Origin of the sequence: Nonomuraea soli (assembly GCF_013761175.1) — a bacterium.
Classification (GTDB): Bacteria; Actinomycetota; Actinomycetes; order Streptosporangiales; family Streptosporangiaceae; genus Nonomuraea; species Nonomuraea soli.
Genome location: NZ_JACDUR010000003.1, coordinates 599791 through 655520, shown reverse-complemented (window position 1 = coordinate 655520; position 55730 = coordinate 599791). Strand labels below are relative to the sequence as shown.

Here is a 55730-nt window from a genome sequence, read left to right as displayed (position 1 = left end):
GTGCGCAATGACGGTGTGACGATCGTGCTGGTCACGCACTTCATGGAGGAGGCCGAGCGGCTGTGCGACCGCCTGGCCCTCATCGACGCGGGCCGCGTCGTCGCCACCGACACCCCGTCCGGGCTCGTCGCGATGGTCGACGACGAGCAGCGGCTGCGTTTCCGCCCGAGCGGGCCCTTCTCCGAGGAGATCCTGCGGGCCCTGCCCGAGGTCACCGAGGTCTCCAGGTCCGGCGAGCAGGTCGTGGTCACCGGCACCGGCAACCTGCCGCACGCCGTGACGCTCGCCCTGGCCGCCGAAGGCGTCATCCCCACCGACCTGCGCATCGAGCAGGCCACCCTCGACGACGCGTTCCTCGCGCTCACCGGAAGGAAGCTGGCATGAAGAAGATCCTCGCCGTGGAGACCAAGCTGCACCTGCGCGACTCCTGGTCGATGTTGTTCATCATCGCCCTGCCGCTGCTGCTGCTGATCGTGATCGGCAACATCCCCGATCTCGGGAAGCCCAACCCCGACCTGGGCGGGGAACGGTTCGTCGACACCCAGTTGCCCGCCACCATGTTGTTGCTGGCGCTGACCACGGTCGCGCTCACCGTGCTGCCGGCCGTCCTGGCGACCTACCGCCACCAGGGTGTGCTGCGGCGCATGTCGACCACTCCGGTCAGCCCCGCCTCGATGTTGTCGGTCCAGCTGATCATCAACCTGGGCATGGCGGTGATCGCGGCGGTGGTCCTCATCCTCGGCGCGCGGCTGGTACACGGCTCGCCGATCCCCTCGCACTGGGCGTTCGTCCCGGTCTTCCTGCTCGGTACCGCCGCGCTGATGTCGATCGGGCTGCTGATCGCCGCCCTCGCGCCGAACGCCAAGTCGGCGCCGCTGATCGGCAACGTGATCATGTTCCCGATGTTGTTCTTCGCGGGCATGTGGATCCCGCGCGAGACCATGCCGCCTGTGCTGCGCACGATCAGCGACTATTCGGTCGGGGGCCCGATCGTGCAGGCCATGCGTGACACCTGGGCCGGCGAGGCTCCCTCGCTCGGCAGCCTCGCCGTGATCGTCGTCGGACTGGCGCTCTTCAGCGCCCTGGCCGTCCGCCTGTTCCGCTGGCAGTGACCACCCCGCGCACGTTGGTCATGATCGAGTAGACGGAGGTCGAGGCCGTGATGAACAGCCAGTTGCGCTTGAGTCCGCCGAAGACCAGGTTGGAGACCTTCTCCGGGATGTGGAGCTTGCCGATGAGCGTGCCGTCCGGATCGAAGCAGTGCACCCCCTCGTGGGTGGCGGCCCAGATCCGGCCGGCGTCGTCGAGCCTGATCCCGTCGAAGCTGCCGGCCGTGCACTCCGCGAGCACCCGGCCGTTCTCGAGGCGGTCGCCGTGAACCTCGAAGACCCGCAGGTGCTTGCGCCGGGTGTCGACCACGTAGAGCAGCGACTCGTCGGCCGAGAAGGCCAGGCCGTTGGGGCGGACGAAGTCGTCGGCCACGGCGGTGACCACCCCGGTCGCCGGGTCGAGCCGGTAGACCTGGTCGTTGCCGATCTCGCTCTCGGCCCGGTTGCCCTCGTAGTCGCTGGTGATGCCGTAGCGGGGGTCGGTGAACCAGATGGAGCCGTCGGACCTGACCACCACGTCGTTGGGGCTGTTGAGCCGCTTGCCCTCCCAGCGGTCGGCCAGGACCGTGATGGAGCCGTCGTGCTCCGTACGGCTCAGCCGGCGGTTGCCCTGCTCGCAGGAGACCAGCCTGCCCTGGCGGTCGAGCGTGTGACCGTTGGTGTAGCCGGCAGGGCTCCTGAACAGGCCGACGTGACCGGTCATCTCGTCCCAGCGCAGCATGCGGTCGTTGGGGATGTCGCTCCACACCAGGTAGCGGCCCGCGGGAACGTAGGTCGGGCCCTCGGCCCATCGGCAGCCCGTGGCGATGCGCTCCATACGCTCGTCGCCGCCCACTCCCTCGAAACGCGGGTCGAGCAGCTCGAAGCGGGCGGTGATGGTCTCCATTCTGGTAACCGTACTAGAGTGCGATAGTGGCGGTTATTGCGCATATCAGCGACATCCACATCGGGGGCTCCGCGGACAGCGTCGAGCGCACGACCCGGGTGATGAACCAGCTCAGGTCGTTCCCCGTCGACGCGATCATCGTGACGGGCGACATCGCCGACCACTCGCTCCTGGAGGAGTACGAGACGGTCCGGTCGCTGCTGGAGACCGAGATCCCGCTGATCATCTGTCCTGGCAACCACGACTATCAGCCCGAGCTGTTCGAGAAGGTGCTCGGACCGGTCAACCAGGCCCTGCGGCTGCCCGACGTGACCATCGCGCTGGCCGACTCCAGCGTTCCCGGGCGCGACGAGGGCTACCTGGGCGACGCGACCCTGTCGTGGCTGGACGAGGTGCTGTCGGAACGCCCGGACGTCCCCGCCTTCGTGGGCTTCCACCACCCGCCGATCGAGCTGGGCATCCCGTACGTCGACGAGATCATGCTCCAGTCGGTCGACCGGCTCGAGGCGGTCGTCGAGCGCCACCCGCACATCGCCGGCCTGCTGGTCGGGCACGCCCACACCGCCGCGACCGGCACCTTCGCGGGTCGTCCCGTGGTCGTCGCGCCCGGTGTGATCTCGACCGGCCTGACGCCCTTCGAGAACGCACCGAAGATCCCCGTGTCGTACGACCTGCCACCCGCGTACGCCCTGCACATCTTCACCGGCGGCAGGCTCGTCACCCACTTCCGGCCGGTCCCGTGATGTCGACCGTCCCGTGGAACAGCAAGGAGCTGACCGTCGGCCAGCTCGCGGAACGCAGCGGCGTCGCCGTCTCCGCGCTGCACTTCTACGAGGCCAAGGGGCTGATCTCCAGCAGGCGCACCGCCGGCAACCAGCGCCGCTACCACCGCGACACGCTGCGCCGGGTCTCGTTCGTCCGGCTCTCGCAGCGCCTCGGGATCCCGCTGGCGACCATCAAGGAGGCCCTGGCGACGCTCCCCGACGGGCGCACCCCCACCCGCGAAGACTGGGCCAAGCTGTCGGCAGCCTGGAAGACCGAGCTCGACGACCGCATCGTCCAGCTTCAGCGGCTGCGCGACAACCTGACCGACTGCATCGGCTGCGGGTGCCTGTCACTCAACTCCTGCGCGCTGGCCAACCCCCACGACTGGCTGGGCGGACAGGGTCCTGGAGCCCGCCGGATCGACACCAGGCTCAATCCCCCTTCACGATGAGCGTCGGCCGCTTCGAGTGGTGCAACACGTGGTTCGACACGCTGCCGAGCAGGAGTGACGGGATGCCCTTCAGGCCGCGCGAGCCGATCACGATCACGTCGGAGCCGAGCTCGTCGGCCACCTCCACGATGGTCTTCCAGATCGACTCCGTGTCGGCCACCGCCCGATGGCTCACCTCGGACAAGCCCGCCGCCCTGGCCAGGTCGGCGCCCTCCTGGGCGTACTTCTCGGCCAGCGCCTGGGCCTCGGGGGAAGGGTCGTCGGCCAGGAGCGCGGGGGCCGCGGCCGGGTAGTGCCTCAGCTGGACAAGAAGGGGCTCCCAGACGGAGACGACCACGGTCGGGGCGTCCTTGAAGTGCTTGGCGGCGAACTCGACAGCGGCCTTGGCGTCACTGGAACCGTCATATGCGATCAAAATACTCATGTTCGGTACAGCCCGTTAATGATCGGGTTTGTTCCGCTGGATGCGGTCGACCAGTGTGACCAGTGCCACTCGCTGGGCCTGCGGATCGTCGGCCGCCGGGCCGAGGATCATGCGCGTGACGTGCGGGCTGGCGAACCACCAGGCGGCGAGCGCGGCCACGGAGTACAGCAGGAACTCGGGGGCGATCTCCCCCGTCACCTCGCCACGCCGCTGCGCCTCGGCGATGGAGGCCACCTTGTCCGCGTAGTGCCCGGCACGTTCCGGCCCCGCCTGGACGGTGGCGTCGCGCTGCAGCCCCTCCCAGTAGAGCAGCCGCAGGAAGTGCGGATGGGCGCGGTGGTAGTCGTAGAGCTGCCCCGCGTGCTCTACCAGGTCGGGCGTCTGATCGGCGGGTAGCGGGATGGCGGCGGCCAGCTTGGCCAGCTCGTCGGTGAGCACGGCCGCGAACAGGCCCTGCTTGTCGCCGAAGTACTGGTAGATGCGCTCCTTGTTGACGCCCGCCCTGGCCGCGATCTTGGCGACCCTGGCGCCCTCCGGACCGTGCTCGGCGAACTCCTCCACCGCCGCTTCCAGCAGCAGCCGCCTGGTTCGCTCGGTGTCCCACGCCATGGGCCGAGGATATCCAACTCCAACCGTACGGTTGCAATTGCTCTCACCTTCTGGCAATCTCCAACCGCACGGTTGGAGATTGCCAGGGAGAGAACATGCCCCCACTGAGGTCCCGTACGGTCACGCACGGCAGGAACATGGCGGGCGCACGCGCCCTGATGCGCGCCAGCGGCGTGCCGAGCGCCGACATCGGCACCAAGCCCATCGTCGCCGTGGCCAACAGCTTCACCGAGTTCGTGCCGGGCCACGTCCATCTCGCCGCCGTCGGCCGTACCGTCGCCGGAGCCGTGCGCGAGGCGGGCGGGATCGCCCGCGAGTTCAACACGATCGCCGTCGACGACGGCATCGCGATGGGCCACGCCGGGATGCTCTACTCCCTGCCGTCGCGCGACCTGATCGCCGACTCCATCGAGTACATGGTCAACGCCCACTGCGCCGACGCCCTCGTGTGCGTCTCCAACTGCGACAAGATCACGCCCGGGATGCTGATGGCCGCCATGCGGCTGAACATCCCGACCGTCTTCGTCTCCGGCGGTCCCATGGAGGGCGGCACCGCCGTCATGGCCGACGGCACCGTCCGCGACCGGCTCAACCTCGTCGTCGCGATGTCGGAGGCGGTCTCCACGGACGTGGACGACGAGGACCTGCGCAGGATCGAGGAGGCCGCCTGCCCCACCTGCGGCTCGTGCGCCGGCATGTTCACCGCCAACTCGATGAACTGCCTCGTGGAAGCCCTGGGCCTGGCACTGCCCGGCAACGGCACCACGCTCGCCACCCACACGGCCAGGCGCGCCCTCTACGAGCAGGCCGGCAGGACCGCCGTCGAGCTCGCCCTGCGCCACTACGAGCACGACGACCACAGCGTGCTGCCCCGTGCCATCGCCTCGCACGCCGCCTTCGGCAACGCGATGGCGCTCGACATGGCGATGGGCGGATCCACCAACACCGTGCTGCACCTGCTCGCCGCCGCCCAGGAGGCCGGGCTCGGCTACACCCTGGACGACATCGAGGAGCTGTCGCCCCGGATCCCGTGCCTGTGCAAGGTCGCGCCCAACGGGCCCCACCTCATGGAGGACGTGCACCGCGCGGGCGGCATCCCCGCCCTCCTCGGCGAGCTGCACCGCGCCGGCATGCTGAACGAGAACGTGTGGTCCGTGCACTCGCCGACACTCGGCTCCTGGCTCAAGGACTGGGACGTGCGCGGCGGTGCCCCCGCGCCCGAGGCCGTCGAGCTCTTCCACGCCGCGCCAGGGGGCGTGCCCTCCGCACAGGCCTACTCCCAGTCGCGGCGGTGGAAGGAGCTCGACCTCGACGCCTCGGGCGGCTGCATCCGCGACGTCGCCCACGCCCACTCCCCAGACGGCGGACTGGCCGTCCTGCGCGGGAACCTCGCGGCCGACGGGGCCGTGGTCAAGACCGCCGGGGTCGATCCGGCGCTGCTGACCTTCACCGGGCCCGCCGTCGTGGTCGAGTCGCAGGAGGAGGCGTCGCAGGCCGTGCTGGCCGGGCGGATCCGGCCTGGCGACGTCCTGGTCATCCGCTACGAAGGACCGCGAGGCGGCCCCGGGATGCAGGAGATGCTCTACCCCACCGCCTACCTCAAGGGGCGTGGACTGGCAGGGACGTGCGCGGTGATCACCGACGGGCGGTACTCCGGCGGGTCCTCCGGGCTGGCGGTGGGGCACATCTCGCCCGAGGCCGCCGCGGGCGGGGTCATCGCCCTGGTCGAGGACGGCGACCCCGTCAGCGTCGACATCCCCTCCCGCGCGATCACGCTGGACGTTCCGGACGCCGTGCTCGCCGAGCGGCGGCGGCGACTCGAGTCGGACGGCGGCTACCGGCCGCGGCGGCGGGAGCGGCCGGTCTCGCTCGCGTTGCGGACCTACGCGTTCCTGGCCACCTCGGCCGACAAGGGCGCCGTTCGCGACCCCTCACGCCTTCCGTGAGCTGTTCCTCTGCTGCCGGTATCTCAGGATCGTGGCCACCACCAGCAGCAACGCCAGGCCGCTGAGCGTCCACGGGTCGCTGGGGTTGCCGCCCAGGTTGCGGTCCACGACGTGCGAGATCGCGTGCACGACCGCACCCGCGGCGCCCCCGGCCAGGCCCACTATCAGCGCGTCCCTGGTGAACAGCGCGGCCGTGAGGGCGGCGCCGATGCCGAGCTGGAAGGCCCCGGCGTCGTGGAACAGGTGCAGGTTGAACGGCGGGAAAGTGGCGACCGTGGAGTAGAAGCTGTGCGGCCAGAAGAAGGCCCACGCCCCACCGGCCAGGAAGAAGAACGCGCCCAGGGCGACGACGGCATTGACGAATCGGCTCATGCCATACGGACGGAGCTCAGAGCCGCGATGTGACATCCAGCAGCTCGGTGAGCGAGTGGATCACGCGGATGCCGTCCACCGGAGGCGTGCCGCTCCTGTTGCGATCCAGCCAGAAGGCCGTCAGCCCGGCGTCGCGGGCGCCGATCGCGTCGACGTCGTACTTGTCGCCCACGTAGGCGGTCTCGTACGGCTCCAGCCCGAGCTTGGCGCACCCCGCCAGGAAGATCGTGGGGTCGGGCTTGGCGCATCCGTGTTCCTGCGAGCAGACGATCGCCTCGCCGAAGTGGTCGACGAGGCCGATCGCTCTGAGCTTGCGCAGCTGGTGGTCGAGGGCGGAGTTCGACACCACGCCCAGGACGAACCGCTCGCCCAGTTCCCTCAGGACGGGGGCGGCGTCGGGGAAGGCCGCCCACCAGGTCTCCCTGCCCGCCGCGTATCGGGCGAACCAGGCGGCCGGGTCGTCCGGGACGACACCCACCTCGTCCAGAAATCTCACGACCCGGCGCAACTGCTGCTCCTCGAAGGCCAGCTCACCGGCCAGGAACCTGGCGTACTCCTCCTCCATGATCGTCCGCCATCGCTCCAGCGCCTGCTCCGGCGAACCGAACCGGTCGAGCAACCCCTCGTCCGCCAGATGCCGGAGCACGCGCTGCCGTTCCGAGCCGGTGTAGTCGAAGATCGTGTCGTCGATGTCGAACAGGATTCCCTTGAGCGTCACCCGGCCACGGTAGCCGGGAGCTCACAGGGAGATCGCATGCGGCCCCAGCAGGGTCTTGACGTCGGCGACGAACGACGGCTCGGGGCTGACCGGATACTCCGGCAACGCCAGCAGCACCGTCCTGCCCGTCGAGCGCCGCAGCTGGACGCGTACGGGCACCGTACCCGCGTGCGCGACCAGCACCTGCCTGAGCTCCTCCACGAGCTGCGGGGTGATCCGCTCCTCGCGCAGGTGCAACGTGACCGGGTGCCCGCTGTCGCTGGAGATGCCCGAGACGTCGATCGGGGTGAGATCGTTGGCGAAGACCGAGATGGCCCCGTCGCGGTTGTTGATCTGCCCGGACACCGAGACCACCACGTCGCCGCGCAGCTCGGGAGCGTACAACTCGTAGCTCTTGGGGAAGAACAGGCACTCCACCGCGGCGTCCATGTCCTCGACCGTGGCGATCGCCCACAGGTTGCCCGCCTTGTTGACCCGCCGCTCCACCTTGGTGATCAGGCCGCACACCTTCACGTCTCCCCGATCCTCCCTGCCGCTCTCCAGCAGGTCGGCGATGGTGGTGTCGCGGTTGCGCGCCAGCAGCCGCTCGGTGCCGGCCAGCGGGTGGTCGGAGACGTACAGCCCGAGCATCTCGCGCTCGAAGTCGAGCTTGGTCTTCTTGTCCCACTCGGTCTCCGGCACCGCGATGGAGAAGGAGCTCTCGACCTCGTCGACCGCCCCGAACAGGGAGTCCTGGCCGTGGGCCTCGTTCTTCTTGATGCCGATGACCGAATCGACCGCCTGCTCGTGTACGGCGAGCAGGCCCTTGCGCGGGTGACGCATCGAGTCGAAGCCGCCGGCCTTGATCAGGGATTCGGTGACCCGCTTGTTGCACACCACCAGCGGCACCTTGTCGAGGAAGTCGTTGAAGTCGCCGTAGGCGCCCTTCTCGCGACCGGCGACGATGCCCTCGACGACGTTCTCCCCCACGTTGCGCACGGCCCCCAGGCCGAAGCGCACCGTGTCGTCGCCGACCGCGACGAAGTCGAGGTGCGACTCGTTGACGCAGGGCGCCAGCACCTGGATGCCCATCTTGCGGCACTCGGCCAGGTAGACGGCGGCCTTGTCCTTGTCGTCGCCGACGCTGGTGAGCAGCGCCGCCATGTACTCGGCCGGATAGTTGGCCTTGAGATAGGCGGTCCAGTAGGCGACCAGCCCGTATCCGGCGGTGTGCGACTTGTTGAAGGCGTAGCCCGAGAAGGGCAGCATGACGTCCCACAACGCCTGGATCGCCGCGTCGGAGAACTTGTTGTCCCGCATGCCCGCCTGGAAGTTGACGAACTCCTTGGCCAGGATCTCGGGCTTCTTCTTGCCCATGGCCCGGCGCAGCAGATCGGCGCCTCCCAGGGTGTAGCCCGCCAGCTCGCGGGCGATGGCCATGATCTGCTCCTGGTAGACCAGCAGGTGGTAGGTGGTGCCCAGGATCGGCTCCAGGGCCTCCTTCAGCTCGGGGTGGATCGGGTCGATGTCCTGGCGGGCGTTCTTGCGGTGGGCGTAGTTGGTGTGGGCGTTGGCCGCCATCGGGCCGGGCCGGTAGAGGGCGAGCACGGCCGCGATGTCCTCGAACCTGGTGGGCTCCATGAGCCGCAGCAGCTGGCGCATCGGCCCGCCGTCGAGCTGGAAGACGCCCAGGGTGTCGCCGCGCGCCATGAGCCGGTAGGTGGTCGCGTCGTCGAGCGGGATCGTCAGGGTGTCGAGCTTGATGCCGCGGTTCTGCTCGATGATCTTCATGGCGTGATCGATGATGCCCAGGTTCCGCAGACCCAGGAAGTCCATCTTGATCAGGCCCATCTCCTCGCACGACGGATAGTCGAACCCGGTGATGATCACCTTGTCCTTGTCGCGCATGTGCATGGGGATGAGGTCGAGCAGCGGCGCCGACGACAGGATGACGGCCGCCGCGTGCACGCCCGTGCCGCGGATCAGGCCCTCGATGCCCATCCCGGTGTCGATGACCTTGCGCACGTCGACGTCGTTGTCGTACAGGGAGCGGATCTCGACGCCCTCGACGTAACGCGGGTGACCCTCGTCGAACAGCTTGGCCAGCGGCACGCCCTTGCCCATGACGTCAGGCGGCATCGCCTTGGTGATCTTGTCACCGACCGCGAACGGATAGCCGAGAATGCGCGAGGCGTCCTTGACGGCGGCCTTCGCCTTGATCGTGCCGAACGTGTTGACCTGGGCCGTCATCTCGGTGCCGTACTTGTCGGTGACGTAGCGGACCATGCGGTCACGCTGGCGGTCGTCGAAGTCGAGGTCGATGTCGGGCGGGCTGATGCGCTCCGGGTTCAGGAACCGCTCGAACAGCAGGCCGTGCTCCAGAGGACACAACTCGGTGATGCGGGTCGCGTAGGCGACGATCGAGCCGGTGGCGCTGCCCCGGCCGGGGCCCACGGGGATGCCGTTGTCGCGGGCATAGCGGCAGATGTCGGCGACCACGAGGAAGTACGACGAGAAACCCATCGGGCCGATGATCTTCATCTCGGTCTCGTAGCGCTCCATCACCTCGTCGGGAACCGGCGAGCCGTACCTCATCTCCAGCCCCTCGACCACCTCCTTCCGCAGCCACGACTCCTGCGTCTCCCCCTCCGGCACGTCGGGGAACTGCGGCATCCTGTCGACATAGGTGAACACGTCGTCGTAGTCGCCCACCATCTCGGCGACCAGCAGCGTGTTGTCACACGCCTCGGGCAACTCGGAGAACAGGGAACGCATCTCCTGCGCGGGCTTGAGGTAGTAGCCGGAACCGTTGAAACGGAACCGGTTCGGATCGTCCTTGTTCTTGCCCACCCCGACGCACAGCAGGCTGTCGTGAGCATCGGCCTGATCCTCGGTGACGTAATGCGAGTCGTTCGTCACCAGCAACGGAATCGCGAGCTGCTTGGCCAGGCGCAGCAGATCGTCACGCACGTCACGCTCGATGTCGATGCCATGATCCATCAGCTCCAGGAAGTAGTTGTCCTTGCCGAACATCTCCTGGTAGTCGGCGGCGACCCGCACCGCCTCGTCGTACTGCCCCAGCCTGATCCGCGTCTGCACCGCGCCGGAAGGACACCCGGTCGTCGCGACGATCCCCTCGGCGTGCTGGGCGATCAACTCCCTGTCCATGCGCGGCTTGGAGTAGTAGCCCTCATAGGAGGCCAGCGACGACAACCGGAACAGATTGCGCAACCCTCGGGCGTCCTTCGCCCACATCGTCATGTGCGTGAAGCGGCCGCCGCCCGACACGTCCTTGCCGCCCTCGGCATCGGCCACGCCGGTCTCGGCCCGCTGGCCCCAGAAGACCGGCTTCTTGACGAACCTGTTCTCGGGAGCGACGTACGCCTCGATCCCGATGATCGGCTTCACCGGGCCGCCCTTGGCGGCATGGTAGAACTCGTACGCGCCGAACATGTTGCCGTGATCGGACATCGCGATCGCCGGCATCCCCAGCCGGGCGGCCTCGGCTATCAGCGGCTTGACCTTCGCCGCCCCGTCGAGCATTGAGTACTCGGTGTGCACGTGCAGATGGACGAATGAACCACTCACCTGACCCCAACCTTCCCCGTTCTGGCCCGTCGTGCCCTGGGAGGCTAGTCCTACCGCGCGGGCAGGAGCAGTCTGTGAGTCCGAGGGGAAATCTGCTACTAGTGCTGGGCCATGTCGACGAAGCGGGAGTAGTGGCCCTGGAAGGCGACGGTGACGGTCGCGGTGGGGCCGTTACGGTGCTTGCCCACGATCAGGTCGGCCTCACCGGCTCGGGGTGACTCCTTCTCGTAGGCGTCTTCACGGTGGAGCAGGATGACCATGTCGGCATCTTGCTCGATGCTGCCCGATTCGCGAAGGTCGCTCACTTGTGGGCGCTTGTCGGTCCTCTGCTCCGGACCACGGTTCAGCTGCGACATCGCGATGACCGGGACCTCGAGCTCCTTGGCGAGCAGCTTGATGCCTCGGGAGATCTCGGAGACCTCGTTCTGGCGGCTCTCGGTCTTCTTCGGCGAGCTCATCAGCTGGAGGTAGTCGATGATGACGAAGCGCAGGTCGTGGCGCTGCTTGAGGCGGCGGCACTTGGCGCGGATCTCCATCATCGACATGTTGGGCGAGTCGTCGATGAACAGCGGCGCCTCGGCGACCTCGCTCATGCGGCGGGCGAGCCTGGTCCAGTCGTCGTCGGTCATCATGCCCGAGCGCATGGCGTGGAGCGCCACGCGGGCCTCGGCGGAGAGCAGACGCATCGTGATCTCGTTGCGGGACATTTCCAGCGAGAAGATGACGGTGGTCATACCGTTCTTGATCGCCGCAGATCGGGCGAAGTCCAGGCCGAGTGTGCTGTTGTGCGTGGGGATGCACGTGCGGCCGGCTAGATACATGTGGTCGGCGTTGTCGACCTCCACACATCTGACGGGGACGGACGCGATCGGCCGTACGTCGACGATGTAGCGCGCGCGAGTGGCGGGGTGGGCCGAGGAGACCTGCCGCACCGCTTTCCTGGTCAGGCGGAACACCGGGTCGGGCGTGGTGAAGTTGATCAGGTAGGCGGTGGAGGACTCGGGAGTGCGGCCGTTGACGCGTTTGGTGCGCATGGTCGCCTTGTAGCCGAGGCTGAGGATCAATTCGTGCACGTCGTCGGCCAGGCGCTTGCTGGTGACGGAGAACTGGATCTGGCCGTTGGGGCTGACGTAGCCGTCGGAGTCGAGCAGTCCGGCCAGGAGGTCGCGGCGCTGGTCGAGCGAGCCGCGGAGGTACCGCGCCGGGATGTGCTTGTCGCCCAGCACACCGAGCCCCCGCAGGATGCCCTGCACGGTGCCGTGGGAACGATGACAGCTCTGGCAGCGGCGCATCCCGGTGGACGGCCCTCCGCACTCCGGGCAGCTGGGCGCGAGGACGGGCTCGGAGACGAATCGGGCTCGGCCTCCGCAGCTCCGCCCACACGTGCGCACCTGGGAGGTGCGCGGAGTGAAGTTCTTCCCGCACACGACGCACTCGCGCTCTGGCGTCTCGTCGACGGGAAGCGTCATCTGGTAGGAGATCGACGACCCCACTCGCCTGACGCGCAGGCCACAGCTTTCGAGGGCGGACACGACCTCGGCGTCGGCGGTCGTGATCCTGGCGCTGTCACTGGCGCCGTCGCCCAGCCAGACACCCAGGGCGTAAGGCGCCAGTGGAAGGTCGGCCTCCGGCAGGTCGAACCCGGCGGCGACGCTGACGGCGTGGTTGGGGCGGCCGTCCGCGCAGCGCAGGGTCGCGGCGATCTCCTCGGTGGTGACGACGTCTCGACGAACGATCGACCGGGCCGGCGTGGTGACACGTTGGTGGAGCGCCCCGAGCAGCGCCACCTCGGAGTAGGCGGGGGCGTGCCAGGCGTAGTGTCGCTGAGCTCCGCCTACCGGCACCAGAGCCTTCTGCGCCGACCCGACCGTCCGGGCCACGGTGTGCAGCGCGTGGCGGAAGTCGTCGCCTACGAGCGCGACGGCCTGGCGGTGGGTGACAAGCCGGTCCGGGTGCGCCAGAGCGTCGGCGTAGGCCTGCCGTACACGCTCGACAGCCTCTGCCGGCCGGCGGGAGGTGGGAGCACCCTGGCGGCGGGCCGCGCGGGTGGTGGTGCGCCACTCGTGCTGGGCATCGGCGATGATCACCGATCCGTCGCTGAACTCGACCTCGTAGCAGGGCCTGCCCCGCATCACCTCGGTGGCCGCCACGACACGGGTCGGCCTGCCGTCGGCGTCGATGAGGTGGTCGCCGACCTGGACCTCGCCCATCGTGGTCCACCCGGACGGGGTCGGCAGCGGGGTGTCGAGCGCCAGGGCCTTGCCCATGGCGGGCCGGGCGGCGACGACGATCATCTGGCCCGGGTGCAGGCCGTTGGTGAGCTGGTCGAGGTCGGCGAAGCCGGTGGGGACGCCGACCATCTGGCCGGTGCGGCTGCCGATGGCCTCGAGCTCGTCGAGGGCGCCGGGCATGATCTCCGACAGGGGCCGGTAGTCCTCGGAGGTGCGGCGCTCGGTGACCTTGTAGATCTCGGCCTGGGCGCGGTCGACGAGGTCGTCGACCTCTTCGTTCTGGCCGCCGTAGCCGTAGGAGACGATGCGGGTGCCGGCCTCGATGAGGCGGCGGAGGATGGCCTGCTCGCGGACGATCTTGGCGTAGTAGCCCGCGTTGGCGGCGGTGGGGACGACGGCGGTGAGGGTGTGGAGGTAGGCGGCGCCGCCTACGCGGGCCATCTCGCCGCGCTTCTGGAGCTCGCCGAAGACGGTGACGGCGTCGGCGGGCTCGCCGCGGCCGTAGAGGTCGGTGATGACCTCGTAGATCATCTGGTGGGCCGGGCGATAGAAGTCTTCGGCGCGGATGATCTCGACGACGTCGGCGACGGCGTCCTTGGAAAGGATCATGCCGCCGAGAACGGACTGCTCTGCCTCGATGTTGTGAGGGGGTGTGCGCTCGAAGGATGGGCCTGCGGGCTCGTCCACAATCTCGAGACTCATTCGAACCCCCTTTCGAAAGCAAAGCCTAGCCTACCGGTCTGACAGTCTGACGTCTTTGCAGGTCAACGGCAACATGGGCTGTGGACAAGGTTGTGTCCAACGTTGGGGACGGCCTGTGGAACACGCTGTGGATGGCTGTGGACGACGACTGTGGATAAGTCGAGGGGGCTGCGGAAAACCGGGGGTGAACTGCGCCCCGTTCATCCACCGCCTGTGGAGGAAAGAAAGTTGTCCCCAGTAAGGTCCATAATCTGAAGATGCCCATTACCCCCCGAGATCGAGAGATCCTGCGGCTCGCCGTACCCGCCTTCGGGGCCCTCGTCGCCGAGCCGCTGTTCCTCGTGGCCGACTACGCGATCGTCGGCCACGGTCTGGGGACGACCGCGGTGGGCGCGCTCGGGGTGGCGGGCGCGGTGCTGACCACGCTGATCAACCTGTGCGTCTTCCTGGCGTACGGCACGACGGCGTCGGTGGCGCGCCAGACGGGCGCGGGCAGGCACCGGGAGGCGATGCGCAGCGGGGTCGACGGCATGTGGCTGGCGCTGGGCATCGGGGTGGCGCTGATCGTGCTGGGCTGGCCGCTGGCCCCGTCCGTGGTGGAGCTGTTCGGCGCCGCGCCGGAGCAGACCGAGATGGCGGTGACGTACCTGCGCATCAGCCTGCTCGGCACCCCCGGCATGCTGCTGGTGCTGGCCGGCACGGGCGTGCTCAGAGGGCTGCAGGACACGATGACCCCGCTGGTGGTCGCGGTGGCGTCGTTCGTGCTCAACGCGGTGCTCAACGCCTGGTTCGTGCTGGGGATGGACTGGGGCATCGCGGGTTCTGCATGGGGGACGGTGATCGCGCAAACGGCCGGCGCCGTGGTCTACCTGGTCACGGTGGCCAGGAGCGCCGCGCGGCTGGGCATCCCCCTCGGTCCGGATCTGTCCGGCATCCGCAGGGCGGGCACCGCCGGGATAGCCCTGCTCATCAGAACCGTCTGCCTGCGCGTCGTGCTGCTCGTGGCGACCGCCGTGGCCACCAGGATGGGCTCGGCCGAGCTGGCCGCGTTCGCGCTCGCCTCGCAGATCTGGACCCTCATGGCCTTCGCCCTCGACGCCATCGCGATCGCCGGTCAGGCGCTGACCGGGCGCGCGCTCGGCGCGGGCGACATCGCCGAGACGAGGGCCGCGACCAGGCGCATGGTCCAGTGGGGCCTGTGGTCGGGCGTGGTCCTGGGCCTGCTGGTGATCGCTGCCAGGCCGGTCATCCCCGGCCTGTTCGCCGCCGACCCGCAGGTCACCGCCGAGCTGCTGGCGGTCCTGTGGCCGGTGGCGCTCCTGCAGCCGATCTGCGGCATCGTCTTCGTGCTCGACGGCGTGCTGATCGGCGCGGGCGACCAGAGGTATCTGGCCTGGGCCGGCATCTGGAACACCCTGGTCTTCCTGCCCGCGGCCCTGTTCGCGCCCGATCTGGTGCTGCTGTGGTGCGCGCTCGGCGTGTGGATGGTGGCGCGCTTGGTGGCTCTGGGAACGAGGGCGTACGGCAGCGCCTGGCTGGTTACAGGGGCGTAACCGGTCCGTGCTTGTGAGTTGGCCTTGCGGTAAGGCACTGTCCACCTGAGCCACAAGCGAAGCATGGCCGGGAGCGTGTCGTGACCACCATTCTGCGACGCCTGCCGCCCGCCGAGGCCACCGGTTTACGTACCGGGGCCAGGCACCGGCTGGCGGAGGTATACCGCCCAGCCGACCTGGTCATCCTCGGTCTGGGCGTGATGATCGGCGCGGGCATTTTCAGCATCGCCGGACGCCAGGCGGCCACCACCGCCGGGCCCGGAGTGATCATCTCCTTCCTGGTCGCGGGCATCGCCTGCATGCTGGCCTGTCTGTGTTACGCCGAACTGTCGTCGACCATCCCCGCCTCGGGAAGCGCTTACACGTTCACCTATGTGATCTTCGGCGAGGTGTGGGCCTGGGTGATCGGCTGGGCCCTGCTGCTGGAGATGCTGCTCGCCGCCGCCGTGGTCGCGCACGTGTGGTCGATGTTCGCCACGCGCGCGCTGGCCGTACCCGTGCACGAGAACGTCGGCACCGCCCTGATCCTGCTGCTGCTCACCGGCGTCGTCGCCCTGGGCGCGCGCATCGGGTTGCGGGCGCTGTGGATCATGGTGATCGCCAAGCTGGCCGCCATCCTCGCGGTGATCGTCGTGGGCTTCATGCACTTCGACCCGGCCAACCTGGGCGATTTCGTGGCCGACCCGCAGCCGTCGACGTCGCCGCCCGACACCGTGATCGACGTGCTGCTGGGGCAGAGTCACAACTTCGGCTACCTGGGCGTCTTCGCGGCCGCTCCCGCGATCGCCTTCGCCTACCTGGGCTTCGACATCGTGGCCACGACCGCCGAGGAGACCTCCAACGCGCCGCGTGCCGTACCCAAGGGCATGATCCGCAGCCTCGGACTGGCGACGGTCATCTACATCGCGGTGGCCGTGGTCATGGTCGGGATGGCGCCCTACACGGCCATCTCCCCTGACGCGCCGCTGGCCAGCGCCTTCACCCAGGTCGGGCAGGGGTGGATGGTGCACGTGATCGACATCGGCGCGATCCTCGGGCTCACGACGGTCATCCTGGTGCTGCTCGTCGGGCAGACGCGGGTGCTCTTCTCGATGGCGCGCGACGGGCTGCTGCCGGCGGGCCTGGCGCGGATCAGCCGGCGTTTCCACTCGCCCGCGCGCACCACCGTGGTGCTCGGCGTGATCACGACGCTGGTGGCGGTGCTCGTTCCCGTGCTCACGCTCGAAGAGCTGGTCGTGATGGGGACACTCTTCGCGTTCCTGTTCGTCGCGGCGGGCGTGGTGGTGCTGCGGCGCAGCCGCCCCGACCTGCCGCGCGGCTTCAGCGTGCCCCTGACGCCTGCCGTACCCGCGCTCTCGATGCTGGCGACGCTGTGGCTGATGCTGAACCTCAAGGTGCTGACCTGGGGGTGGTTCGCGTTGTGGATGGCCTTCGGGTTGCTGGTCTATCTGCTGTACGGCAGGCGGCACAGCCTGCTGGCCGCCGCCCCTGCGAAGGGCGGGCGCCACCGGCGCTAGTCGTGCTCCCAGCGCAGCAGGTCTCCCGGCTGGCAGTCGAGCGCCTCGCAGAGCGCGTCGAGCGTGGTGAAGCGCACCGCCTTGGCACGCCCGTTCTTCAGCACCGCCAGGTTGGCCGGGGTGATCCCGACCCGCTCGGCCAGCTCGCCCACCGACATCTTGCGTTTGGCGAGCATCACGTCGATGTCGACGACGATGCCCATCAGACGACCTCTTCCAGCTCGGCCTCCATGCGCACCGCCTGGGCGAGCAGGGCGCGCAGGACGACCACGACGAGCGCGACGCCGACGATCGCCAGGCCGACGCCCCCGACCAGGAGCACCACGCCCGGTGCGACCGCCTCGCCCGGCGCCAGGAGGAAGCCGAGCGCGAACACCAGGAGCGCGCCCGCCCCGATCGCGCCGATGATGACGTCGACGTAGCGGAAGGACGCGTGCGAGAAGACGGTGCCGCGCCTGACCATGGCCACCAGCCGCCACACGCAGACGACGATGACCTGGCCCGCGACCACGCCGAGGAAGACGATCGCCGGCAACGGCACACGCAGGAACGAGTATGCGGGGTCGAGGCCCTCGAGATCCTTGGCCAGCAGCGGCACGATGAACGCCTGGACGATCAGCGAGCCGGCCAGCAGGGCCACCATGACGACGCGCAGGGAATGCACAGTGAGCTTGCCCATGAGTCCTCCTATCGAACAACGATAACTATATATCGAAATTCGATAGGTCGAGACGGCTAGAAACGTCCAGACTCCATGACGCTGCGCAGGAACTCTCGGGTGCGCGCCTCCTGCGGGTCGGTGAAGATCTGCGCGGGCGGACCCTTCTCGATCAGCACGCCGTTGTCGAGGAAGCAGACGGTGTCGGCGATCTCCCGGCAGAAGCTCATCTCGTGCGTGGTCATGATCATCGTCATGCCGGCGTTCTTGAGCTCCTTGATGACGCCGAGCACCTCCACGACCAGCTCCGGGTCCAGCGCCGAGGTGACCTCGTCAAGGAGCAGCAGCTTCGGCTGCGTCGCCACCGCACGGATGATCGCCACCCGCTGCTGCTGGCCGCCGGAGAGCTGGTCGGGATAGGCGCCGGCCCGGTCACCCAGCCCGAACCTCTCCAGCAGGTCGCGCGCCGACCGCTCCGCCTGCGCCCGCGGGACCCGGTGCACCTGGCGCGGGGCCAGCGTGATGTTGTCGAGCACCGACATGTGCGGGAACAGGTTGAACGCCTGGAAGACGATGCCGAGCCGCTTGCGCACGTCGTCGGCGTTCACCCGGGGGTCGGTGATCTCCGCGCCCTCGAGGTGGATCGTGCCGTCGTCGACCTCTTCGAGCAGGTTGACGCACCGCAGCAGCGTCGACTTGCCAGACCCCGAGGCGCCGATCAGGCAGACCACCTCGTGCGGGGCCACCTCAAGATCGATGCCCTTCAGCACGTGACGGCCTCGGTAGCCCTTCCACAGGCCCTCGATCGTCAGGACGTTGAGCTCCGTCATGCCCCGCGCCTCCGCTGCGATCTGGCCGCCAGGTAGTCGGTGAACCTGGCCATCGGGATGGTCAGCAACACGAACAGCAGCGCCGCGACCAGGTAGGGCGTGTAGTTGAAGGTCTTGGCGACATGGATCTGCGCCTGCCTGACCGCCTCGATCACGCCGATCGTGGCGACCAGCGAGGTCTCCTTCTGCAGCGCGACGAAGTCGTTCAGCAGGGGCGGAATCACCCGCCTGACCGCCTGCGGGAGCACCACGAACCGCATCGTCTTGCCGTACGGCAGGCCGAGGCTCCGCGCGGCGGCCACCTGGCTGGGGTGGACCGACTCGATGCCCGACCTGAACACCTCGGCCACGTACGCGCCGTATGACAGCGTCAGCGCGATGATGCCCAGGGTCACCGGGTCGTTGGGGGCGCCCTGGAGGTTCAGCGCGGGCAGGCCGAAACCGATGAGCAGGACCAGGAGCAGGGTGGGGACGCCGCGGAAGAGGTCGGTATAGGCGATCGCCAGCGCGCGCAAGGGGAAGAAGACCGGCGACTTCAGGCCTCTGACCAGCGCCACCAGGAGGCCGACGATCAGGATCAACGGCTCGGCGATCATGAAGATCTTGATGTTGATCAGAAAGCCCTCGGCCACGTCAGGGAGGGCCTTGGTGAAGTTCTCCCAGCTGAAGAAGGTCTCCTCGACCCGCTGCCAGCCCGGGGCGTTGGTCACCACGTAGACGACGAGGACCAGGAAGATGATCGTCGAGATCGTGGCTGTGGAGGCCGAGCGGAGGGTCCGCGACTTGCGGATCTTCTCGCGCTCGGCCTGGCGCTCGCTCTTGACGTAGCTCACCATGTGCTCTTCGTGCTCGGCTCTCCTCGCCCGCGGCTACTGGAGCTCGGGCGCGCCCGCGGCGGCGCTCAGCCACTCCTGCTCGATCTTGTCGAGCTCGCCCTTGCTCTTGAGCGCGTCGACGGCCTTGTCGACGCAGCTCTTCAGCGTGTTGCCCTTCTCCATCACCAGGCCGAACTCCTCCGGCGTGCTGCCCGTCGCGCTGAACTGGCCGACGATCGCGGAGTTCTCGACCTGCGCCGCGGTCACGTAGAACGCGGTCGGCAGGTCCACGACGATCGCGTCGACCTGCTTGTTCTTCAGGGCGTTCACCGCGTCGATCTGGTCGTTGAAGACGCTCGGCTGCGCACTCGGCTGGATCACACTGGTGACGGCCTCCAGCGAGGTGGTGCCGACCTGCACGCCGATCTTGGCGTCCTTGAGCTCTGCCAGCGACTTCGCCTCGGCGAACTTGCCGCCCTTGATCGCGACGACCGCCTGCTTGACGGTGTAGTAGCCGTTGCTGAAGTCGACCGCCTTGGCCCGCTCGGGGCTGATGGAGACCTGGTTGATGTCGAAGTCGAACTTCTTCTGGCCCGGAGCGAAGGCGGTGTCGAACTTGACCGTCTCCCACTTGACCTCGCTGCGGTCGAAACCCAGCTCCCCGGCGACGGCATAGGCGACCGCGCTCTCGAAACCCTGGCCGTTGGCAGGATCGTCGTCCTTGAACCACGGCTCGTAGGCCGGCTTGTCGGTGCCGATCGTCAGCGTGCCCGGGGTGATCAGCTTGAGCTGCTCCTTGGTGCAGGCCGTGGCGGGAGCGCTCGCGCTGCCGGCGGGCGAGGCGGCGGTGGTGGAGCTCGTGGTGTTGTCGGCGGGGGCACAGGCCACGGCCGCCAGCGCGAGTGCGCCGGTCACGAGCAGCAGCGAGGGTCGAGCCATGATCATGCCTCCGGAGTACGAGCGAGGGAACTGCGCGCATTCTACGCCAACTGGATAGGGAATCATGCGGGAGGGGGTGGGTTGACCTGCTGTAACTCGAGTTGGTTGGGTTTGGGGTCACGGCCGTGAATGATCGACTCGCAGCGCTGACGTTGGCCGGCCATGAAGAGGGCTGAGGAGCTCGATGACCCAGACAGGCGTCCCCCACCAGATGTGGCCCCTGTACGCCGCGGGCTTCACCACCGCCTTCGGCGCGCACGGCATCGCCGCCAACCTCGGGGGCTTCTCCGACGACGCCGTCACCTCCCTCCTCGTCCTCGGCGGCCTGCTCGCCCTCTACGACGGCGCAGAAGTGCTGCTCAAACCGCTGTTCGGCACCCTCGCCGACCGCATCGGCGCCCGCCCGGTCCTGCTCGGCGGCCTGATCGCCTTCGCCCTCGCGTCGCTCGTGTACGTCGTCGCCGACAGCCCCGGCTGGTTGTGGACCGCCCGCCTCGGTCAGGGCGCCGCCGCCTCGGCCTTCTCCCCCTCGGCCTCCGCGCTGGTCGCCCGCCTCAACCCGGCGGCCAAGCTGGGGCGGGTCTTCGGCAGCTACGGCTTCTACAAGTCGATCGGCTACACCCTGGGTCCCCTGCTCGGCGGCGTCCTGGTGTGGGCCGGCGGGCTGCGGCTGCTGTTCGCGGTGCTGGCGTTCCTCGGCGTCGCGGTCGCCGTGTGGGCGGCGCTGGCCGTGCCCGCCGTGCCTCCGCTGCCCAAGGCCAGGCAGACGGTCCTCGACCTGGCCAGGCGGCTCGCGGATCCGGCCTTCCTCCTGCCCACCGCCGCTCTCGCCGGCGCCACCGCCGCCCTGTCGGTCGGGGTCGGGTTCCTGCCCGTCTCCGGCAGCGTCGCCGGGCTGGGCACCGTGGCGACCGGCGCCGCGGTGTCCGTCCTCGCGGCCTGCGCCGCCGTCGTCCAGCCCAGGGCCGGGAGCGCCCTGGACGCCGGCCGGTTGTCCGTGCGCGGCGGGATCCTGTGGGGGCTGGCGATCACAGCCGCGGGCCTGGGGTGTGCCGTGCTTCCCGGGGTGGCCGGAATGCTCGCCGCGGCTGTGCTGATCGGGGTGGGGACCGGACTGATCACACCACTCGGGTTCGCGGCGCTCGCCGCCCGGACTCCGGCTGAGCGGATGGGCCAGACGATGGGGGCGGCGGAGCTGGGGCGGGAGCTGGGGGATGCCGGAGGCCCGCTGCTGGTGGCGGGAGTGGCGACGATGGTGGGGCTTTCTGGCGGTTATGCGGTGCTGGCTGTGTTGCTGGCCGCAGGGCCGGTGGTGGCGGTGATGAGGGGGCTCAGGGCTCGGGCGTGAGGCCACTCCCGCCCGGAACCGCAGGCGCTCAAGCGGGACTCGGCAGGTCGATCGAGGCCAACTTGCCCGGATCAGTCACCACCGAGATCTCCACGATCCGCCCCACCACCGTCGTCAACCAGCCGGCGAGATTGTCGATGGTCGCCGCATCCTGGCGGGCGAGCCGCAACCACGCCTCCTGCACCACGTCGTCGGCGTCGGCATCCGACCCCAGCACCCGGCGGGCGACCGCCCGCAACCGCTCACGCTGCGCCGCGAACGCCTCGGCCAGCACATCGGACATGGTGTTACCTTCCTCGATTCCGCTCCGTCATGAGGATGACGAGCCCGGACGGGCACATGTAACCAGTGAGGGAGCAGCAACGATGCAAGCACGACTCAAGAGCTCGGGAGGCCCCGAGGTCACTCAGGCGATCCAGCGGCTCTACAAGGCGATCGCCTCCGCGGGTGTCGACAGCCGCCTGCTGACGCTCGTCCACCTCCGCGCCAGCCAGATCAACGGCTGCGGCCCCTGCGTCTTCGCGTCGGTGCGGTCGGGCAAGCGCGACGGCGAGACGGACGAACGGTTGCACAGCGTGGCCGCGTGGAGGGAGACGCCGTTCTTCACCGACGACGAACGGGCGGCGCTGGCCCTGACCGAGGCGGCCACCAGGATCCAGGACGGGGCGCCCGGGGTGACGGACGAGATCTGGGAGGGGGTCGCAGGCCGGTTCTCGGAGGAGGAGCTGAACGCGATCATTCTGGAGATCGCCTTGACGAACTTCTTCAACCGGATCAACCACACGATCCGGGAGCAGGCGGGCAAGAGCTGGTGAGCTGAGGCCCAGCAGGAGGGTGGGACGCAGAAACCCCCGCCCGATGGCTCGGGCGGGGGTCTGGTGAAGCGGGTGCCGGCGTCAGCCGGCGACAACCTCGACGTCGAGGTTGGCAGAAACCTCGGGGTGCAGCTTGACGCTGACCCGGTGGCTGCCGACGCTCTTGATCGGGTTGACGATCTCGATCCGGCGACGGTCGAGGAGCGGCCCACCGGCCTTCTTGACCGCGTCGGCGATGTCACCGGTGGTGACAGAGCCGAACAGGCGACCGGAGTCACCCGCGCGGGTGGTCAGCTTGACCCGGAGGCCGCCGAGCTGGCCGGCGACTTCCTTGGCGGTGCCGAGGTCGCGGATCTCGCGGGCGTCGCGAGCCTTCTTGATCGAGTCGATCTGCTTCTCGCCGCCGCGCGTCCACAGGATCGCGAAGCCGCGGGGCAGGAGGAAGTTACGGCCGTAGCCGTCCTTGACCTCAACGACGTCACCGGGGGCGCCGAGGCCGGAGACCTCGGTGGTGAGGATGAGCTTCATATCGAGAAACCTCCCTTAGCGCGCGGTGCTCGTGTAAGGCAGCAGAGCCACCTCACGGGCATTCTTGATCGCGGTGGCCACGTCGCGCTGGTGCTGGGTGCAGTTGCCCGTCACCCGGCGCGCACGGATCTTGCCACGGTCGGAGATGAACTTCCGCAGCAGCGCCGTGTCCTTGTAGTCGACGTAGGAGATCTTCTCGTGGCAGAACAGGCAAACCTTCTTCTTGGGCTTGCGCAGTGCCGGCTTAGCCATCGTGGTGCTCCTTTCAGAGCCCCGCCGTGAAGCGGGAATGGGCCGAATTGGACTGTGGGATTAGAAGGGAGGCTCGTCGCTGAAGTCGTTGCCGCCGCCGAAGCCGCCGCCGCCACCCTGCTGCTGGCCGCCACCGCCTCCGCCGTAGCCACCACCGCCGCCGTAACCGCCGCCGCCCTGGGACGGGGCGGGCGAGGCAGAGGCCCACGGGTCGTCGGCGGGACCGCCACCGAAACCGCCGCCGCCACCGCCGCCACCCTGACGGGAGCTACGGTTGACCTTGGCGGTCGCGTTACGCAGGGACGGGCCGACCTCGTCGACCTCGACCTCGTAGACGGTGCGCTTCTCGCCTTCCTTGGTCTCGTAAGACCGCTGCTTGAGCCGTCCCTGAACGATGACCCGCATGCCACGCTGCAGCGACTCGGCGACGTTTTCCGCCGCCTGGCGCCACACGTTGCAGGTCAGGAAGAGGCTTTCGCCGTCCTTCCACTCGTTGGTCTGGCGATCCATGAACCGCGGAGTGGACGCGATGCGGAACCGGGCCACGGCTTGCCCGGTAGGGGTGAAGCGAAGCTCCGGGTCGTCGACGAGGTTGCCGACGATGGTGATGACGGTGTCACCTGCTGCCATGGCCTTGCCTTCCTGCGGTCTCTGGGTTATGGCTCAGAGTACGGCTCTCCACCGACAAAATCGGGGAGTTAGTGCAGCTCGGGGCGGAGGACCTTGGTCCGCATGATGGCCTCGTTGAGGTTCATCTGCCGGTCGAGCTCCTTGACCGTGGCCGGGGTCGCGGTCAGGTCGATGACGGCGTAGATGCCCTCGGACTTCTTGTTGATGTCGTAGGACAGCCGGCGACGGCCCCAGACGTCGACCTTCTCCACGGTGCCGCCGTCGGTGCGGACGACAGTGAGGAACTGGTCGAGGGACGGTGCAACCGTGCGCTCATCGAGCGAAGGGTCCAGGATGACCATTACTTCGTAACGACGCATACGGGACTCCAACCTCCTCTGGACTCTTGCGGCCACGACCCTGTGCCGTGGCAGGAGGACGCTGACGTTTCTCCGGCACCGGGCCCCTTTCGGCCCGCGGGAGGTCACAACGCAGCTTTGCCAGGTTACCAGCAGCGAACCGATGGGAAGGCCAGTAGGAAAACCCATTGGGGGTGATCAGCTGTGCCGCACGTCTTCCAACCGTCGGAGAGCCAGAGCCAGCAGTTCGATCTCGGCGCCAAGCACATCCAGGGCAAGCTCGCGATCGCCACGCTGGTGCTCGGACTCGTCGCCTTCGTCGCGACCTTCTTCGAGGGCGGCCACATCGTCGCCTCGTGGGCGGGCGCTCTCGGCTTCGGCGTCGGGCTCTACTCCCAGTACGTCTCCGAGACCACCACCCAGCGCTCGGTCAACATCATCGGCATCGTCGCCGCGTTCGTCGGCGTCACGCTGGGGATCGCCCGTGGAGGGTTCTTCTAGCCGAGATTCAGGTCCACTCCCAGCAACGGGAGGAACCAGAGGAAGATCGCCAGCAGAGCCTCGGCCACCTCGCGCAGCAGCGCCGGGGTGATGTAGTCGTACACCCAGGCCACGTAGATGCCGATCAGAATGTAGATCAGGAACACGAGGCTGATGCCTCGACGGTAGTACGCCATATCGGGTCTCCTTGAATGCCAGGGGGCGACCACCGACTGCCCTTTTGCGTGCCCGGCAAACAGATAGGCTCGGTGCCATGGTGCGCATCGGAGCTCACGTCCACAACGACGACCCCGCCGCCCACGCCGAGGCCGTCGGCGCCGAGGTGGTGCAGTTCTTCCTCGGCGACCCGCAGGGCTACAAGGCCCCCGTCCTGCCCGAGAAGCCGGTCGAAGGCGTCGACATCTACGTCCACGCGCCCTACCTGGTCAACGTCGCCACGACGAACAACCGCATCCGCATCCCCAGCCGCAAGCTGCTGCAGCAGCATCTCGACGCGGCGGCCAGGATCGGCGCCAAGGGCCTGATCGTCCACGGCGGTCACCTGGGCAAGGACGAAGACCCGCAGAAGGGCTTCGACAACTGGCGCAAGGTCTTCGAGCGCCTTGAGCAGCCCATCCCGGTGCTGATCGAGAACACCGCCGGCGGCGACAACGCCATGGCACGCAGGCTCGACAGCATCGCCCGCCTGTGGGAGACCCTCGACGGCTTCGACGTCGGCTTCTGCCTCGACACCTGCCACGCCCACGCGGGCGGCGAGGAGCTGGTCGGCCTGGTGGAGCGGGTCAAGGCCATCACGGGCCGCATCGACCTGATCCACTGCAACGACTCGCGTGACGCCTTCGACTCGGGGGCCGACCGTCACGCCAACCTCTGCAACGGCCAGATCGACCCCGAGCTGATCCTGGAGGTCTGCCGTACGGCAGGCGCCCCGATCGTGGTCGAGACGCCCGCCGAAGGTCAGGCCGAGGACATCGCTTTCCTGCGGAAGAACCTCTGAGATTCCACAGCCTGTGGATAACATTTCTGGATGACGGAGGGTTTACGTCACCGGAAGGCAGGGAACCGGTCGGGGGCACGGTCGAAGACGCCGCCGCCCTGGTCGTCGATGCCCGCCTGCCGTACGAGATCCTTGTCCGGACGCAGGATGTCGCGCACCACGAAGGCCATCATGATGCCGATCGTGATGATCCGTCCCCACACGGCCGTGAAGTACGTGTCGTCACCGATGCCCAGCGACCTGGTGGACTCGTCCTGGTAGAGCAGGTAGAGCCAGATCGCCATGAAGTACCAGATCTCCGCGATCTGCCACAACGCCAGCGGCTTCCAGTTCGGACGCGCCAGCACGGCGAACGGCACCAGCCACAGCACGAACTGCGGTGACCAGACCTTGTTGGTCATCATGAAGGCGGCCAGCGCCAGGAAGCAGATCTGCGCCAGCCGAGGCCGCTGCGGAGCCATGATCGTCAGGACGGCGATCCCCAGGCACAGGATGCCCAGCGAGACCATCCCCAGGATGCTGACGTCGGTCGTGCCGAGGACGGGCCAGCCCTTGTTCTGGAAGAACAGCCACGGCGAGCCCCAGTCGACGCCGCGCTCGGAGGAGAAGGCGTAGAAGCGGCGCCAGCCGTCCCAGGCCAGGATCATGAAGGGCAGGTTGACCAGCAGCCACGCGCCCGCCGCCGAGCCGACCGCCACCAGGAACGGCCGCCACTTCATGGTCCGCACCGTCAGCAGGAACAGCGCGCCGATGAACATCAGCGGGTAGAACTTGGTCGCGATGGCCAGGCCGAGCAGCACGCCCGCGAGCACGTGCTTCTGCCGCGCCCACGCGAGCAGGAAGCCCATCGACAGCGCGCCGGCGATCAGGTCCCAGTTGATGTAGGCGGCCAGGATCACGCCGGGCGCCAGGGCGTACCAGAGCGCGTCCCAGCGCCGCGTCGGCCCCGCGACGGCGGCCATGAGCAGGACACCGATCACCAGGCACAGGCCCAGCAGGATGACGGTCAGGTCGTAGAACCAGACACCCTGCTCGTACTCGTTACCGGGCGCCAGCCGTCGCGCGATCAGCGCGAAGAACTGCATGACCTCGCCCAGCACCACCGGGTACTCCACGTGCTGGTCGGGCGGCACGTTGGCGAAGTAGGGGTTCTGGGTGGCGAGCTGCCGCGCGAAGTACAGCGGGAAGATGTCGGTGTAGCAGAAGTTCGTGTAGGTCGTCTGCCCCGCGTTCCAGCCGCCCGTACGGCAGGGCAGCTTCTGCACGTAGGCGAGAATCGCCCCCAGGGCTGCGAAGAGCCCCAGGGGCAGGTACGGCACCGCCCGCGTGTAGAGCGGGAAGCGCACCTCCGTGGAGGTTGTCATTCGTCCTCACGGGTCGATTCGGGCACACTCGCGGCTCCGGCGGGTGGCGATGGCACGGTCTGGCCACCCATTGTGGACGGATCTTCGTTCGTCGCGTCGCCGCCACCCTCACCGAATTCGCCGCCGTCGCCACCCTCGCCGTACTCGGGCACGCCGTCGTCCTCGGTGCAGATGCCGAGGACGCAGTTGTCCATGCTGCCGTCGTCGCCGAAGGGGTCCTCGGTCTTCTCGGGCTTGGGCTCGGGCTTGGGCGCCAGGTTGTTCGGCACACCGGTGCCGGCCTTGGCGGGGAAGTCCTCGACCTTCCTGCCGTCCATCGCGGCGGCCATGACGTCGTGCCAGATCTGCGTGGGCAGACCGCCACCGCCGATGGCGCCGGGCAGCGGGACTTCCTTCCAGCAGACCTCGTACTTGGGGTTCTTCCGGTGGATCAGCGGGTTGCCGTACTTGTCGTACTTCAGCTCTTTCTTGCAGTCCGTGCTGAACGGCAGTTCCTTGTACATGCCGACCGCCGTCGACAACTGCGGAGTGAAGCCGACGAACCAGGCGTCCTTGGACTCGTTGTTCGTGCCGGTCTTGCCGGCCACCGGACGGCCGATGTTGGCGGCGCCACCGGTACCGGCCTTGACCACCTGCTGCAGCGCGTAGGTCGCGTCGGCCGCCACGCCCTCGGTGAGGACCGTCCTGGACGCCTTGATCTCCTCGCCGACCTTCGTGCCGTCGAAGGTGGTGATCGAGACGACCGTGTGCCAGGGGGTGTACTTGCCGGCGTTGGCGAAGATGGAGTATCCCGCCGCCTGCTCGACCGCCGTGACCGAGGCACTGCCGATGGTCACCGCGTAGTTGTGCTCGCCGATGGCCCAGTCGATGCCCTTGCCCTGGCTGGCTTCCGCCCGCTCGCCGACTCCGGCGCTCTTGGCGATCTCCGCGACCTTGTCCATGCCGACCTTCTCACCCATCTGCACGAACACCGTGTTGACGGACTTGGCCGTGGCGGTGGCGAGGTTGATCGAACCGTAGGCGCTGTGGCCGGCGTTGCTGATGTCCTTGGTGCCCGGGGCCTTGTAGGTCTTCATGCCCTCGATGTAGCTGTCGAGGGACCAGCCCTGCTCCAGCCAGGCCGCCAGGACGTACGGCTTGAAGGCGGACGCCGCCTGCTTGACCGTGTCGAAGGCGCGGTTGGTGTAGTTCTTCGTGTAGTCGTCGCCGCTGAAGAAGGCGACCACGCGGCCGTTCTTCGGGTTCACCGAGGCCACGGTCGCGTGCACGGTCGGCCCGTAGACGCGGGTGCGTGCGTCGACGATCCGCTTGGCCTCCTTCATGAGCTTCTCGTCGAAGGTGGTGACGACCTTCAGGCCACGCGAGCGCAGCGCTTCCTCGCTGATGCCGTACTTGGACTCCAGCTCGCGCTCGACGATGTTGAGCATGTAGCCCTTGAGGCCCGCGTAGGCCTCCGTCGTCTTGTACGACCTGAACTTCAGGTCCTCGAACTTCGCGTCCTTGAACTCGCCGTACTTGGCCGGGTCGATGGTCTGCAGACCGCCGATCACGTAGTCGAAGCGCTCCTTGGTGAGCGCCATGTTGCCCTTGGCCTCGGCCTCGTCGAAGCGCGAAGGGTTCTGGATGCGCCCGGCCAGGTAGGCGGCCTGCGGCACGGTGAGCTTCTTGGCGCTCGTGCCGAAGTACGCCTTCGCCGCCGCCTCGACGCCGGAGGCGCCGCGCCCGAAGTAGATCGTGTTCAGGTACTGCTCGAGGATCCACTCCTTGGGCTTGCTCTTGTTGAGCTTGACCGCGACGAAGATCTCCTTGATCTTGCGGCTGGGCGAGACCTCCGTGCCGATGCCCTCGTAGTACCCGCGCGCCATCTGCTGGGTGATGGTCGAGGCGCCCTGGATCTGCTGTCCGGTGGCGGTCATCCACACCGACCGGGCCAGACCGCTGAAGGAGATGCCGGAGTCCTCCCAGAACTCACGGTTCTCGGCGGCGATGACGGCGTCCTGCAGGTGCTTGGGGATGTCCTTGATCGAGACGATGCGCCGCTTCTCACCCAGTTCGGCGATCGGCGTCTTGCCGTCGTTGTAGTAGATGACGCTGCCCTGCGCGGTCGCCGACTCCTTGTAGTTCTCCGGCACCGGCGTGTTGGCGTAGCCCACGGCGATCATGCCGAACAGACCTGCCACCAGGATGACGCCACCCGCCATGACGATCTTCCAGCTCGGCAGGAACCGCCGCCACCGCGGCTTCCCGGACTTGGGAGGCCCCTCGTCGTCACGGTCGCGCCGCGTGGGAGGACCACCGGAACCCCCCGGGCCGCCAGGACCACCGCTGCGCGCGCGCCGGCCCGGCGCCCGGCCCCCACCCTGTACGGCGGAGCCGACCTGAGTGGGCGCCCCCCGGTCGACGGGACGCTGGCCCTGCGTGGGTGCTCCCCCATCGGGCGGCGGGTAGGCCGACATGGTCCCCGTCTGCTCGTAGGCGGCCTCCGCCCTGCGGGGCGCCTGCGCGGAACCCCAGGTTTGGGCCTGCTGGGGAGGGGGGACCTCACGGGGTGAGCTTGAGCGGCGACGTCTCCCGGAGCGAGCCGTCCTATCGGGTTGCTCGGGGTTACTGTAGCTACCTGTACTCACGCGTCCTCGCATCGTCGTCGGGGTGCCCGGCGGTCTCTGCGCCGCCCTCGGTGGGTCATGACTGGGGGTCGTCTTGGTCCGGCGGTCCGTTCCCGAGGACAAACGAGACCGTCAGGTGATTCCAAGAACAACTTTGGCAGACCTCGACGACGTACACCCGGAACTCGTCGTAATCCTGCGCCATCGCGGCCAGCTCCGCTGCCACCTTTGCCCGACCGGCATGACGGCCTAGGGCGTCTCCGTAGACATAGGTCACTTCGGTGACGTTCTCCACCTCGCATACCGGGCAGGGGCGGATCGTCGGTTGTCCGAAGTGCTTGGCGGCACGGAGGAGGTACGGCTGTGCGTCGCACACCTCGCTGCGTGAGGCGCGCCCAGAGTTCAGCGAGCGGACCACCGCCCGCTTGGCGAGCGCATAGTCCACCACCCTTCTCTGCGACCACATGGGCGCCACATTACGTCTTTTTACCTAATGCCCCCAACCTCTTGGCAAAGACCTTAATTGCCTAGATGTAGCGACTCGACGTATCCTCAAGATGTATCGGCCCGATACATCGACGCGAGAGGAGGCGGTTCCCGATGGCCACTGACCAGCGCAGGGTCCTGGAACTCGCCGTGCTCGGGTCGCTGCACGAGACTCCCCTACACGGCTACGAGCTGCGCAAACGGCTCAACGCCCTGCTCGGCATGTTCCGCGCCTTCTCCTACGGCTCGCTCTATCCCTGCCTCAAGACCCTTCTGGAGCGGGGTCTGATCGTGGAAGAGCACCCCCAGGCCGTCACCGGGCGATCGAAGATCGTCTACAAGCTGACCGCGGAGGGCAAGGAGCGGCTCCAGGAACTCCTCACACAGGCCGGACCGGCCGCGTGGGAGGACGAGAGCTTCGGCGTGCATTTCGCCTTCTTCCGCCACACAGAGGCGGAAGTACGGCTGCGCATCCTCGAAGGAAGGCGCAGCCGGTTGGAGGAACGGCTCGAGAACGTGCGTGCCGCGTTGGCGCGCACCCGTGAGCGTCTCGACAGCTACACGCTGGAGCTGCAGCGTCACGGTCTGGAATCGGTCGAACGCGAAGTGCGTTGGCTGAATGAGCTGATCGCCACAGAGAGACGGGCCTCGAACGAGGCATCTGATGAATAAAGGAGCGAGTGCGATGGGTTCGGTTCGCGTAGCCATTGTCGGTGTCGGCAACTGCGCGTCTTCGCTGGTGCAGGGCGTCCACTATTACAGGGACGCCGACCCGGCCACTCGTGTGCCGGGCCTCATGCACGTGAAGTTCGGCGAGTATCACGTCGGCGACGTGGAGTTCGTCGCCGCTTTCGACGTCGACGCCAAGAAGGTCGGTCGCGACCTGTCCGAGGCGATCGTCGCCAGTGAGAACAACACGATCAAGATCTGCGACGTGCCGCCGAGCGGCGTCATCGTCCAGCGCGGCCACACCTTCGACGGTCTCGGCGAGTTCTACCGCGAGATCATCCAGGAGTCCGACGAGGAGCCGGTCGACGTCGTCCGCATCCTTCGTGAAACGAAGGCGGACGTCCTCGTCTCGTACCTGCCGGTGGGCTCAGAGGAGGCGGACCGCTTCTACGCGCAGTGCGCGATCGACGCCAAGGTCGCCTTCGTCAACGCCCTGCCGGTCTTCATCGCCTCCGACCCCGAGTGGGCCGAGAAGTTCACCGAGGCGGGTGTGCCGATCGTCGGCGACGACATCAAGTCGCAGGTCGGCGCCACCATCACGCACCGCGTGATGGCCAAGCTGTTCGAGGACCGCGGCGTCGAGCTGCTGCGCACCTATCAGCTCAACTTCGGCGGCAACATGGACTTCATGAACATGCTGGAGCGCAGCCGTCTCCAGTCCAAGAAGATCTCCAAGACCCAGTCGGTCACGTCGCAGATCCCGCACGAGATGGGCAAGGCCGACGTGCACATCGGCCCGTCGGACCACGTGCCGTGGCTCGACGACCGCAAGTGGGCCTACGTGCGCCTGGAGGGCCGCTCCTTCGGCGACACCCCGCTCAACCTGGAGTACAAGCTCGAGGTCTGGGACTCGCCCAACTCGGCGGGCATCATCATCGACGCCGTGCGCGCAGCGAAGATCGCCAAGGACCGCGGCATCGGCGGTCCGATCCTGAGCGCCTCTTCCTACTTCATGAAGTCGCCGCCGGAGCAGTACTCCGACGAGCAGGCTCGTGAGTACGTCGAGAAGTTCATCCGCGGCGAGGTCGAGCGCTGACGCCGTGATGAAAGGGGCCCGGGGCGCATCCCGGGCCCTTTCTCACGTCACGACCAGGTGCTCGCGGTGGTGCTTCGGGCCCTGCGCCTCGTCGACCAGGGCGATGGCGAAGTCCGCGTGGGAGATGCGCGCGGCCATGTCACCGTGCTCGCCGACGGTGTAGTGCCCGGTCCGCTCGCCCTCGGCGTCGAAGTCGCCGACCGGGCTGAGGTAGAGCCAGTCCACCGCGTCGCCCTCCGAGCGCAGCACGTCGAACCCGGAGGCGTGGGCGAGGCAGAAGGGCAGGAACTCCGCGGGGAAGCCCGGGGAGTCCATCAGCCTGACGCCGTCGGGGCCGGGCTTCACCACAGCGAGCCCCACGCTGACCAGGCGCCGCACCCCTGCCTCCGCCAGGCCGGCCAGCAGGGCCCTGGCGGCCGTGGGGAAGAAGGTGCCGGGGTCGGTGCCCTCGCCGTACACCGCGGCCGCGTTGATCGCCGCGTCGTGGCCGGCTGCGACGGCGGCCACCGCCCGCTGGTCGCGGACGTCGGTCGCTCCTTCGTGCCCGGCCTCGGTCACCTCGTGCCCGCGCCGCCGCGCCTCGGCCACCGCCGCGCGGCCGACCCTGCCTCCGGCCCCGAAAACCACGATCCTGCTCATCTCAAGGAATACCTTCCGCCGAGTCGATGTCGATGCTCACGGAAGGTAGCCCGGAGGGTGGTTACCTCCTGGATACCGCGACGGAGGTCATGATGGGCGATCGCAGGCCGCTGCCTCCTGACCTGTTCGACGAGATCTGCCCGTCGGGGCTGCTGCCCTTCCGCTTCGGCGACAAGTGGGCGGCGCTGGTGATGGCCTGCCTGGAGGACGGCCCGCGCCGCTTCTCGGAGCTGCGGGTGCCGCTCAGCAGGGTCACGCCGAAGGTGCTCACGCAGTCGTTGCGCGGCCTGGAGCGCAGCGGCTTCGTCGCGCGCGAGGCAGGAGAGTACGCCCTCACGCCGCTCGGCCGAAGCCTCCTGGAGCCGCTCAGGGCGGCGTGCGCCTGGGCGGAGGAGCACTGGGACGAGCTGCTCGACGCCCAGGAGCGGGTCATCCCCTCGCCGCGGGCGGCAGGTCACCCTCCTCGGCCACCGGCCAGGTGAACGGGTCGGCGCCCAGCGCCTCGAGCTGCGGCACCTGCTCGTAGCACCACGGGGAGATGGCCAGCAGGTGGCTGGTCACGCCGTGGACGAACTCCTTCCACGGCATCCAGAGCACCTCCTCGACCTCTTCCGGATTGGGGACCGCCGGGCGGTCGACGACCACGCGGTAGACCGGGCACAGCTCGTGTTCGACGACACCGTTGCCCATGACCGCGCGGTAGGAGAAGCGCGGCAGCATCAGGTCGGCGCGCGGGACCGGCAGGCCCAGCTCGTAGGACAGCCGCCTGAGCACGGCCTCGCCGAGCGGCTCGTCGGGCAGCGGATGGCCGCAGCAGCTGTTGGTCCAGATGCCCGGCCACGTGACCTTGTGCAGGGCACGGCGCGAGAGCAGGACGTTGCCGTCCTGGTCGAAGACGTAGCTGGAGAAGGCCAGATGCAGGGGGGTCTCGGCGGTGTGGACCACGGCTTTCGGCGCGGTCCCGATCCGGTTGCCATGGTCGTCGACCAATACCACGTGTTCCACGCTCGTCACGCTACGAAAGCGTACGTGATCGTTTGCGGTGAGCGTGCCGCTTCCGCGAAGCCTGTGGATCGCCCGGCGACAGTAGTCTGGTGCCGTGTCTTTTGTCGCCGATCTCCGTGTGGTCCTGCGTGGCCGGGACTTCAGGCGACTGTTCGCCACCCGCCTGGTCTCGCAGTTCTCCGACGGCATCTTCCAGTTCAGCGTGCTCGGCTTCGCCTTCTTCAACCCCGAGAAGCACACCAGCGCGCTCGACGTCGCCTTCGGTTTCGCGGTCCTGTTCCTGCCGTACAGCGTCCTGGGGCCGTTCGTCGGCGTCTTCATCGACCGGTGGTCGCGCAGGCAGATCCTGGTCGTCGCGCCGCTCGTGCGCGGCACCCTGCTGCTGCTGACCGCGGGCATCCTGGTCGCGGGGCTGCCCGAGCCGATCTTCTACGGCGCCGCCCTGTGCGTGCTGGGCGTCAACCGCTTCTTCATGGCGGCGCTGAGCGCGGCACTGCCGCACGTGGTGCCGCACGACCGGCTGATGGCGGCCAACGCGGTCGTGCCGACCTCGGGCACGGTCATCACGTTCGGCGGCGTCGCGCTGGGCTACGTGATGCGGGAGATCCTCCACACCGACATCTCGATCATGATGATCACCTCCGGTGCGATCTTCGCGCTGAGTGCCCTGGTCGCCAGGACCATGCCGCGCGACCTGCTGGGTCCCGACGACTCCCTCGACCGCCCCGACACCCGTCAGGCGCTCAGGGGCGTGGCCGTCGGCCTGAAGGAGGGCGTGCGTCACCTGCTCCACCACCGCGTGGCCGCCGCCACCGTCGGCGCGATGGCGCTGCACCGCTTCATGTTCGGCATGTCCACGGCGCTCGGCATCATCCTGTACCGCTACTACTTCACCGGCGGTGACGCCACCTCCGCGCTGCAGGGCATGAGCCTGGTCGTGGCCACCTCGGGCATCGGCTTCGCGCTCGCCGTGGTCGTCACGCCGCTGGCCACCGAACGCTTCACGCTGGAGCGCTGGGTGCCGTGGATGCTCGCCAGCGCGGGCATCGCCACCGCCGTGCTCGTGACGCCCTTCCAGGAGTGGGGCCTGCCGGTCGCCGGGTTCTTCCTGGGCGTCGCCGGGCAGAGCGTGAAGATCTGCGCCGACACCGCCGTCCAGCGCGACGTCGACGACATCTACCTGGGGCGGTCGTTCGCGATCTACGACATGCTCTTCAACGCCTCGTTCGTGCTCGCGGCCGCGCTGTCGGCGGCGATCCTGCCCGACAACGGCAAGTCCTACGTCGCCCTGGCGATCATCGTGCTCGGCTACGTGTTCGGCGGCCTGGGCTACCGGCTGCTCACGCGGAGGCTCGCACCATCGCCTCGACGACCGCTGAAAGGTCCTGTCGGCTGATGCCGTACGGCGGCATCGTGTAGATCAGCCTGCCGAACGGCCGGAGCCAGACGCCGCACTCCATGGCGATCCGCTGGACCTTGGCGACGTCCACCGGCTCGGGCATCTCGATCACGCCGATCGCGCCCATGACCCGGCTGTCGCGTCCGGCCAGCCCTTCGCGCAGGACGTTCCCGATCTGGCGGACCTCCTCGCGCCAGGGGCGCTCCTCCAGCAGGTCCAGAGAGGCGTTGGCGACCGCGGTGGCCAGCGGGTTGCCCATGTAGGTCGGCCCGTGCATGAGGACCCCGATCCGCGAGGCGACCTCCGCCGTGCACAGGGTCGCCGCCAGCGTCATGTAGCCGCCGGTGAGCGCCTTGCCCAGGCACATGATGTCGGGCCTGATCCCGGCGTGGTCGCAGCCGAACAGCTCGCCCGTGCGGCCGAAGCCGGTGGCGATCTCGTCGGCGATCAGCAGGACGCCCCTGGCGGCCGTCAGCTCGCGCAGGCGGCGCAGCACTCCCGGGTGGTAGAAGCGCATGCCTCCGGCGCCCTGGACGATCGGCTCCACGATGACCGCGGCCAGGTCGGGGGTGACCAGCCGGTCGAGTTCGTCGAGGTAGGCCTCGTCGTGCTCCGCCGGAGGCAGGCCGGCGAACACGTGCTGCGGCAGGGCGCCGGCGAACAGGTGGTGCATGCCGTTCACCGGATCGCAGACGGCCATCGCGCCGAAGGTGTCGCCGTGGTAGCCGCCGCGCACGGTCATCAGGCGTGATCGGCCGGTGGCCTGCATGGCCATCTTGATCGCCACCTCGACCGAGACCGAACCGGAGTCGGCCAGGAAGACCTTCTCCAGCCCGGTCATCGCGGCCAGGCGCTGCGCGAGCCGTACGGCGGGCTCATGGGTCAGGCCGCCGAACATGACGTGAGCCATGGAGTCGAGCTGGCTCCTCAGTGCCTGGTTGAGCCGCGGGTGGTTGTAGCCGTGGATCGCCGCCCACCAGGACGACATGCCGTCGATCAGCTCCCGCCCGTCGGCGAGCGTCAGCCGTACCCCCTTGGCGCCGACCACCTGGTGCACGAGCGTGCCGGGGGCGGCGTACGGATGCCAGACGTGCTCACGGTCGAGCGCCAGGATGTCCATGGCGAGTCAGCCTAGGGGGACGCCGTTCTCCTTGGCCCACTGCCGAAGCGCCTCCCTGGCCGCCTCCTTGCCGAGCACACCCTGGTCGAGCCGCAGGTCGAGCAGGAACTTGTAGGCCTTGCCGACCAGCGGTCCCGGGCCGATGCCGAGGATCTGCTGGATCTCGTTGCCGTCGAGCTCCGGGCGGATCTTGGCCAGCTCCTCCTCGTCGGCCAGCCGGGCGATGCGCTCCTCGAGCTGGTCGTAGGTCCTCGACAGGGCCGCGGCCTTGCGCTTGTTGCGGGTCGTGCAGTCGGCGCGGGTCAGCTTGTGCAGGCGGTCGAGCAGGTGGTCGGCGTCGCGCACGTAGCGGCGCACGGCGCTGTCGGTCCACTCCCCCGAGCCGTAGCCGTGGAAGCGCAGGTGCAGCTCCACCAGGCGGGAGACGTCGGCGACGACCTCCTTGGGGAAACGCAGTTCCTGCATGCGCTTGCGGGTCAGCTGGGCGCCGACGACCTCGTGGTGGTGGAACGACACGCGGCCGCCCGGCTCGTTGCGCCGGGTCTTGGGCTTGCCCACGTCGTGCATGAGCGCCGCCCAGCGCAGGACCCGGTCGGGCCCCGCCTGCTCCTGGGCGATGGCCTGCTCCAGCACGATCAGGGTGTGCTCGTAGACGTCCTTGTGGCGGTGGTGCTCGTCGATCTCCAGCCGCAGCTTGGGCAGCTCGGGCAGGACGTAGGCGGCCAGGCCCGTGTCGACCAGGAGCTTGAGGCCCTCACGCGGGTGGGCGCCGCAGATCAGCTTGTCGAGCTCGTCGCGGATGCGCTCGGCCGAGACGATCTCGATGCGCTCGGCCATGGCGGTCATGGCCTCCTGCACCTCGTCGGCGACCGTGAAGCCGAGCTGGGAGGCGAAGCGGGCGGCGCGGAGCATGCGCAGCGGGTCGTCGTCGAACGACTGCTGGGGGGTGCCGGGGGTGCGCAGGACCTTGGCGGTCAGGTCGGAGACGCCGCCGTAGGGGTCGACGAACTCGTGGGTCGGCACGCGTACGGCCATGGCGTTGACGGCGAAGTCGCGGCGCTCCAGATCGGCCTCGAGCGTGTCGCCGTACATGACCTCGGGCTTGCGCGACTTGGGGTCGTAGGACTCGCTGCGGTAGGTGGTGATCTCCACCAGCCAGCCGCCCTTGCGCACACCGACCGTGCCGAAGTCGATCCCGATGGTCCAGACGGAGTCGGCCCAGTCGCGGACGATCTCCAGGACGCGTTCTGGGCGCGCGTCGGTGGTGAAGTCGAGATCGTTGCCGATGCGGTTCAGCAGGATGTCGCGCACCGAGCCGCCGACGAGGGCGAGCTGGTGGCCGCGATCGGCGAACAACTCGCCGAGTTCGTCGGCCACGGGGGCGATCCTGCGGAAGAGCTGGGTCAGGTTCGAGTCGGACAAGCTGGGTAGTCCTTCAGATCCGGAACATATCCCCCGAGCCACACCGGGTCCGGGTTACCGTCTGTGGAGAAGGGAGCGCATATGAAGGACGCCCTCGCGATCCACCGCTGGCTCCTGGCACACCTCGTCCACCATGAAATCGTACGCCTTCCGCGGCCTATGACGTGCGTGGACGAACTGCCTGAGTCGGTCCTGGCAACACCGGACAGGTGCGTCGCGGTCACGGTGTTCGAGCTTTCCACCCGGATCGGCCGGGAGGCCGTCGCGGTGGTCTCGACCGTCGCCGCACCACCGCAGCCGGGAATCGTCGGTGGACTCCTGGGCGCACGCAGAGTACGGCACGCGCCGGCGTTCGTGGTCAACAAGCTGACCGACTACGCCGACGGCCTGGTCTGCCCGCTTCTGCTGCCCGATGAGCTGACACTCCTGATCGACGACAGGGTGCCCGTCGACGACGGACTCGTCTACACCGCCACCGGGGAACGATTCACCGCCCTGGCCCTGCGCTCCCTCGACCTCCTGTCACTGCTGCCCGGCAAGTCGGTGGACCTGCGCCCGCCAAGAGCCAGGGTCGCGCTGCCTCGTTGAGCCCGTACCATTGCGGGCGTGCGCCGTACACCTGCCCGGGCAGACACGTGATACGAAAGCTCACGCTGCTCGCCCTCTCCTTCGCCGCGCTGATGACGACGACAGTCGTCGTAGCGCCGCCGGGCGCTGCCGCGAGGGCGGAGACCAAGCTGTGGGTCAAGGCCTTCACACCCGACGTGCCGACCACCCCCACGACGCCGATCACGATCTCCGGCACGCTCACCAACCGGGGCACGACGCCGCTCCAGGGCACCCAGATCAGGCTGCGCACCTCCAACCAGCGCTTCACCGGCCGGGCCGAGCTCGAGAGCTACCAGAGCGGGCAGCTCGTCTCCCGTGACGTCGCGTGGACCGCCGGCTCCCTGACGCTGTCGGCCCCCGTCGAGCCGGGCGCGACCGTCTCGTGGCAGACCCAGATCACCCCGGCGCAGCTGACCCTCTCGCAGTTCGGCGTCTACCCCCTGTCGGTCCAGGCCTTCGACACCTGGTCGGGCACCGAGATCGACATCTGGCGCAGCTTCCTGACCTACGCCCCGGCCAACGCGCCCAAGCTGCCCAAGACCAAGCTCGCGTTCGCGCTGCCGATCATCGACGAGCCGCACCGCTCCGACAAGACGACCTTCACCGACGACGAGCTGCGCACCTCGATCACCGACAAGGGGCGGCTCGGGCGGCTGCTGAAGCTCGCCCAGACCGCCCCCAAGACCGCCACCTGGTTCGTCGAGCCGGGCATCCTCGACGACGTGCAGTCGATGGCCGCCGCCTACACCGTGCTGGTGAAGGGGAGCCCGCAGACCAAGCCGGGCGTCCCGGAGGCCACGGCCTGGCTCAACTCCCTGAGCGCGGCGCTGACCGGCGTGCCCGTGGTCGCCGTGCCGTACTCCGACCCCGACCTCGTCGCCCTGGCCCACAACGGCCTCGACAAGCAGACCGCGGTCGCCATCGAGACCGGGGCCGCCTCGGCCGCGTCGCTGCTCAAGCGTTCCGACATCAGCACCGCCGCCAACTGGCCGGCCGCCGGGCTGCTCGACGCCGACGCCCTCGACGTGCTGTCGATCGCCAAGGTCGACACGGTCCTGCTCAGCCCCGAGAACCTGCCCGCCTCCCAGCAACTGCTGACCACGCCCGACGCCGCCTCCACGCTCGACACCGTCGGTGGCGTCGTCACCGCGCTCGTCCCCGACCCGGTGCTGAGCCACACGCTCGAGCCCGACACCGCGGTCGCGGGCTCCACCCTGGCCAGCAGGCACCGGTTCATCGCCGAGACCGCGATCATCGCCTCCGAGACGCCCGCCACCGCCAAGTCGCTGGTCGTGGCGCCCACCCGCCGCTGGGACCCCAACGCCGCCCACGTGACCGCGCTGATGAAGGCCGCCTCGTCGCTGCCGTGGCTGGCGATGACCCCGCTCGACTCCATCGAGCCGGCGCGCAACTCCCCCGCGCGCGGACCGCTGACCTACACCGACGCCAACGCCTCGGCCGAGCTCGGAAAGGCCTACCTCGACCAGGTCAAGCAGGTCGCCCAGGATGCGCAGCTGACCGCGCAGGTCACCACCTCGCTGAAGTTCTCCGGGTTCGAGACCTCGATCCTGCGGCTGACCTCGGCGGGATGGCGCAAGCGGCTGCGGGCCGCCGAGTCCGCGCGCAAGACCGTCGCCAAGGGCGTGTCGGGCAAGCTCGACGACGTGTCGGTCCCGAGCGCCGACCGCCCGCGACAGCTGGCGGGCAGCAACGGCTGGGTGCCGATCAGCGTCACCAACGACACGCCCAACGACATCGCGCTGAAGCTCGTGGTGACCGCCGACAAGACCGACGAGCTGACCATCGGCAAGTACCCCGACGAGCTGAACATCGGAGCAGGCCAGAGCGGCACCATCCAGGTGCCCATGGAGGTCAAGACCGCCGCCGACACCACCGTCAGCGTGCAACTCCAGACCCGTGACGGCCTGGCGTACGGCCCGCCGAACAAGCTCACCATCAGGACTACGGGATACACCGGCATCGCGCTCGTCATCGTGGGCGCCGCCCTGGCGGTCATGCTGGCGGCGGTCGTCATGCGGGTGCTGCGCCGCAGGTCCCAGAAGCGCGTCGAGAAGGCGGGCCGGTCCAGGGAGGCCGAGCGAGTATGAGCCGAGTCCTGCGCGCGAGCGCGATCATGGCCGCGGGCACGCTGGTGTCGCGGATCACCGGGTTCGTCCGGACGATGGTGCTCGCCGCCGCGATCGGCACGGCCACACTGGGCGACGCCTACAACGCCGCCTACGCCATCCCGTACGCCATCCTCGACCTGCTGCTGCTCGGCGTCCTGAGCAGCGTCGTGGTGCCGATGGTCGTCAAGGCGCAGCGCGAAGACGCCGACGGCGGGCGCGCCTACGAGCAGCGGCTCCTGACGCTGACGACCGTCGCCCTCATCGTCGTCGCCGCGCTGGCCGTGTGGGCCGCCCCCCTGCTCATCGACCTGTACACCGACTGGCGTCCCGGCCAGGACAACTACGAGTGGGCGGTCACGCTGGCCAGGTTCATCCTGCCGCAGCTGGCCTTCTTCGGCGTCGGCGCGGTGGCGGGTGCGATCCTGAACACCCGCGACCGCTTCGCGGCCCCGATGTGGGCGCCCGTCCTCAACAACATCGTCGTCATCGGCGCCTTCCTCGTCTACGTCGCCGCCGGGCGCGGCACCTCGACGAACGGGCTGGCGATCCTCGGCATCGGCACCACCCTCGGCATCGTGGCGCAGGCCCTGGTGCTGATCGTCGCGCTCAAGCGGGCGGGCTTCTCGTTCAGGCCCAGGCTCGGCCTGCGCCGCGCCCGCCTCGGCGAGATGGGCAGGGCCGGCGTCTGGACCATCGGCTACGTGGTCGTCACGCAGCTCGGGTTCGTGCTCATCACCAACCTCGCGAGCGCCGCGGGAGACGTCGTCGCGGGCCACGGCATCACGCCCTACACCCTGGCGTTCCAGCTCTTCCAGCTTCCCTACGGGGTGATCGGCGTCTCGGTGATCACCGCGATGCTGCCGCGCATGAGCCGCTCGGTGGGCGAAGGGCGGTTCGACGAGGTGCGCGCGGAGTTCGGCTCCGGCGTACGGCTGATCGCCTCCGTCATGGTGCCGGTCTCGCTCATGCTGATGGTGCTCGGCCCGGCGATCACCGTGCCTCTCTACGCGCGCGGTGAGACCTCGATCGACGACGCCGTCTACATCGGGCAGGTGCTGCAGGTCTACGGCCTGGCGCTGGTGCCGTTCGCGGTGTTCCAGCTTCTGCTGCGGGTCTTCTACGCCTTCGGCGACACGCGTACCCCCGTCTACGTCGGCGCCGGCACCACCGCGGTGTTCGCCGGGCTGATGCTGGTGGCCAACGCCCTGGTGCCGCCCGCCTACGTGGTCATGGGCCTGGCCTTCGCCTACGCCGTCTCCTACGCGGTCGGGGCGGGCGTGGCGTGGATGCTCGCCTCCCGCCGGGTCCATGGCCTGGGCGGCTGGACCATCGGCGGCGCACTGACCAAGATGTACATCGCGGCGCTGCCGACCGCGGTGCTCGGACTGGCGACCGTGTGGGCGTCGCAACAGCTGTTCGGATCGCTCACCGTGCTCAACTCGCTGATCATCCTGGCGGTCGGCGGAGGCCTGGGAGGCCTGCTGTATCTGACGGTCGCGCACAGGATGCGCATCCCGGAGGTCAACTCGATCGTTGGAATGGTCGCCGGACGGGTAGGCCGGTAAAGAGCGCGGCGCGGCACTACCATGGTGACCGACGCGCGGCGAATGGAAGCAGGAGGCGTGGGCGGATTCAGCACGGTGATCGCGGCATGAGCACGGCAGTCCAGCCGGGGACGAGACTCGCCGAGCGCTTCCGCCTGGAAGATCGCGTCACCGAGTCCGACGGCGCCACCCTGTGGAAGGCCATCGACGAGATCCTGGCCCGGCCCGTCGCCGTTCTCACCTTCTCCCCTGGTTTCGAGCGCGTCACCGAGGTCGTCACCGCCGCTCGTGCGGCCTCCCGCCTCACCGATCCCCGCATCACCCAGGTCTTCGACGCCGCCCACGACGACGACCTCGCCTATGTCGTCAGCGAGTGGGTCACCGGTGAATCGCTGGCCGACCTGCTGGCCGCGGGCCCGCTCGACCCCGAGCGCGCGGCGGGGCTGGTCGCCGAGGCGTCAGAGGCGCTGGCCCACGCCCACGAGAAGGGCCTGCACCACCTGTGCCTGCGGCCGAGCCACCTGGTGTGGACCACCGGCAACACCGTCAAGGTGCTGGGCGTGGCCGTCGACGCCTCCCTGGCCGGGCTGACCACCGACAACCCCGCGCTCGACGACGCCGAAGGGCTGGGCCGGCTGCTGTACGCCGGGCTGACCGGTCACTGGCCCGGCGACGAGGAGGAGGGCGGGCTGCCCGCCGCCCCGATGATCGACGGGCACTTCTGCACGCCTCGCCAGGTCACCGCCGGCGTGCCCGGCTACCTCGACACGATCACCTCGCGCGCCTGCCTGCCCGAGTCGCGCCGCGGGCAGTCCTCGCTGGCCAGCCCCGCCGAGATGGCCGAGGCGCTGTCCGACGTGCCGCGCCCGGTCCCGCTCGCGCTCTCCTACTCCTCGCCGCCGCCGAGCGTGTCCGCCTCGCCGTCCGAGGGGCTGGAGGAGAAGGCTCCGCCGACGTGGACCCCTCCGCCCAGGCCGCCCAGCAAGGTCAACCGGATCCTGATGACCCTCGTGGTCCTGCTGGTGATCGTCGCGGTCGGCTTCGGCGCCTGGACCATCGGCCGCAACCTCGGCACCCAGAGCAGTCCGTCGGCGGGCAACACCACCGGCTCGTCCGACCCGGCGTCGCAACCCTCGGCGGCGCAGCTCGTCGCGCTCAAGCCGGCGGGGGCCGACGGCTTCGACCCGCTCGGCGACGACCGCTCCGAACACCCCGAGATGGCCGCGCAGGCCATCGACGGCAAGCCCAACACCTTCTGGCAGACGACCTACTACAACAGCGCCGAGCTGGGGCGGTTGAAGGATGGCGTGGGCCTGCTCATCGACATGGGCAAGCAGGTTCCGGTCAGCCAGGTCGTGGCCACGCTGGCCGAGACCCCCGGATCCAGCGTGGAGCTGAGGGTGGGCAACTCGCCCTCGCTCGACGCACTGAAGCCGGTGGCGACGCAGAAGGATGTGTCAGGAAAGGTGACGTTCACCCCGTCGTCGCCCGCAAGTGGCCAGTACGTTTTGATCTGGTTTACGCGGCTTCCGGCAGAAGAGGGACGTTTTCGTGGCACCATCTATGACGTAGTGGTGCACTCTCCCGGATCGGCCTAATCAGGAACCCTCACAGTGAACTCCCCACCCGAGACACCTTCGAGCGCGGCGACGGACGCCGCGCTGCTGACGGCGCACATCAACGGGGATGCTCACGCCTTCAGCGAGATCGTCAAGCGTCACCGTGACCGCATGTGGGCCGTGGCGCTCCGCACCCTGGGCGACCCCGACGAAGCCGCCGATGCCGTACAGGACGCTTTCGTCTCCGCCTACCGCAAGGCGGCGAGCTTCCGCGGCGAGGCCGCCGTCACCACCTGGCTGCACCGCATCGTCGTCAACGCCTGCCTCGACCGCATGCGCCGCAAGTCGGTGCGTCCCGTCGCCGACGACGAGCTCATCGAGGCGACAGAACGCGACAACCCGCTGCCCGACCAGACGGTCGAGCGGGAGGTGTCGATGGAGGTTTCGGCCGCTCTGAAACTTCTGCCGCCCGACCAGCGTGCCGCGCTCGTCCTCGTCGACATGATGGGCTATTCCGTCGAAGACGCAGCTCAGGTGCTGGATGTGCCCAGCGGTACGGTGAAAAGCCGGTGCGCGCGAGGGCGCGCGAAACTTGCCCCAATTCTTTCGCATCTGCGGAACCGATCGGAGCTGAGTAACGTCTCATCCGCGAAGGGAGCAGAACTTCGTGACGGGTGATACGCACTACGATCTGGAGATCCTGGCCGAGCTGGCCGAGGATCTTCTGGACGCTGCCACTGCCCTGCGGGTGCGCGAGCACCTCGCGGTATGCGACCCCTGCGGGGAGCGACTGGCAGACCTGGCGGCGGTTCGTGAGGTGCTGGCGGCGACACCATCGGTTTCCATGCCGATCGGGGTCGCGAAGCGCATCGACATGGCTCTGGCAGCGGAGCGAGCCCCCGTGGGCCTGCTCGACGTGGAGTTGCTCGACCCCCCTCCCCAGCTGGGAGTGGTGTCGGACGACGGCACGATCGTGCCCGCGCGCCCATCCCGGCGCCGCGCCCGCAGGTGGATCCTGCCGGCCTCCGCGGCGGCGGCCGCAGCGGCCGTCATCGGCAGCGTCGCGCTGTCGAGCCTGGCCACCGGCGGCGGGAGCAACGTCGCGGCGACACCCCTGATCGCCACGGGAGAGCCGACCACCCCGGCCGCGCTCGCCTACTCCCTGACCGAGAGCAACTGGAACTACAGCAACGCCGACCTCCAGCGGAACCTGTACGGCTCGCTGGGCCCCGCTCCGGCCGCCGTGGGCGCCACCGAGCGGGCCGAGGCGGCGCGGTGCGTGAGCGCCGTGCTCAAGCGCACCGGGCACCAGCCCTTCGCCATCGACCGCGCCTTCTACAACGGCAGCGAAGCACTGATCATGGCCTCCTGGAAGGACCAGGTCCTCGGCAGGGTCTACGTCGACGTCGTCGACCAGACCAGTTGCAAGGCGCTCAGAAAGACCAGCATCGCCACCTGGTGAACCATGTTTGCCCACGTGAGAGCCCGGCCTTGTCGGGCTCTTTCGTTTTGTGGGCAGGGTGGGAATCTCCGACGCCTAGGATCTGTTGATGCGACTGGCTGAAGGGGAAGAACAATGAGCGAAGTCCGCAACGTGATCATCATCGGCTCCGGACCGGCGGGGTACACCGCAGCGGTCTACTCGGCGCGCGCCGAGCTCCAGCCGCTGGTCTTCGAGGGCTCTGTCACCGCCGGTGGCGCGCTGATGAACACCACCGACGTGGAGAACTTCCCCGGATTCCCCGATGGCATCATGGGGCCCGACCTCATGGACAACCTGCGCAAGCAGGCCGTGCGCTTCGGCGCGGAGCTGGTCACCGACGACGTGGTCGAAGTCGACCTCGACGCGACTCCCAAGGTCGTCAAGACCGACTCCGGCGTCTTCTACGCCCACTCGGTCATCCTCGCGATGGGCTCCGGATACCGCGAGCTGGGCGTGCCCAACGAGAAGCGGCTCTCAGGACACGGCGTGTCCTGGTGCGCCACCTGTGACGGGTTCTTCTTCCGCGCCAAGGACATCGTGGTCGTGGGCGGCGGCGACACCGCGATGGAGGAGGCCACCTTCCTCACCCGCTTCGCCGCGTCCGTGACCGTGATCCACCGCCGCGACACCCTGCGGGCCTCCAAGATCATGCAGGAGCGGGCCTTCGCGAACGAGAAGATCCGCTTCGTGTGGGACAGCGAGGTCGTCGACGTCCTCGGCGAGACCAAGGTCAGCGGCGTGCAGGTGCGGAACGTCAAGACCGGCGAGCTGACGGAGATCCCCGCCGAGGGACTCTTCATCGCGATCGGCCACGACCCGCGCACCGAGCTCGTCAAGGGGCAGATCACGCTCGACGACGAGGGGTACATCAAGGTCGAGTCCCCCTCGACCCGGACCAACATCTCCGGCGTGTTCGCCGCCGGCGACGTCGTGGACCACACCTACCGCCAGGCCATCACCGCAGCGGGCACCGGATGCGCGGCGTCACTCGACTCCGAGCGCTGGCTTGCCGAGAACCTTTAGTTAGAAGGAGCACATCGTGAAGGCAGTAACCGACGCCACCTTCGAGGCAGAGGTCCTCAAGAGCGACAAGCCCGTCCTGGTCGACTTCTGGGCCGAGTGGTGCGGACCGTGCCGCCAGGTCGCGCCGATCCTCGAGGAGATCGCCAAGGAGCACGGCGACAAGCTGGAGATCGTCAAGCTGAACATCGACGAGAACCCCGAGGTTCCCCGGAACTACGGTGTGCTCCAGATTCCGACGATGAACGTGTACAAGGGCGGCGAGGTCGTGAAGCAGATCATCGGCGCCAAGCCGAAGGCGATGCTGCTTCGGGAGCTTGAGGGCATCATCTAGGACCTTCTGGGTCTTCTTGAACCTTCGCCGGGGCCTCTCGCGCATTGTGCGTGGGGGGCCTTATCGTTGGCGGGCACTCCGCCCTTTCGTCGGCGGGTTCTTCTTGGCGTCGGCCCTTCGCCCTTCTTGGTATCGCCCTTCGCCCTTCGTCTGATGGGCCCATCGTCTTACGGCGCTGAGATCGTCTCAGACGGGTCGCAGGGCCCGATCCGGGGTCATGGAGCCCAGGAGCCGCTCCAGAGCCACCTCGACGTCCTCACGCCACGACGCGGCCGTCTTGAGCTCCAGCCGCAGCCGTGGGAAGCGCATGTGCGGTCTCACGGTCTTGAACCCCACCGACAACAGGTACTCGGCCGGCACCACGCACCCCGGCGACTCCCACTTCAGGTCGCCGAACGCCTCGATGGCCTTGACCCCGCGCCGGGTCAGATCCTTGGCCACCCCCTGGATGAGCATGCGCCCCAGCCCGCCGCCGGAGAACTCGGGGATGATGTGCGCCGTCATCAGCAACACGGCGTCGGCGCTGACCGGCGAGGTCGGGAATGCCACCGAGCGCGGGGAGTAGAGCGGCGGCGCGTAGAGCACGAAGCCCGCGGGCACCCCATCGACGAAGGCGATCTTGCCGCAGCTCCCCCACTCCAGCAGCGTCGCCGACAGCCAGGCCTCCTTCTCCAGCCCCGGGTCGCCGTCGCCGATGGCCCGATCACCACTCACGGGGTCGAGCTCCCAGAAGACGCACTGCCTGCATTTGCGCGGCAGGTCGCCGAGATTGTCGAGAGTGATGTTGGCCAGCCGACGCGACAACTACGCTCCCAATCGTGAACGTGGCGGGACAGAAATCGAGTGTAATCCCGCTGGCATCGTAGCCCAGAGGCCCGACCGATGGAGTTGCACGGACACGCCTGTCGTACCCTGGACTCTCGGCTCTTTCTACGCCTAGGAGGTGGACCGTGACACAAGAGACGGATCACGGTCGGACGCCCGCGACCCAAGGGTCGCGTATCGATGCCTACGTGGATCGCTACGCGGCGCGAGCTACCGGGATGGTTGCCTCCGAGATCCGAGCTCTTTTCGCCGTCGCATCGAGGCCCGAGGTGGTCTCGCTCGCCGGCGGCATGCCGTACGTCACGGCCCTCCCCCTCGACATGGTGGGCGAACTCGTCTCCGACCTGGTCAGGCAGCGTGGTCCCGTCGCGCTGCAGTACGGCTCCGGCCAGGGTGATCCGCACCTGCGTGAGCAGATCTGCGACTTCATGACGCTGGAGGGGATCGAGGCAGGGGCGGACGACGTCGTCGTCACGGTCGGTTCGCAGCAGGCACTCGACCTGATCACCCGGATCTTCATTGATCCCGGTGACGTGGTGTTGTGCGAGGGACCCTCTTACGTGGGTGCACTCGGTACATTCTCCGCATACCAGGCCAAAGTGGTCCATATCGCTATGGACGAGCACGGTCTCGTGCCCGAGTCCCTGGCGCAGACCATCTACGCACTGCACACCGCGGGGCAGCGCATCAAGTTCCTCTACACCATCCCGACCTTCCAGAACCCCGCCGGCGTGACGCTCAACGTCGCCCGGCGGCAGCAGGTGCTCGACATCTGCGCCAAGGCCGGGATCCTCATCGTCGAAGACAACCCGTACGGGCTGCTCGGCTTCGACGGCGAGCCCATGCGCGCCCTGCGCGCCGACAACCCCGACGGGGTCGTGTACCTGGGCTCTTTCTCCAAGACCCTCGCGCCCGGGTTCCGGGTGGGCTGGGCGCTCGCTCCGCACGCCATCCGCGACAAGCTCGTGCTGGCGATGGAGTCGGCGGTACTGTCCCACTCGTCCTTCACCCAGCTGGCCGTCGGGCAGTACCTCGCCACGCAGCCGTGGCAGGAGCAGATCAAGTCGTTCCGCGAGCTGTACAGGGAACGTCGTGACGCGCTGCTCAGCTCGCTCGACTTCCTCATGCCGCCCGGCGTCACGTGGACACGTCCTGGGGGCGGGTTCTTCGTGTGGGCGACGCTCCCTGAGGGCCTCGACTCCAAGGCGATCCTGCCGCGGGCCGTAGCCGAGCGGGTGGCGTTCGTGCCCGGGACCGGGTTCTACGCGGATGGGGGCGGGGCTCGGAACATGCGGCTGTCGTACTGCTTCCCGGAGCCTGACCGGATTCGGGAGGGTGTGCGGAGGCTCGCCGGGGTGATCGAGCAGGAGATGCAGCTGCGGGACACCTTCGGGACGGGATCGGCGCCCGACCACCCTGGGGTGGACACGCCGGGGCCTGACCTGGCTTAGTTCATCTGGGTACGGCAGGCGGGACCTTGAGGTCTCGCCTGCCGTTCCTTTTGAGCTCCGGACGCTCTCTCGCACTCCTCCGGCGTTTTCTCCCCGCCCCGCGCCCCGGTTCCCCGCTCCGGTTCCCCCGCTCTGGTTCCCCCGCTCCGGCTCTCCCCTCCAGCTCCCCCGCTCCTGCGCTCCCGCTTCCCTTCCTGCTCCACTCCCCGCTCCCGCCCTCCCCTCCACTGCTTCCACCTCCCCCCTCCCCGTCTCCGCCGCTTCCCCCTCCACGTCTCCGCCGCCCTCAGCCCCATCCCCACGCCTGGCCCATCCCCATGCCCGGCCCATCCCCACGCCCGGCCCCGGCCTCGGGCCGGTCTCCGGCCCCATCCCGGCTCGGCCTCCGATCCCCCTCGACCTCCCCCTCCACCAAATCTCCCGCCGCCACCAAAGCCGATGCCACATCCACCACTCCCCGCCGGTACGGTTGTACGGCGGTGTGAGCGGGTGAGGGAGGCGTTGAGATGAGCGATCTGGGCCACGTGCTGGTGCTGGCCGGTGGACTGTCCTACGAGCGAGAGGTCTCGCTGCGTTCAGGACGTCGAGTCAGCGAGGTGCTCCGCTCCGCGGGCATCGACGTGGAAACCCGCGACACCGACGCGTCCCTGGTCCCCTCCGTCCTGGCCGACCCCCCGGACGCCGTCTTCGTCACCCTCCACGGCGGCGCGGGCGAGGACGGCGCGATCCGCTCCATCCTCGAACTCCTCCACGTCCCCTACGTGGGAGCCGGCCCCGACACGTGTCGCGTGGCCTTCGACAAGCCCTCGGCCAAGGCGGTCGTCCGCTCTGTCGGCCTCCTCACCCCCGACTCGGTGACCCTCCCCAAGGAGACCTTCCACGACCTCGGCGCCTCAGCCGTCCTGACGCGCATCGTCGAGCACCTGGGCCTCCCCCTCTTCGTCAAGCCCGCCCGCGGCGGCTCAGCGCTCGGCGCCTCTGCCGTACGCACCGCGGAGGAACTCCCCGCCGCCATGGTCGGCTGCTTCGCCTACGGCGACACGGCCCTCATCGAGCGCTACATCGAAGGCGTCGAGGTATCGGTCTCCGTCATCGACCTGGGCGACGGCCCCGTCGCTCTCCCCGCCGTGGAGATCGTCCCCGACAAGGGCGTCTACGACTACGCGGCCCGCTACACAGCCGGCCACACCGAGTTCTTCGCCCCCGCCCGCCTGTCCGCCGAGGCCGCCGCCGCGTGCGCCGAGATGGCCGTCACCGCCCACACCGCCCTCGGCCTTCGTGACCTCTCCCGCACCGACCTCATCGTCGACGCCCAGGGCCGCCCCCACTTCCTGGAAGTCAACGTCGCCCCGGGAATGACGGAGACCTCCCTGCTGCCCATGGCAGCCGAGGCCGCGGGCCAAGACCTCGGCACCCTCTGCCGCGGCCTCCTCGAAATCGCCGCCGCCCGCACCGCGTAGCCCGCCGGCCTCGCGCCGGGCGACCTGGCATCACACCCGCCTCCATACGCAACACCGAGCCGCACCCGTAGCCGCCGCGCAGCCACGCAATGAGTGCCGGACGAACGCGGGCAGACAGATGCGGGCAGGGGCCGGACGCCAGCAGGCGCAGACGCAAGCACGCGCGCACGCGCACACGTGCGCGGGCACACAGACGGGCAGACGCAGACCCGGCAGAGGCAGCCCGGCAGTCAGATGCGAGTGGACGCAAGCGGCAGGCAGGCAGGCGACAGACGCAGGCAGGCACGCCATCTGCTCGCGGGCCGACTGCGCCCTGCCCTGGCACTGGCGACCAGCATTCAGCCACCGCCACGCCCGTGCGGGATCGGGCGACCAACCGCCCCACACATGCCCACCGAAAGCGGCACAGGCCGCGCCCCGCACCACTCCCGCTTGGCGATCACGCTCCGACCGCTGTGCCGAGGCCGTCCACCCGGCCTCCCCCGTCGCGCCCCCGCTACCCTCCACCAGCACCCAGGTGATGCTGATGCCTCAAGGCCCACTGCGGCCACCAATCCCGACCAGCACCCGACGTAATGTTGGCCCTGTGCTGATCGATTCACCCTTCCCAAAGAGTTTCGCCAGCGACAACCACGCCGGCGTTCACCCCACCATCCTGGAGGCCATCGCAGCCGCCAACCACGGGGATGCCCCGGCGTACGGGGGTGACGACTGGACGGCGCTCTTCGAAGAACGGGTCCACGCAGAGTTCGGTCCCGCCGCCCAGGGCTTCGCCGTACTCAACGGCGCTGGAGCCAACATGGTCGGCCTGGCCCTCATGCTCGGCCGCTACGACGCCATCATCTGCGCATCGAGCGCCCACATCGCCACCCACGAGGCGGGCGCTGCGGAGCGGCTGCTGGGCGTCAAGCTCATCACTGTCCCCACAACGGACGGCAAGCTCCTCCCCCGCGACATCACCAGCCGCCTGGGAGGCGTCGGCAACCCGCACGAGTCCCAACCGACGGTCGTGTCCATCTCCCAGGTGACCGAGCTGGGCACCGTCTACACGCCCGAGGAGATCGCGGCCCTGTCCGAGGCTGCCCACGACGCCGGGTTGTTCCTTCACGTCGACGGCGCCCGGCTGGCCAATGCTGCGGCTCATCTGGGCACGGATCTGCGGAGCATCACCACCGATGTGGGGGTGGATGTGTTCAGCTTCGGCGGCACCAAGAACGGCGCGTTGGCCGCCGAAGCCGTCATCGTGCTCTCCCCCGAGCTGGCTTCCGGGACGCCGTTCCTTCGCCGTCAGTCACTGCAGCTGGCTTCCAAGATGCGCTACATCTCCGCTCAACTCACCGCCCTGCTCACCGATGAGCTGTGGCGCCAGAACGCGGGCCACGCCAACGCGATGTCGACGCGCCTGGCGGATGGCCTTCGGGACGTCCCGGATGTTGGGCTCGCGTTTCCCGTGCAGTCGAATGCCGTCTTCGCCACGCTGCCCGCACCGGCGGTGTCGGTTCTCCAGCAGCGATACCGCTTCCATTACTGGGACGAGGAAGCAAACCTCGTGCGCTGGATGACGGCGTTCGACACGACACCGGATCAGGTCGACGAGTTCCTGGACGACATCCGGAAGGCAGTCGGCGCCTAGCACGACGTCGTGGTCGGGCTGTGTTTCACGTGAAACACAGCCCAGGGATGGGGGATCCTTCCATCTCCGGGAGCGCGCGAGGTGCTTGAAGCCATTACGTCCCGCGCGGCCAGCGGCGTCGCGGGACACCTGCGCACGACGTGGGCGGGTAGATGTTTCACGTGAAACCATCTTCGTTCCGGGCGTTAGTGCAGAGCGAGTGACTGCGGAGCCGTCGGCGCGGGGTGGGTGACTGCGGGCACGGACGCTCGGCAGCGGCGCCAAGTGCGAACAGAGCCTCCCCGGGCGGCCCATGTTTCACGTGAAACGCGCCCGTGCGTTCACACCACGGTCAACGACGAAGGGGGCCGTGTTTCACGTGAAACACGGCCCCCTTCGCTGCCCTACGAGCTGAGCTTCTGCGGAGCGGCGCCTAGTCCTCAGCATCCCTCATGGCGCGGACGGCCTCGGGGGCCATGGTGCCGATGATTCGCTCAAGGTCGTCGATGGTCGCGAACTCCACCACGATCCGCCCCTTGCGTCGACCCAGGTCCACCTTCACCTTGGTCTCGAAGTGATCCGACAGCCGGTTGGCCAGATGCGTGAGGCCGGGTGCGGTCGGACGGTTCGTGGGGCGCTTGGTGGTCGACTTGGGAGCGGCGGCGCTGCTGCCCATGGCGACGATCTCCTCCACCGCCCGCACGGACAGCAGTTCGGCGACGATGCGGTTGGCGAGCTGGATCTGATGCTCGGCGCTCTCGAGTCCCAGTAGCGCGCGAGCGTGGCCGGCGCTGATGGTTCCGGCCGCGACACGGAGCTGGACTTCGGGCGGGAGGTTGAGGAGGCGGAGAGTGTTGGTGATGTGCGACCGGGAACGGCCGACCTTCTGGGCGAGCTGCTCGTGGGTGGCGCTGAAGTCGTCGAGGAGCTGCTGGTAGGCGGCAGCCTCTTCGAGGGGGTTCAGCTGCTCGCGCTGAAGGTTCTCGATGAGGGCGTCGCGCAGGAGGTCGGTGTCCTGGGTGTTTCTGACGATGGTGGGGATCACGTCAAGACCGGCCAACTGGCTGGCTCGCCAGCGCCGCTCCCCCATGATGAGCTCGTACCGGCCGCCGCCGATCGAGCGCACCACCACGGGCTGAAGCAAGCCGACTTCGCGGATGGAGGCTGCCAGTTCCTCCAGGCGGTCCTCGTCAAAGACCTCGCGCGGCTGCCGGGGGTTGGGGGCGATCGCGGTTACGGGGACTTCCTTGAAGTACGCACCGATGATCGGCTTCGGACCGCCGTTCACCTCTTCGGACGCAGACGGTGAGGCGGGCGCTGACCCTGCCGCCGTTGCCACCGCGCCGGTTCCGTCAACGATCGGCCCGGTCGGGATGAGCGCCCCGAGTCCCTTGCCCAACCCTCGCCGCTGCTGACTCACTGCGTCTCCTCATTCCCCCGGCAGATTCCGGTCACATCAGGAGAGGTTACCGTCGCACACGCAACGGAGTACCCGCTCGCCGCACACGGTTCTATCTGATTTCGAAGCGTGGCCGTTTGAGGGATGTGGATGCCTGTGGATAAGTGGGCTCGTTATCCACAGGAAGGTCGCTTAACCCGTGCTCAGAGGTGGTGTGCAAAGTTCCACAGGAGCGATTCTCCGAGAGGTCGGCCCCGAGCCGCCGGAAGGGCTTTTGAGGGAGCGACTCCTGTGAAACCGGCTGTCCTGGATGCCCCGGCCCGTTTTCGCCCTACCGCGGTGTCTTGAGGGCTCCGGCCCTCCTTCGCGACTCCTCTGATAGACGCCTCCCGGCATGCACGGCTCAGGAGGCTCCCAGATGCTTTAAGCACCGCTTTGAGGAAATTGGCCGACTTGGGTGATCAGCTTGTGCACCAGGGCCTGTGTGCTCGCTCTGAGGCGCGCGCATGGGGTGGCTTACGGCGTCCAGACCTCCGGTGGGAGGGGTCTCGACGCGAGGCGTAGTCACACGAGATCGCGAGGCGTAGTCACGCGAGATGAGGCGACGCAAGGTGAAGCGGCGCGATGCAACGCAAGGTGAAGCGATGCGATGCGATGCGCCAGGCTGCGCGAGGCGACACGACGAGGAGGCGGCGCAAGGCAAAGCCAAGCGAGGCGCGGCAAGGCGGAGCCGGGCGACGCGAGGTCGGCGAGTCGGCAGGTCGCCCGGTCGGCCGGTCGGCACGCTGGCACGGTGGCGGGCTGGCACGGTGGCGGGCTGGCACGGTGGCAGGTGGGCAGGTGGGCAGGCTGGCAAATTTGGGGGGTGGGGAGCGGGGGTGGTGGTTAGACCGAGGCGGCGCGGTAGGCGATCTCGCGGGCTGCGTCCATGTAGGCCGTTGCGCCGCTGGAGCCTGGGTCGTAGGTCATGACGGACTGGCCGTAGCTGGGTGCCTCCGACACGCGGACGCTTCGCGGGATCACGGTGTCGAGCACGGTCTCGCGGAAGTGCACGCGGACCTCGTCGGCCACCTGCGACGCCAGGCGGGTGCGGCCGTCGTACATGGTCAGCAGGATCGTGGACACCTGCAGGTTGGCATTGAGGTGGGCCTTGATCAGGTCGATGTTGTGGAGCAGCTGGCTGAGGCCTTCCAGGGCGTAGTACTCGCACTGGATGGGGATCAGCACCTCCTCCGCCGCCACGAGGGAGTTGACCGTCAGCAGCCCCAGCGAGGGCGGGCAGTCGATGATGATGTAGTCGAGCTCCACCGAGTCGAACGACGCCAAGGCGCGGCGGAGGCGGGCCTCGCGGGCGACCAGGGAGACGAGTTCGATCTCGGCGCCGGCCAGGTTGATGGTCGCCGGGGCGCAGTAGAGACCGGGCATGTCGGGCACTTCGCGCACGATCTCGGACATCGGCAGGTCGTCGACGAGGACCTGGTAGATGTCAGGAACGTCACCCCGGTGCTCCGTCGCAAGGGCGGTGGAGGCATTCCCCTGGGGGTCAAGGTCGATGACGAGCACGCGCTGGCCGTGCATCGACAAGGCGGCGGCAAGGTTCACGGAGGTCGTCGTCTTGCCGACTCCGCCCTTCTGGTTCGCCACGGCGATCACACGGGTCTTGGGCGGGCGTGGCCAGAGACCCTCCTGCCCGGAGGGGGAGTTGCCCGCCAAGGGGGCGGTCTGGGTCGTGGATGTTTCACGTGAAACCACTGAACTGAGCGCCTCTCGTACCAGCGGCGAATCACCGGGATTAAGGGGGGTCTGGGTCACGATGGCCATCCTTTCAACAGGAGGCGGGGTACTGCCGGTAAATCCACCTCGCGACACGCCCAATTCCGGCCAACCTACACCGGAAGGGCTTTGTGTGACGGGTTCACCCGGCCAGCCCAGGCCTGAAGACGCGCCTGGCACAACCGCTACCTCCTTCGACGGCGCCGACCGCCACCGCCAGGGGGACTCTGGCGTCCGGCCACCACCCGAACCAACGTTGCGGGCGGCTCGACCTTACCGTGCCCGACCGAGATGAGTTCAGCCGATTGGGCCCCAGCGGCACGCAATTCGGCATCGGACTCGGCAAGCTCCTCGGCTGCTCGCTCCCCCTTCATGGCAATGAGCTCGCCCCCTTCGCGAAGGAGGGGCATGGACCAGGTCAGGAGACGGCCAAGGGGGGCGACGGCTCGGGCGGTGGCGACGTCGAACACTCGCTTGCCCTTGAGCTCCTCGGCGCGGCCGCGCAGGACCTCCACGTTGTCGAGGCCGAGGGCGGCGGCGCACTCCTCGAGGAAGACGGTGCGGCGGAGCAGGGGTTCGAGGAGGGTGACGGTGATGTCGGGGCGCACGATCGCGAGGACGAGACCGGGGAGTCCGGCGCCGGAGCCGATGTCGACGACTCGGACGGGGGTGGAGGCGGTAATGCCATCACCGGAACTGGCTTCCAGGTGGCCTGGCTTGTCGGGGATGGCTTCGGCGATGACGGCGCAGTTGAGCAGGTGGCGGTCCCAGATGCGGGGCACTTCTCGCGGTCCCAGCAAGCCACGGACCACGCCGGGCCCAGCGAGCAGCTGTGCGTAGGCCTCAGCGCGAGCCCAGGCATCGCCGGTGAAGACCTCGCGCGCGATCGGCGGTGGGGCCGGCAGTTCGTCGCTCACAGCTGATGGACCTTCCTCATCTGCATTGTCGTCCCAAGACTAGGGGGTCGTGGGCCCTCTCGTTCCCGGCTGGGTGGGGTGTCCGGGTTTGGGGTGTCGGGTGGTGAACCCAAGGCGGGCTGCGGAGGCGGGTGACGGTAACTCCCCCGGCGTGCCGTACGCGATGGGCTGGGCCGTACGAAGGGCCCAGCTGCGCCGTACGGAAGACGTGCGGGAAGACGTGCGGGAAGACGTGCGGGAAGACGTGCGGGAAGACGTGCGGGAAGACGTGCGGGAAGACGTGCGGGAAGACGTGCGGGAAGACGTGC

Annotated in this window: 55 protein-coding genes and 1 pseudogene (1 of these 56 running past the window's edge); 27 read left to right on the top strand and 29 right to left on the bottom strand. The window is 68.6% G+C overall.

All coding sequences use genetic code 11. From position 1 onward, the window contains the following. Positions 1–384 carry the 3' portion of an ABC transporter ATP-binding protein gene (locus HNR30_RS15970; protein WP_181610630.1) on the top strand. The gene continues 507 nt to the left of window position 1, outside the view, so only the last 384 of its 891 coding nucleotides appear in the window; its start codon lies off the left edge, out of view; it ends in the stop codon at positions 382–384. Further along, entirely contained in the window at positions 381–1112 is a 732-nt protein-coding gene (locus HNR30_RS15965) for an ABC transporter permease (protein ID WP_181610629.1), read from the top strand. Before HNR30_RS15970 ends, HNR30_RS15965 begins: the two co-directional genes overlap by 4 nt. Here HNR30_RS15965 and HNR30_RS15960 read toward each other — a convergent pair. After that, entirely contained in the window at positions 1075–1995 is a 921-nt protein-coding gene (locus HNR30_RS15960; protein ID WP_181610628.1) for an SMP-30/gluconolactonase/LRE family protein, read from the bottom strand. The genes HNR30_RS15965 and HNR30_RS15960 overlap by 38 nt on opposite strands. Positions 1996–2021: 26 nt before the next feature. On the opposite strand from HNR30_RS15960, the gene HNR30_RS15955 reads away from it, so the two are divergent. Both HNR30_RS15955 and soxR read left to right on the top strand, forming a co-directional pair. Next, entirely contained in the window at positions 2022–2738 is a 717-nt protein-coding gene (locus HNR30_RS15955) for a metallophosphoesterase (RefSeq protein ID WP_181610627.1), read from the top strand. Beyond that, complete coding sequence (soxR, locus tag HNR30_RS15950) at positions 2738–3211, top strand: redox-sensitive transcriptional activator SoxR (protein ID WP_181610626.1); 474 nt, start codon at positions 2738–2740, stop codon at positions 3209–3211. Before HNR30_RS15955 ends, soxR begins: the two co-directional genes overlap by 1 nt. Here the strand turns inward: soxR and HNR30_RS15945 are convergent. Then, positions 3192–3635: a universal stress protein gene (locus HNR30_RS15945; RefSeq protein ID WP_181610625.1), complete on the bottom strand. Its 444-nt coding sequence runs from the start codon at positions 3633–3635 to the stop codon at positions 3192–3194. The genes soxR and HNR30_RS15945 overlap by 20 nt on opposite strands. A gap of 15 nt (positions 3636–3650) precedes the next feature. Next, positions 3651–4244 carry a TetR/AcrR family transcriptional regulator gene (locus tag HNR30_RS15940; protein WP_181610624.1) on the bottom strand — a complete coding sequence of 198 codons (594 nt, stop codon included), beginning with the start codon at positions 4242–4244 and terminating at the stop codon, positions 3651–3653. Positions 4245–4339: 95 nt separating this feature from the next. Between HNR30_RS15940 and ilvD the strand changes: the two genes are divergently transcribed. Next, entirely contained in the window at positions 4340–6190 is a 1851-nt protein-coding gene (gene ilvD / locus HNR30_RS15935) for a dihydroxy-acid dehydratase (protein WP_181610623.1), read from the top strand. On the opposite strand, the gene HNR30_RS15930 is transcribed toward ilvD, so the two are convergent. The 4 genes from HNR30_RS15930 to dnaB form a co-directional block, all read right to left on the bottom strand. Continuing rightward, positions 6176–6562 carry a hypothetical protein gene (locus HNR30_RS15930; protein WP_181610622.1) on the bottom strand — a complete coding sequence of 129 codons (387 nt, stop codon included), beginning with the start codon at positions 6560–6562 and terminating at the stop codon, positions 6176–6178. The two genes, ilvD and HNR30_RS15930, sit on opposite strands and share 15 nt — an antisense overlap. 16 nt (positions 6563–6578) lie before the next feature. Continuing rightward, entirely contained in the window at positions 6579–7280 is a 702-nt protein-coding gene (locus tag HNR30_RS15925; RefSeq protein WP_181610621.1) for an HAD family hydrolase, read from the bottom strand. Between the two features lie 21 nt (positions 7281–7301). Further along, positions 7302–10847 carry a DNA polymerase III subunit alpha gene (gene dnaE, locus HNR30_RS15920; RefSeq protein WP_181610620.1) on the bottom strand — a complete coding sequence of 1182 codons (3546 nt, stop codon included), beginning with the start codon at positions 10845–10847 and terminating at the stop codon, positions 7302–7304. Positions 10848–10945: 98 nt separating this feature from the next. Then, a complete protein-coding gene (gene dnaB / locus HNR30_RS15915; protein ID WP_181610619.1) occupies positions 10946–13780 on the bottom strand; it encodes a replicative DNA helicase in 2835 nt (944 codons plus the stop codon). A gap of 257 nt (positions 13781–14037) precedes the next feature. Between dnaB and HNR30_RS15910 the strand changes: the two genes are divergently transcribed. Both HNR30_RS15910 and HNR30_RS15905 read left to right on the top strand, forming a co-directional pair. Further along, the gene (locus HNR30_RS15910) at positions 14038–15333 is read left to right on the top strand and encodes an MATE family efflux transporter (RefSeq protein WP_181610618.1); all 1296 of its coding nucleotides are present in this window, start codon (positions 14038–14040) and stop codon (positions 15331–15333) included. An 80-nt stretch (positions 15334–15413) separates the two neighbouring features. Beyond that, positions 15414–16850 carry an APC family permease gene (locus HNR30_RS15905; RefSeq protein ID WP_312894438.1) on the top strand — a complete coding sequence of 479 codons (1437 nt, stop codon included), beginning with the start codon at positions 15414–15416 and terminating at the stop codon, positions 16848–16850. Here the strand turns inward: HNR30_RS15905 and HNR30_RS15900 are convergent. Genes HNR30_RS15900 through HNR30_RS15880 form a run of 5 tightly spaced genes read right to left on the bottom strand, consistent with a single transcriptional unit; the run spans position 16847 to position 20098 of the window. Beyond that, on the bottom strand, positions 16847–17053 hold the full coding sequence (locus HNR30_RS15900; RefSeq protein WP_181610617.1) for a helix-turn-helix domain-containing protein: 207 nt from the start codon (positions 17051–17053) through the stop codon (positions 16847–16849). The two genes, HNR30_RS15905 and HNR30_RS15900, sit on opposite strands and share 4 nt — an antisense overlap. Further along, entirely contained in the window at positions 17053–17529 is a 477-nt protein-coding gene (locus tag HNR30_RS15895; protein WP_181610616.1) for a DUF2975 domain-containing protein, read from the bottom strand. Before HNR30_RS15895 ends, HNR30_RS15900 begins: the two co-directional genes overlap by 1 nt. Before the next feature lie 56 nt (positions 17530–17585). Next, positions 17586–18338: an amino acid ABC transporter ATP-binding protein gene (locus HNR30_RS15890; RefSeq protein WP_181610615.1), complete on the bottom strand. Its 753-nt coding sequence runs from the start codon at positions 18336–18338 to the stop codon at positions 17586–17588. Then, a complete protein-coding gene (locus HNR30_RS15885; protein ID WP_181610614.1) occupies positions 18335–19174 on the bottom strand; it encodes an amino acid ABC transporter permease in 840 nt (279 codons plus the stop codon). The genes HNR30_RS15890 and HNR30_RS15885 overlap by 4 nt, the downstream gene beginning before the upstream one ends. A gap of 33 nt (positions 19175–19207) precedes the next feature. Beyond that, a complete protein-coding gene (locus HNR30_RS15880) occupies positions 19208–20098 on the bottom strand; it encodes an ABC transporter substrate-binding protein (protein WP_246378597.1) in 891 nt (296 codons plus the stop codon). Positions 20099–20276: 178 nt separating this feature from the next. Here HNR30_RS15880 and HNR30_RS15875 point away from each other — a divergent pair, with 178 nt between their 5' ends. Next, on the top strand, positions 20277–21440 hold the full coding sequence (locus HNR30_RS15875; protein WP_220133595.1) for an MFS transporter: 1164 nt from the start codon (positions 20277–20279) through the stop codon (positions 21438–21440). 94 nt (positions 21441–21534) lie between these two features. On the opposite strand, the pseudogene HNR30_RS15870 reads toward HNR30_RS15875, so the two are convergent. Next, positions 21535–21723: pseudogene (locus tag HNR30_RS15870) on the bottom strand (sigma factor); the annotation flags it as partial. Positions 21724–21805: 82 nt separating this feature from the next. Between HNR30_RS15870 and HNR30_RS15865 the strand changes: the two are divergent. Further along, positions 21806–22255 (top strand): carboxymuconolactone decarboxylase family protein, encoded by a 450-nt coding sequence (locus HNR30_RS15865; protein ID WP_181610613.1) that lies wholly within the window; start codon positions 21806–21808, stop codon positions 22253–22255. A gap of 81 nt (positions 22256–22336) precedes the next feature. Here the strand turns inward: HNR30_RS15865 and rplI are convergent, their stop codons facing one another. The 4 genes from rplI to rpsF form a co-directional block, all read right to left on the bottom strand. Further along, complete coding sequence (gene rplI, locus HNR30_RS15860) at positions 22337–22783, bottom strand: 50S ribosomal protein L9 (protein WP_181610612.1); 447 nt, start codon at positions 22781–22783, stop codon at positions 22337–22339. Between the two features lie 15 nt (positions 22784–22798). Next, a complete protein-coding gene (rpsR, locus tag HNR30_RS15855; protein WP_084955402.1) occupies positions 22799–23035 on the bottom strand; it encodes a 30S ribosomal protein S18 in 237 nt (78 codons plus the stop codon). A gap of 60 nt (positions 23036–23095) precedes the next feature. After that, positions 23096–23665, bottom strand: coding sequence for a single-stranded DNA-binding protein (locus tag HNR30_RS15850; RefSeq protein ID WP_181610611.1), 570 nt, complete (start codon positions 23663–23665; stop codon positions 23096–23098). Positions 23666–23733: 68 nt separating this feature from the next. After that, entirely contained in the window at positions 23734–24024 is a 291-nt protein-coding gene (gene rpsF / locus HNR30_RS15845) for a 30S ribosomal protein S6 (RefSeq protein WP_181610610.1), read from the bottom strand. Positions 24025–24207: 183 nt separating this feature from the next. Here rpsF and HNR30_RS15840 point away from each other — a divergent pair, with 183 nt between their 5' ends. Beyond that, positions 24208–24504, top strand: a complete 297-nt coding sequence (locus HNR30_RS15840; protein WP_312894437.1) for a hypothetical protein — start codon at positions 24208–24210, stop codon at positions 24502–24504. Here HNR30_RS15840 and HNR30_RS15835 read toward each other — a convergent pair. Next, positions 24501–24680, bottom strand: coding sequence for a hypothetical protein (locus tag HNR30_RS15835; RefSeq protein WP_181610609.1), 180 nt, complete (start codon positions 24678–24680; stop codon positions 24501–24503). The two genes, HNR30_RS15840 and HNR30_RS15835, sit on opposite strands and share 4 nt — an antisense overlap. 77 nt (positions 24681–24757) lie before the next feature. On the opposite strand from HNR30_RS15835, the gene HNR30_RS15830 reads away from it, so the two are divergent. Then, positions 24758–25501: a deoxyribonuclease IV gene (locus HNR30_RS15830; RefSeq protein ID WP_181610608.1), complete on the top strand. Its 744-nt coding sequence runs from the start codon at positions 24758–24760 to the stop codon at positions 25499–25501. Between the two features lie 47 nt (positions 25502–25548). Here HNR30_RS15830 and HNR30_RS15825 read toward each other — a convergent pair whose 3' ends face one another. From HNR30_RS15825 to HNR30_RS15815, 3 genes are all read right to left on the bottom strand, one after another. Beyond that, positions 25549–26865, bottom strand: coding sequence for a glycosyltransferase family 87 protein (locus HNR30_RS15825; RefSeq protein WP_181610607.1), 1317 nt, complete (start codon positions 26863–26865; stop codon positions 25549–25551). Continuing rightward, positions 26862–29321, bottom strand: a complete 2460-nt coding sequence (locus HNR30_RS15820; RefSeq protein WP_181610606.1) for a transglycosylase domain-containing protein — start codon at positions 29319–29321, stop codon at positions 26862–26864. The genes HNR30_RS15825 and HNR30_RS15820 overlap by 4 nt, the downstream gene beginning before the upstream one ends. A 226-nt stretch (positions 29322–29547) precedes the next feature. Continuing rightward, complete coding sequence (locus HNR30_RS15815; RefSeq protein WP_181610605.1) at positions 29548–29937, bottom strand: DUF5318 family protein; 390 nt, start codon at positions 29935–29937, stop codon at positions 29548–29550. A 134-nt stretch (positions 29938–30071) separates the two neighbouring features. On the opposite strand from HNR30_RS15815, the gene HNR30_RS15810 reads away from it, so the two are divergent. Together HNR30_RS15810 and HNR30_RS15805 are read left to right on the top strand one after the other, a co-directional pair. Then, complete coding sequence (locus HNR30_RS15810) at positions 30072–30629, top strand: PadR family transcriptional regulator (RefSeq protein WP_181610604.1); 558 nt, start codon at positions 30072–30074, stop codon at positions 30627–30629. 13 nt (positions 30630–30642) lie between these two features. Then, a complete protein-coding gene (locus HNR30_RS15805; protein ID WP_181610603.1) occupies positions 30643–31722 on the top strand; it encodes an inositol-3-phosphate synthase in 1080 nt (359 codons plus the stop codon). 42 nt (positions 31723–31764) lie between these two features. Here the strand turns inward: HNR30_RS15805 and HNR30_RS15800 are convergent, their stop codons facing one another. Then, positions 31765–32361: an NAD(P)-dependent oxidoreductase gene (locus tag HNR30_RS15800; protein ID WP_181610602.1), complete on the bottom strand. Its 597-nt coding sequence runs from the start codon at positions 32359–32361 to the stop codon at positions 31765–31767. Positions 32362–32453: 92 nt separating this feature from the next. On the opposite strand from HNR30_RS15800, the gene HNR30_RS15795 reads away from it, so the two are divergent. After that, positions 32454–32843 carry a winged helix-turn-helix transcriptional regulator gene (locus HNR30_RS15795; protein WP_181610601.1) on the top strand — a complete coding sequence of 130 codons (390 nt, stop codon included), beginning with the start codon at positions 32454–32456 and terminating at the stop codon, positions 32841–32843. Here the strand turns inward: HNR30_RS15795 and idi are convergent. Then, positions 32791–33375, bottom strand: a complete 585-nt coding sequence (gene idi, locus HNR30_RS15790) for an isopentenyl-diphosphate Delta-isomerase (RefSeq protein ID WP_312894436.1) — start codon at positions 33373–33375, stop codon at positions 32791–32793. The genes HNR30_RS15795 and idi overlap by 53 nt on opposite strands. 85 nt (positions 33376–33460) lie before the next feature. Between idi and HNR30_RS15785 the strand changes: the two genes are divergently transcribed. Next, complete coding sequence (locus HNR30_RS15785; protein ID WP_181610599.1) at positions 33461–34762, top strand: MFS transporter; 1302 nt, start codon at positions 33461–33463, stop codon at positions 34760–34762. On the opposite strand, the gene HNR30_RS15780 is transcribed toward HNR30_RS15785, so the two are convergent. Together HNR30_RS15780 and HNR30_RS15775 are read right to left on the bottom strand one after the other, a co-directional pair. Next, positions 34707–35885 carry an adenosylmethionine--8-amino-7-oxononanoate transaminase gene (locus HNR30_RS15780; RefSeq protein ID WP_181610598.1) on the bottom strand — a complete coding sequence of 393 codons (1179 nt, stop codon included), beginning with the start codon at positions 35883–35885 and terminating at the stop codon, positions 34707–34709. The two genes, HNR30_RS15785 and HNR30_RS15780, sit on opposite strands and share 56 nt — an antisense overlap. A 6-nt stretch (positions 35886–35891) precedes the next feature. Beyond that, a complete protein-coding gene (locus tag HNR30_RS15775; RefSeq protein WP_220133592.1) occupies positions 35892–37307 on the bottom strand; it encodes a CCA tRNA nucleotidyltransferase in 1416 nt (471 codons plus the stop codon). Between the two features lie 159 nt (positions 37308–37466). Between HNR30_RS15775 and HNR30_RS15770 the strand changes: the two genes are divergently transcribed. The 8 genes from HNR30_RS15770 to trxA all read left to right on the top strand — a co-directional run bounded on the left by HNR30_RS15770 (position 37467) and on the right by trxA (position 45985). After that, entirely contained in the window at positions 37467–37895 is a 429-nt protein-coding gene (locus tag HNR30_RS15770; RefSeq protein WP_246378801.1) for a YbaK/EbsC family protein, read from the top strand. Between the two features lie 47 nt (positions 37896–37942). Beyond that, the gene (locus tag HNR30_RS15765; protein WP_181610596.1) at positions 37943–40024 is read left to right on the top strand and encodes a DUF6049 family protein; all 2082 of its coding nucleotides are present in this window, start codon (positions 37943–37945) and stop codon (positions 40022–40024) included. Further along, entirely contained in the window at positions 40021–41610 is a 1590-nt protein-coding gene (gene murJ, locus HNR30_RS15760; protein WP_181610595.1) for a murein biosynthesis integral membrane protein MurJ, read from the top strand. Before HNR30_RS15765 ends, murJ begins: the two co-directional genes overlap by 4 nt. 86 nt (positions 41611–41696) lie before the next feature. After that, entirely contained in the window at positions 41697–43187 is a 1491-nt protein-coding gene (locus HNR30_RS15755; protein ID WP_181610594.1) for a protein kinase family protein, read from the top strand. 15 nt (positions 43188–43202) lie between these two features. Continuing rightward, positions 43203–43826: an RNA polymerase sigma factor SigM gene (gene sigM, locus HNR30_RS15750; protein ID WP_181610593.1), complete on the top strand. Its 624-nt coding sequence runs from the start codon at positions 43203–43205 to the stop codon at positions 43824–43826. Next, positions 43816–44610, top strand: a complete 795-nt coding sequence (locus tag HNR30_RS15745; protein ID WP_181610592.1) for an anti-sigma factor family protein — start codon at positions 43816–43818, stop codon at positions 44608–44610. Before sigM ends, HNR30_RS15745 begins: the two co-directional genes overlap by 11 nt. A gap of 114 nt (positions 44611–44724) precedes the next feature. Then, the gene (trxB, locus tag HNR30_RS15740) at positions 44725–45654 is read left to right on the top strand and encodes a thioredoxin-disulfide reductase (RefSeq protein ID WP_181610591.1); all 930 of its coding nucleotides are present in this window, start codon (positions 44725–44727) and stop codon (positions 45652–45654) included. Positions 45655–45670: 16 nt separating this feature from the next. Beyond that, positions 45671–45985, top strand: coding sequence for a thioredoxin (gene trxA / locus HNR30_RS15735; protein WP_181610590.1), 315 nt, complete (start codon positions 45671–45673; stop codon positions 45983–45985). A 186-nt stretch (positions 45986–46171) separates the two neighbouring features. Here trxA and HNR30_RS15730 read toward each other — a convergent pair whose 3' ends face one another. Beyond that, positions 46172–46789 carry a GNAT family N-acetyltransferase gene (locus tag HNR30_RS15730; RefSeq protein WP_181610589.1) on the bottom strand — a complete coding sequence of 206 codons (618 nt, stop codon included), beginning with the start codon at positions 46787–46789 and terminating at the stop codon, positions 46172–46174. Between the two features lie 239 nt (positions 46790–47028). Here HNR30_RS15730 and HNR30_RS15725 point away from each other — a divergent pair, with 239 nt between their 5' ends. The 3 genes from HNR30_RS15725 to HNR30_RS15715 all read left to right on the top strand — a co-directional run bounded on the left by HNR30_RS15725 (position 47029) and on the right by HNR30_RS15715 (position 51354). Continuing rightward, positions 47029–48261 (top strand): aminotransferase-like domain-containing protein, encoded by a 1233-nt coding sequence (locus HNR30_RS15725; RefSeq protein ID WP_220133591.1) that lies wholly within the window; start codon positions 47029–47031, stop codon positions 48259–48261. Between the two features lie 506 nt (positions 48262–48767). Further along, entirely contained in the window at positions 48768–49721 is a 954-nt protein-coding gene (locus HNR30_RS15720) for a D-alanine--D-alanine ligase family protein (RefSeq protein ID WP_181610587.1), read from the top strand. A gap of 586 nt (positions 49722–50307) precedes the next feature. After that, complete coding sequence (locus HNR30_RS15715; protein ID WP_312894434.1) at positions 50308–51354, top strand: threonine aldolase family protein; 1047 nt, start codon at positions 50308–50310, stop codon at positions 51352–51354. Positions 51355–51766: 412 nt separating this feature from the next. Here the strand turns inward: HNR30_RS15715 and HNR30_RS15710 are convergent, their stop codons facing one another. The 3 genes from HNR30_RS15710 to rsmG all read right to left on the bottom strand — a co-directional run bounded on the left by HNR30_RS15710 (position 51767) and on the right by rsmG (position 55422). Then, entirely contained in the window at positions 51767–52753 is a 987-nt protein-coding gene (locus HNR30_RS15710; RefSeq protein ID WP_181610586.1) for a ParB/RepB/Spo0J family partition protein, read from the bottom strand. Between the two features lie 864 nt (positions 52754–53617). Then, the gene (locus tag HNR30_RS15705; RefSeq protein WP_181610585.1) at positions 53618–54553 is read right to left on the bottom strand and encodes a ParA family protein; all 936 of its coding nucleotides are present in this window, start codon (positions 54551–54553) and stop codon (positions 53618–53620) included. A 137-nt stretch (positions 54554–54690) separates the two neighbouring features. Further along, positions 54691–55422: a 16S rRNA (guanine(527)-N(7))-methyltransferase RsmG gene (gene rsmG, locus HNR30_RS15700; RefSeq protein WP_181610584.1), complete on the bottom strand. Its 732-nt coding sequence runs from the start codon at positions 55420–55422 to the stop codon at positions 54691–54693. Positions 55423–55525: 103 nt separating this feature from the next. Here rsmG and HNR30_RS15695 point away from each other — a divergent pair. Beyond that, positions 55526–55730 (top strand): hypothetical protein (locus tag HNR30_RS15695; RefSeq protein ID WP_181610583.1); only part of this gene is annotated, 205 nt, incomplete at its 3' end.

Excerpts from the sequence above, each read along its gene's own strand:
- HNR30_RS15965 (WP_181610629.1), top strand. The coding sequence starts at position 381 with ATGAAGAAGATCCTCGCCGTGGAGACCAAGCTGCACCTGCGCGACTCC.
- HNR30_RS15960 (WP_181610628.1), bottom strand. The coding sequence starts at position 1,995 with ATGGAGACCATCACCGCCCGCTTCGAGCTGCTCGACCCGCGTTTCGAG.
- soxR (WP_181610626.1), top strand. The coding sequence starts at position 2,738 with ATGTCGACCGTCCCGTGGAACAGCAAGGAGCTGACCGTCGGCCAGCTC.
- HNR30_RS15945 (WP_181610625.1), bottom strand. The coding sequence starts at position 3,635 with ATGAGTATTTTGATCGCATATGACGGTTCCAGTGACGCCAAGGCCGCT.
- HNR30_RS15940 (WP_181610624.1), bottom strand. The coding sequence starts at position 4,244 with ATGGCGTGGGACACCGAGCGAACCAGGCGGCTGCTGCTGGAAGCGGCG.
- ilvD (WP_181610623.1), top strand. The coding sequence starts at position 4,340 with ATGCCCCCACTGAGGTCCCGTACGGTCACGCACGGCAGGAACATGGCG.
- HNR30_RS15930 (WP_181610622.1), bottom strand. The coding sequence starts at position 6,562 with ATGAGCCGATTCGTCAATGCCGTCGTCGCCCTGGGCGCGTTCTTCTTC.
- dnaB (WP_181610619.1), bottom strand. The coding sequence starts at position 13,780 with ATGAGTCTCGAGATTGTGGACGAGCCCGCAGGCCCATCCTTCGAGCGC.
- HNR30_RS15910 (WP_181610618.1), top strand. The coding sequence starts at position 14,038 with ATGCCCATTACCCCCCGAGATCGAGAGATCCTGCGGCTCGCCGTACCC.
- HNR30_RS15900 (WP_181610617.1), bottom strand. The coding sequence starts at position 17,053 with ATGGGCATCGTCGTCGACATCGACGTGATGCTCGCCAAACGCAAGATG.
- HNR30_RS15895 (WP_181610616.1), bottom strand. The coding sequence starts at position 17,529 with ATGGGCAAGCTCACTGTGCATTCCCTGCGCGTCGTCATGGTGGCCCTG.
- HNR30_RS15890 (WP_181610615.1), bottom strand. The coding sequence starts at position 18,338 with ATGACGGAGCTCAACGTCCTGACGATCGAGGGCCTGTGGAAGGGCTAC.
- HNR30_RS15885 (WP_181610614.1), bottom strand. The coding sequence starts at position 19,174 with ATGGTGAGCTACGTCAAGAGCGAGCGCCAGGCCGAGCGCGAGAAGATC.
- HNR30_RS15880 (WP_246378597.1), bottom strand. The coding sequence starts at position 20,098 with ATGATCATGGCTCGACCCTCGCTGCTGCTCGTGACCGGCGCACTCGCG.
- HNR30_RS15875 (WP_220133595.1), top strand. The coding sequence starts at position 20,277 with ATGACCCAGACAGGCGTCCCCCACCAGATGTGGCCCCTGTACGCCGCG.
- HNR30_RS15865 (WP_181610613.1), top strand. The coding sequence starts at position 21,806 with ATGCAAGCACGACTCAAGAGCTCGGGAGGCCCCGAGGTCACTCAGGCG.
- rplI (WP_181610612.1), bottom strand. The coding sequence starts at position 22,783 with ATGAAGCTCATCCTCACCACCGAGGTCTCCGGCCTCGGCGCCCCCGGT.
- rpsR (WP_084955402.1), bottom strand. The coding sequence starts at position 23,035 with ATGGCTAAGCCGGCACTGCGCAAGCCCAAGAAGAAGGTTTGCCTGTTC.
- HNR30_RS15850 (WP_181610611.1), bottom strand. The coding sequence starts at position 23,665 with ATGGCAGCAGGTGACACCGTCATCACCATCGTCGGCAACCTCGTCGAC.
- rpsF (WP_181610610.1), bottom strand. The coding sequence starts at position 24,024 with ATGCGTCGTTACGAAGTAATGGTCATCCTGGACCCTTCGCTCGATGAG.
- HNR30_RS15835 (WP_181610609.1), bottom strand. The coding sequence starts at position 24,680 with ATGGCGTACTACCGTCGAGGCATCAGCCTCGTGTTCCTGATCTACATT.
- HNR30_RS15830 (WP_181610608.1), top strand. The coding sequence starts at position 24,758 with ATGGTGCGCATCGGAGCTCACGTCCACAACGACGACCCCGCCGCCCAC.
- HNR30_RS15825 (WP_181610607.1), bottom strand. The coding sequence starts at position 26,865 with ATGACAACCTCCACGGAGGTGCGCTTCCCGCTCTACACGCGGGCGGTG.
- HNR30_RS15820 (WP_181610606.1), bottom strand. The coding sequence starts at position 29,321 with ATGTCGGCCTACCCGCCGCCCGATGGGGGAGCACCCACGCAGGGCCAG.
- HNR30_RS15815 (WP_181610605.1), bottom strand. The coding sequence starts at position 29,937 with ATGTGGTCGCAGAGAAGGGTGGTGGACTATGCGCTCGCCAAGCGGGCG.
- HNR30_RS15810 (WP_181610604.1), top strand. The coding sequence starts at position 30,072 with ATGGCCACTGACCAGCGCAGGGTCCTGGAACTCGCCGTGCTCGGGTCG.
- HNR30_RS15805 (WP_181610603.1), top strand. The coding sequence starts at position 30,643 with ATGGGTTCGGTTCGCGTAGCCATTGTCGGTGTCGGCAACTGCGCGTCT.
- HNR30_RS15800 (WP_181610602.1), bottom strand. The coding sequence starts at position 32,361 with ATGAGCAGGATCGTGGTTTTCGGGGCCGGAGGCAGGGTCGGCCGCGCG.
- HNR30_RS15795 (WP_181610601.1), top strand. The coding sequence starts at position 32,454 with ATGGGCGATCGCAGGCCGCTGCCTCCTGACCTGTTCGACGAGATCTGC.
- HNR30_RS15780 (WP_181610598.1), bottom strand. The coding sequence starts at position 35,885 with ATGGACATCCTGGCGCTCGACCGTGAGCACGTCTGGCATCCGTACGCC.
- HNR30_RS15770 (WP_246378801.1), top strand. The coding sequence starts at position 37,467 with ATGACGTGCGTGGACGAACTGCCTGAGTCGGTCCTGGCAACACCGGAC.
- murJ (WP_181610595.1), top strand. The coding sequence starts at position 40,021 with ATGAGCCGAGTCCTGCGCGCGAGCGCGATCATGGCCGCGGGCACGCTG.
- HNR30_RS15755 (WP_181610594.1), top strand. The coding sequence starts at position 41,697 with ATGAGCACGGCAGTCCAGCCGGGGACGAGACTCGCCGAGCGCTTCCGC.
- trxB (WP_181610591.1), top strand. The coding sequence starts at position 44,725 with ATGAGCGAAGTCCGCAACGTGATCATCATCGGCTCCGGACCGGCGGGG.
- HNR30_RS15725 (WP_220133591.1), top strand. The coding sequence starts at position 47,029 with ATGGTTGCCTCCGAGATCCGAGCTCTTTTCGCCGTCGCATCGAGGCCC.
- HNR30_RS15720 (WP_181610587.1), top strand. The coding sequence starts at position 48,768 with ATGAGCGATCTGGGCCACGTGCTGGTGCTGGCCGGTGGACTGTCCTAC.
- HNR30_RS15705 (WP_181610585.1), bottom strand. The coding sequence starts at position 54,553 with ATGGCCATCGTGACCCAGACCCCCCTTAATCCCGGTGATTCGCCGCTG.